Below are 57,671 nucleotides of genomic sequence, written 5' to 3'. Positions count from 1 at the left end.
CCTATTGTATCAATAATTTTTTATTTATACATTAATTTTTATATTAAAATAAACAATAAATGTAATGTTATTTTCAAATATACACTCTAAACATCGCTTATCCTTTTCTTTCCTAACTTCGATATTCCAAAAAAATTTGACATTATTTTCTCGTATTTGTATAAAAATTTTTACAGTGTGTAAAAAAAACGATTCGATGTTCTTTTCATTTGCTCACTAATATTTTGAAGCAATCCGTAGTTTTCAAATAGTCCTTCCCACAAATAGCGGACAGAACTTTACTTTACCTTCCCTTATATATATATTCCCCACTATCCTTTCTCTAAAGTTATCTTTTGGCACGCTATTTGCTTTATTCAATACTGTGAAAAGGGGGAAATTAACATGAATTTAAGAATTAATAAAATCCAAAATCAACTACAAAAATATGAAATTGACGGATTACTTATTACTAAAAAAGAAAATCGCCAATATGCAACAGGCTTTACAGGCAGCGCTGGCGTCGTCTTAATCTCTGCGGATAAAGCGGTTTTTATAACTGATTTTCGCTATGTAGATCAAGCGAAATCACAAATAAAAGAAGCTGAAATTATTATGCATAAAGGAAATCTAGAAAAAGAAATCGCAAATCAAGTATCGAAATTAAACATTCAAAAACTTGGAATTGAAGAAAATAACATGACATTACAACAATATAAAAACTTACAAAAATACATACATGCGGAAATGGTGCAAGTGTGCGAAATCATCGAAGATATTCGCATTATTAAAGACACACCTGAAATAGAAACAATGAAAATTGCGGCTAATATTGCTGACGAATCATTTCACCACATCCTTACGTTTCTAAAGCCAGGAATAAGTGAGACTGATGTCCGAGATGAATTAGAATTTTTCATGCGAAAGAAAGGGGCTACATCCTCATCATTTCAAATTATTGTAGCTTCTGGCGTTCGCTCTTCACTTCCTCATGGCGTTGCATCGAATAAAATAATCGAGCACGGCGATATCGTTACCTTAGATTTCGGTGCACTTTATAACGGGTATTGTTCCGATTTAACACGTACTGTAGCGATTGGCGAACCATCGGAAGAATTCAAAAAAATATATAATGTTGTATTAGAAGCATTAAAGCGTGGAACTGCAGCCATTAAACCTGGAGAAACTGCGAAAAGTATCGATGATATAACGAGAGATTACATTACAGAACATGGATACGGTCAATATTTCGGCCACTCTACTGGTCATGGGCTTGGATTAGAAATTCATGAACCTCTCCGTCTATCCCAAGAAAGTAAGGCTACTTTAGAAGAAGGTATGGTTGTTACAGTTGAACCCGGTATTTATATACCAAACTGGGGCGGGTGTAGAATTGAAGATGATATTGTCATCACAAAAGAGGGCTATGAGGTTATTACAAAGGCAAATCGGGAACTAATTGTCATTCCCTGTTAAAAATCATGAACTTTTTAACAGGAGTTTTTTCTTTACACATAGAATTCCTTCTCTGGAGTAATTGTTTAAAGAGGGGGAATTTTAATTGAACTTTGTAATCGATAAGGTAGATGGTTTACAAGTTGAGTTTTCAAAACTTGTTTCCATGATGAATTACGCTCGCTATACAACAATGCAGGCTGTCGAAGGCTTAACAATTGAAGAACTTGATTATTTATATGATGATGAAGCAAATTCAATTGGTATGCTTTTGTACCATATGGCTGCTATTGAATTTTACTACCAAATTCATACTTTTGAAGATCGTGAACCAACAGATGCTGAATTAGAACGTTGGTTACCTGCTGTTGAGTTAGGAAATCTTGGACGTGAGAAAATAAAAGGCAACTCAATAGAATTTTACATAAATACGTTACAAGAAGTGCGCTCTAAAACGATCGAAACATTTCAGTCTTTACCTGACGAATGGCTATTTAAAACGACCGACTTTTGGCATGACAAACCAGCAAATAACTACTTTAAATGGTTTCACGTATTTGAAGATGAGATCAACCATCGCGGACAAATTCGTTTAATTAAAAAGATGCAAAAAGCTCATTCAGTAAAGTAAGAAAATGCCACCGAATAAGGTGGCATTTTCTTTTATTCATTAACGAATAACTTTTCGTTTACTTTTTTAGCAATCACTGCTACCGCTATTAAAGTGAATATTAAGTATAACCATTTTGCAACAAGTAACCACCCTTGAAAAATTGCTATGTCATTCATTTGTTCATAACCTTTTATTAGCAAGAACGGAATCGTACTAATTATTATGACAAACTCAATACTATAAATAATTTTCTTTTTCCGACTATACGTTTTCCACTCTTTCCAGCGGTACAAGGGAGCAAAAATCAATACTCCTATACATAATATTACTGGTACCCATTCACTTTTAAGAAATTGCCCCGAAATAACTGATAATAGTAAACAACCTAGCACACCATAATATCCTATTTTCTCTCTCATTCGTACTCCCCCATTCTACTTCTCCTCTAATATGTAACTCGCTATGCTTATAACAAATTTCAGAAAAATAACTACTACAATTACAATATAAAGACCTTTTGCAGACGACATCCATTGTTGAAAAATAGACATTTTCTCCATTTGCTTCTGCCCTTCTATTAAAATAAATCCTACGAAAAATGAGCAAACAACAATGATACCTATCATAATTCCGATACTTTTCTTACTATATTGTTTCATATCATCCCAGTTATATAAAAGGATAAATACAAATCCGAAAACAGGTATGATACTGATCCATTCATTGTTTGTAAACAGGTTTAAAATGATTAATAGACTACAAGATATAACGAATCCCCAAAATCCAATTTCTTTGCGCATAAGCCCTCCTTTAATTCCATTTTTAGGATTAATTGTATTGTAACATCCATTTATTGTTCTTACCATTACAGTACATGAAATTTCACTTTTTTTCTTTGTCCTATACTCACATACTTTCACTGCTTCCATACAATGAACTACACGAATGCCTAAAGGATGTGAATGTTATGGGAGTTGAATTAACGCTTTTACATGCTCTCTATGTTCTTTGTTTACTCACTATTATTACCTTTTTTATTTTTAGAAAAGATACGACGATCATTTGTATCGTTTTTATCTTTTTATTAGCATTAACCGCTACAAGTTCTATCCCTCTTGCTATTAGCGGTATTTTTCAAAGTTTCATTTACGCCATTACTGAGCTATTACCAACTATATTAATCATCTCCATTATCGTATCAATGAGCAATCTACTCGTTCATACCGGCATAAATGATACGATGATTTCACCATTTACAAAGATGATTCGGACACCTGCACATGCCTACTGGATTATCGGTCTTTTAATGATGACAATTTCCTTTTTCTTTTGGCCTTCTCCAGCTGTCGCCTTAATGGGGGCCATTTTATTACCAGTCGCTGTACGCGTCGGCCTTCCGCCAATTGGAGTCGCAATCGCTATGAACTTATTCGGACACGGCATCGCCTTATCTGGTGACTTCGTAATTCAAGGTGCACCGAAATTAACTGCAGACGCTGCTGGTCTTCCTGTTTCCAGCGTTGTTTCAGCCAGTGTTCCCCTCGTTATCGTTATGGGTATTGTGACAACTTCCGTCGCATTTTTCTTCTTACGAAAAGAATTTCATACAGGCTTATCTATACAAGAATCTATTCCATCAACTGAGTCTTCTAAAACGCTCACTTCATTATCTTCTCGGACAAAAAAATGGCTCGCTATTGGTATTCCGATCGTATATGCCATAGATATTCTTTGCATGATTCAATTTAAACTACAAGGAAGCGACGCCACTGCACTTATCGGCGGGACGACTGTTATTATGATTATCATCATTTCTCTCATCGCCTACAAAGGTAATGGACTGAATAAAACGACCGATTATTTTATAGAAGGGCTCCAATTTGGATTTAAAATCTTTGGTCCAGTTATCCCAATTGCTGCACTCTTTTATTTAGGAGATAGCGGCTTTGTGAAAATTATCGGGGACTATTTACCGAAAGGTTCACATGGAATCATTAACGACTTAGGAATCGCCTTATCTCAAACTGTTCCTTTAAACCAATATGTATCGGCGGGAACATTAACTATCGTTGGTGTCATAACAGGCTTAGATGGATCTGGATTTTCCGGTATATCACTTGCTGGTTCGATTGCAAACCTTTTCGGAACAGCACTTGGGCATGGAACAGCTACATTAACAGCACTCGGGCAAATTGCAGCAATCTGGACCGGCGGTGGCACTTTAATTCCTTGGGCGCTTATTCCTGCCGCTGCCATATGCAAAGTAGATCCGTTTGAACTTGCACGCCGAAACTTTTTACCAGTTGTGATTGGCTTAATCGTCACCACGATCGTTGCGATGTTTATCCTGTAACGTAAGCAAGATAATACTTGCTTACGCCTTTTTAGGTTAAATATTGAAACATACTAACCTTCAAAAGGGTTTATTTATTACGTAGCGAAATTATATTAAGAGAGTATTTATTTCAAAACGTTTACGAGAAACAGATTACTTCAATTAGAAAAGGGGACATAACTATGAATGAATTGATTTTTGTCTTATTAATTTGTCCATTACTTATCTTTATCGTTTCTGTTATTGGAACACGTAGAACGAGAACGTACTATGTAATGCCAATTGTAACGTTTGCTAGTTTTTTAATAGTAGGTGCTATCGCCTTCCCTCCAAAGTTTTTCTTTTGGGTTGGCATGTATAGCATCTTCTCATTTATTATTTCTTATATGACTCTATTGTTTGTAAGAGGATATGAAGTTGTAGAAAACGCTAAATAGTTATTAGCGAGGAGATTGTAATATGATTTTCTTTGATGTCGATGGAACTTTACTTGATTATGAGACTGCTGAAAGAAATGGTATTATAGATTTCTTTCAAATATATAATACTATTTTTTCAGGTAATGAATTAGAGGCCACGAAACTATGGCATGAATTATCCGAACAATATTTCAACAAATTTTTATCCAAAGAATTATCTTTTCAAGAACAACAAGGGATGCGAATGTATCATTTATTTAAAACATATGGAGTAAACTTATCACCCGGGGAATCTCAGCACAAATTCAATCAATATATAGAACTATATAAGAACAACTGGGCCGCGTTTGAAGATGTACACTATACATTACAGACCTTGCAGCAAGGAGGGCACTCATTAGGTATCATTAGCAATGGTGACTATGATCAACAAGTCGAAAAATTAACTGCTCTAAACATTCTACAATATTTCAAATACATATTTACTTCTAGTGAAATTGGTATATCGAAACCAGACCCTGAAATTTTTCAAAGAACTGTATTACAATCGAATCTTGAAATGAAAAATTGCTATTATATTGGCGATCGATTAGAAACAGATGCAATTAGTAGTACAGCAGCTGGAATGCAAGGGATATGGTTAAATCGGGATAACTTGCAACTCAAGTGTGATGTTCCTACTATCTATTCTTTACATGAAATTTTAACAATTATATAAAAAAGACGACCGCGTTCCCCCGCGATCGTCTTTTTTCGTGTTACGCTGTGATCCAAGCTTCATTAGCTGGATTTTTACGCCACTCTTGTAATTTTTTCGTTTCAGCTTGTCCGATCATACCTTTTTCTGCTGCAACTTCAGTTAATGCACTGTAATCACTTAAAGAATATGATGCTACGTTTGCTGCTTCTAGTTTCTCTTTTCCTGACTCAAGCTCGTATGTGAAGATTGATACGATTCCTAATACTTCACAGCCAGCTTCGCGAAGTGCTTCTACACATGTAATTGCACTACCGCCAGTTGAAATTAAGTCTTCTACTACTACTACTTTTTGACCTTTTTCAGCTTTTCCTTCGATTTGGTTCCCTTTACCGTGACCTTTTGCTTTACTACGCACGTAGCACATTGGTAAATCCATACGATCGCTTACCCATGCAGCGTGTGCAATACCAGCAGTTGCTGTTCCTGCAATAACTTCTACAGTTGGGAAGTGCTCTTTAATTAACTCTTCTAATCCAGCTGCAATCGCTTGGCGTACTTTTGGATAAGATAAAGTTAAACGATTATCACAATAAATTGGTGATTTTATACCAGAAGACCAAGTAAATGGGTCATTCGGTTGTAAAAATACTGCTCCAATTTCTAATAAATGCGATGCGATTTCTTTTTTCATACTGTTACACCTTCCCACTGTTGTTTTACTGTTTTATACGCTTCAAGCGGATTTTCTGCTTTTGTAATACTACGTCCTACTACGATGTAGCTTGAACCAAGTTCCCTCGCACGTTTCGGTGTTGCTACGCGCACTTGGTCATTTACATCATCGCTTGCAAGACGAATCCCCGGTGTTACTGTTACAAATTCATTTCCGCATACTTCACGTAATTTTGGTACTTCAAGTGTTGAACAAACAACGCCATCAAGTCCACTTTCTTTCGTTAATTTTGCATAATGAGCAACCGCTTCTTCTAACGTTTTCTCAATGCCAATCTCTTTTTTCATCATAGCTTCCGAAGTACTTGTTAATTGTGTAACGGCAATACAAATCGGTCTCTCTTTTCCTTCTTGCTTACCTTCCTCTAATCCCTCAATCGCAGCTTTCATCATACTGCTTCCCCCAGCAGCATGAACATTTACCATATCTACATCTAGACTAGCTAGGCTACGCATAGCGCTTTTTACTGTATTCGGAATATCATGAAGTTTTAAATCTAGAAAGATTTTATGTCCTTTTTCTTTTAAGTACGTAATAATTGCAGGACCCTCTTTGTAAAACAACTCCATACCAACTTTGACAAATAACTCTTCCCCTTCAAAGTGACGTAAGAATTGTTCTACCTCTTTCTTACCTGGAAAATCCAGTGCAACGATTAGCGACTGTGACATGTTTGCTTCCAGCTCCTTCCTTGACATTCCGAAATGTGATCAAATCCTAATTCATCTAGTAATGCGGGTAACTCTTCAATAATTGTTGGACATACGAACGGATCGATAAAGTTCGCCGTTCCAACTGCAACCGCGCTTGCGCCAGCATAGAAGAATTCAATTACATCTTCCGCTGTTTCAATACCACCCATTCCGATGATCGGAATGTTAACCGCTTGACTTACTTCATGTACCATACGAATTGCTACTGGCTTAATCGCAGGCCCTGATAGTCCGCCCGTACGGTTTGCTAAAATTGGTTTTGCAGTTTTTAAATCTAGACGCATACCAAGCAATGTATTAATCATCGTTAAACCGTCCGCACCCGCATTTTCAATTGCTTTTGCAATTTCCACAATGTTTGCCACGTTCGGTGACAATTTCACATATACCGGTACTTCAGAAACCTCTTTTACTCGCTTCGTTAAATCAGCAGCAATTTCAGGATTTGTACCAAAAGCGATACCACCCGTTTTTACGTTTGGACAAGAAATATTTAATTCTAGCGCATGAACATTAGGTGCCTTTGAAATCGCCTTCGCAACCGCTACGTAATCCTCAGCTTGTGAACCCGCAACGTTTGCAATAATCGGAAGATCAAATTGCTCGAGAAAAGGTAATTCAGAATTCATTACCTTTTCTAATCCAGGATTTTGAAGCCCGATTGCATTTAGCATTCCGCCTGGTGTTTCAGCAACACGAGGCGTTGGGTTTCCATAACGAGGTTGTTCTGTTGTCGCTTTAATCATAATTGATCCAAGTACACTTAAATCATAGAACTGTGCATACTCACGACCAAATCCGAAACAACCAGATGCTGGGATGATTGGATTTTTTAATGATAACCCTGGTAATTCAACTTGCAATCTGTTCATAGTACAACCTCCCCGATTGGAAATACTGGTCCGTCGCTACACACCTTCTTGTAAGAATGTCCACTCGGATCTGCTTGCAAATGGCATACACATGCGAAACATGCTCCGATACCACAGCCCATACGTTCTTCTAATGAAATGTAGGCTTTTCTCTCCTTATAGCGTCCTTCTAATGCACGAAGCATCGCTAAAGGTCCACATGAGTAGAGAATGTCAAAGTCAATTCCATAGCTATCGATTACATCTGTTACAAACCCTTTTGTACCATGTGTACCATCAACAGTTGCAACATACGTATCACCAAGTTCTGCGAATTTCTCTTCATAGAAGACAACATCTTTCGTTTGGAAACCTAAGATGTGAATAACGCGTACTCCTTTTGCTACAAGACGCTGTGACAATTCATATAGTGGTGGTACACCAATTCCTCCACCAACTAATAGAGCCGTTTGTCCAGATTCCGCTTCTTCTACAGGAAATCCATGACCAAGTGGTCCTAACACATCTACAAGTTCACCTTGTTTTCTTTTCGCTAATGTTTTTGTCCCTTGTCCTTCCGCACGATATAGCATTGTAAATTCGTTCTTGTCTTGATCGACATTACAAATACTAATTGGGCGGCGCAGAAGGGGCGTAATGCCCTCTGCTACCTTAATGTGTACAAACTGCCCTGGATCGTTCATTTGCTGCACTAAATCCCCTTGAAGCACTAATTCGTAAATGTTTTTTGCGATTTCTTTTTGGTTAACGACGATCATATTTTGCTTTTGCATCATGCATGTACCACCTCGTGACGCTTCGTTTGCGTAATTTCTTTCATTGAATGAGCTGAGAATGTCATAGATTCTAATACTCCCAAGATTGCTCTCGTTGTATCAAGTGATGTTAAGCAAGCCACACCATTTTCTACTGATTCACGGCGAATGCGGAAACCATCACGCGCTGGTTGTTTGCCTTTTGTTAATGTATTGATTACAAACTGTGCTTTCCCTTGACGAATAATATCAAGTAAGTTGTAGTCTTCAGAATCAATTTTGTTTACAACTTGCACCGGAATGTTTTGTTCTGTTAGCGATTGTGCTGTTCCTGCTGTTGCTAATAAGTTATAGCCGATTTCATGGAAGCGTTTTGCAATTTCCAGCGCTTCTTCTTTATCTTTATCCGCTACAGTGATGATTACTGATCCGTGCGTTGGAATGTTAATTCCTGAAGCAACAAGTCCTTTATATAATGCTTTTTCAAGCGTTAAATCTTTACCCATTACTTCCCCTGTTGATTTCATTTCAGGCCCTAATGTTGTATCAACTGAGCGTAGTTTCGCAAATGAGAATACCGGTGCTTTTACATACACTTCCTTCTCTTCTGGGTGATAGCCAGTTCCATATCCTTGTTCTACAAGGTTTTGACCTAAAATAACTTTCGTTGCGATATTTGCCATCGGTACGCCTGTAATTTTACTTAAGAATGGTACTGTACGGCTCGCACGTGGATTTACTTCAATTACATACACTTCATCTTTGAATACTACAAACTGAATGTTTAGTAATCCAACAATGTTTAAACCTTTTCCAAGCCCAATTGTATGTTCAATAATTTGTTCTTTTAGTTTTTCAGATAAGCTCTGTGGTGGATATACTCCAATTGAATCCCCAGAGTGAACTCCAGCGCGTTCGATATGTTCCATAATACCTGGAATGAATACATTCTCACCGTCTGAAATTGCATCTACTTCAATTTCTTTACCAACCATATAACGGTCGATTAATACTGGGTGATCTGCGTGAACTTTAACCGCATTTTTCATGTAGTGCAGTAATTCTTCTTGACGATATACGATTTCCATCGCACGTCCACCTAGTACGTAAGATGGTCTTACTAATACTGGGTAACCAATTTTGTCAGCGATCGCTACTGCTTGCTCTACAGTCGTTGCTGTTTTACCAACTGGTTGCGGGATACCAAGCTTTGTTAAAGCTGCTTCAAACTTATCACGATCTTCTGCACGGTCTAAATCTTCAAGTGATGTTCCTAAGATTTTCACACCGTGTGCTTCTAATTTAGCCGCTAAGTTAATTGCCGTTTGTCCACCAAATTGGACGATAACACCTTCTGGCTTTTCTAAATCGATAATGTGCATTACATCTTCGATTGTTAATGGTTCAAAGTATAATTTGTCAGAAATACTGAAGTCTGTTGAAACTGTTTCTGGGTTGTTATTAACAATGATTGCCTCATACCCAGCTTCTTTTATTGCCCATACAGAGTGAACTGTTGCATAATCAAACTCAACACCTTGACCAATACGGATTGGACCAGATCCTAGTACAACTACACTCTTACGATCTGTTACAATCGATTCATTCTCGTCACCATATGTGCTGTAGTAGTATGGTGTTGCAGATTCAAACTCTGCCGCACAAGTATCTACCATCTTATAAACAGGAGTCATATTGCTTTCTTTACGCATATCGTAAATTTCACGCTCTGTTTTGTTCCAAGCATTGGCGATGTAATGGTCACTGAAGCCCATTTCTTTTGCAGATTGTAACACTTCCATATTTCCTACATTCGCTTTTACTTCGCGTTCCATGTTTACGATATTTTCAACTTTTTGTAAGAAGAAGAAGTCCATTTCACACCATTCGTTGATTTCTTCTTTCGTTACACCTTGACGGATCGCTTCTGCTACAACGAACAGACGCTCGTCATCAGCTTTTATAATACGCTTTTTCATCGTTTCTTTATCAAGCTCTTTTAAGTGGTCTAACTCTAGGTGATAAACGCCAAGCTCTAAAGAACGGATCGCTTTTAATAATGATTGTTCTAAGTTACGTCCAATTGACATAACTTCACCAGTTGCCTTCATTTGTGTACCAAGTGTTCTGTTTGCTGATTCAAACTTATCAAATGGCCAACGTGGAATTTTTGAAACAACATAGTCTAATGCTGGCTCGAAGCAAGCGTATGTTTTTTGTGTTACTGGGTTTATAATTTCATCTAATGTTAAACCGACTGCAATTTTCGCCGCTAGCTTTGCAATTGGATATCCAGTTGCTTTAGATGCTAGTGCAGACGAACGACTCACACGCGGGTTTACTTCGATTACATAGTATTGGAAGCTATGTGGATCAAGTGCAAGCTGAACGTTACATCCACCTTCAATTCCTAATGCACGAATAATTCTTAATGAAGTGTTTCGTAACATTTGATACTCACGGTCACTTAATGTTTGGCTCGGTGCTACAACGATAGAATCACCTGTGTGAACCCCAACCGGATCGATATTTTCCATGTTACATACTACAATCGCGTTATCATTCGAATCGCGCATTACTTCATATTCAATTTCCTTACAACCAGCAATACTCTTTTCTAATAAACATTGTGTTACTGGACTATGTTTTAATCCACCTGATACGATTTCAATTAGTTCTTCTTCATTATTACAGATTCCGCCACCTGTTCCCCCCATTGTAAATGCTGGGCGAACAATAACTGGATAACCAATTTCTTTTACAAATTCATGTGCTTCTTCCAGCGTATGAATAATCGTACTAGATGGAATTGGTTCATTTAATTCCTGCATTAATGTACGGAATAAATCACGATCCTCGGCTTGCTCGATTGCTGATAATTTTGTTCCTAAAATTTCAACTCCGCACTCTTCAAGTATGCCTGATTTCGCAAGTTCAACCGCCATGTTTAGGCCTGTTTGACCACCTAATGTTGGTAAGAGTGCATCTGGGCGTTCTTTACGAATAATACGGCTTACGAATTCTAATGTTAATGGTTCTATATATACTTTATCTGCTGTTGCAGTATCTGTCATAATTGTTGCTGGGTTAGAGTTAACAAGGATTACTTTGTAACCTTCTTCTCTAAGAGATTGACAAGCTTGTGTTCCAGAATAATCAAACTCTGCTGCTTGCCCAATTACAATTGGTCCTGATCCGATTACTAAAATTGTGTTAATGTCTAGGCGTTTTGGCATAACTCTTCCCCTTCTTTCTTGAAGTTTTCAATCATTGCTAAGAAATCTTCGAATAAATCATTTGCATCTTCTGGTCCTGCAGAAGCTTCTGGATGGTATTGCACTGTAAATGCGGGGAACTTCGTATGACGAAGACCTTCTACTGTTCCATCATTTAAAGCAACATGTGTAATTTCCAGTTCTGTATTTCCAACTGATTCTTCTTCTACTGCGTAACCATGGTTTTGAGATGTAATTGCCACTTTTCCAGTTGCAAGATTTTTTACTGGATGATTTAAACCACGGTGACCGAATTTTAACTTACTAGTATTCGCACCAGATGCTAGGGCGAACAATTGATGTCCTAAGCAAATCCCGAATAAAGGAACTTTACCAATAATGTCTTTTAACATTTCAATTGCTTCTGGTACATCTTTCGGGTCCCCAGGTCCATTACTTAACATAATTCCATCTGGGCTAAGACGTAAAATTTCTTCTGCTGTTGTATTGTAAGGTACAACAATTACATCACAATCACGCTTATTTAATTCTCGTAAAATACCATGTTTCATTCCGAAGTCTACAAGTACAACGCGATGTCCACGGCCTGGACTTGGGTATGGATCTTTTGTTGATACGCGTTTCACATGATCTGTAAAGACAGTTGCTTTCAATTGGCTAACGATGTCCTCTACATCCACATCCATATTGCAAAGACGTCCGCGTAAAGTTCCATATTGACGAATTTTTCTTGTTAATTTTCTCGTATCAATTCCCTCTAATCCTGGGATGTTTCTTTCTTTTAAGTAATCATTTAACGAAATTTCATTACGGAAGTTTGATGGGTGATCACAAATTTCATTTACGATTAAACCATTTACAGATGGGTGAATCGATTCAAAATCGTCACGGTTGATGCCGTAGTTTCCGATTAATGGGTACGTAAACGTTACGATTTGACCGCAATATGATGGATCAGATAATGTTTCTTGATATCCAGTCATTCCTGTTGTGAATACAACCTCACCTGACTTTTCAATTTCTCCTCCGAAACCTTTTCCAATTAATACTGTTCCATCTTCTAAGATAAGTTGTCTTTTCATACTAATGCACTCTCCTTTTGCCATGCGATCTTACCACCAACGATTGTCATTACCGGCCATCCTTGGCATTTCCAACCTGCGAATGGTGTATTTTTTCCTTTTGATAAGAATGTTGTTGGATCAATCTCTTCTTCTTGTTCTAAATCAATGATTGTAATATCAGCTGTTCTACCTTCTTTCAGGCGACCTGCTTCTAAGCCGAATGTATCAGCTGGCTTTTCTGTTAAGAATTGAATTAACTGCTCTAATGTAATAATTCCTTTTTTCACAAGGTTTGTGTATAGAAGCGGGAATGCTGTTTCAAAACCAGTAATTCCGAATGGTGCTCTTTCAATTCCTTGTGCTTTCTCTTCCGCTGTATGCGGTGCATGATCAGTTGCGATCATATCGATTGTTCCATCTAATAAACCTTCAATTAGTGCTGCGTGATCTTCTTTTCCACGAAGCGGTGGGTTCATTTTAAAGTTAGGATCAGCTGATGGGATATCATCTTCACATAACACTAAGTGATGAGGTGTTACTTCTGCTGTCACCTTAATTCCAGCACGTTTCGCGTCACGGATTACACGTACAGATCCTTTCGTACTTACGTGACATACGTGGTAGTGACAATTTGCCGCTTCAGCAAGCAGTATATCCCTTGCAATATGTACAGATTCACATACTGATGGGATACCGTTTAATCCGTGTTTCTCAGAAAACTTCCCTTCATGTACACAACCTTTATTAATAAGAGTATTCTCTTCACAGTGTGCAACTACTGCCATATTTAATTTTGATGCACGCTTCATAGCCGCTAACATCATGCTTGCATCTTGCACGCCTACGCCATCATCAGTGAAAGCAAACGCTCCAAGTTCTTTTAACGTTTCAAAATCGGTCATTTCAGAACCCGCTTGGCGTACTGTAATTGCTCCATATGGTAATACATTTACATGTGCTTTTTCTTTAATACGCTTTTGCAGGTCTTCCATATGTTCTTTACAATCTGGTACTGGGCGTGTGTTTGGCATTGCGCAAATTGTAGTAAATCCACCTTTTGCTGCTGCAAGTGTTCCTGTTTCAATTGTTTCTTTATGTTCACCACCTGGTTCACGAAGATGAACGTGTACATCTACTAATCCAGGTGCGATTAACTTTCCATTTACATCGATTACTTCAGCATTATCTGCCGTAATATTTTCTGCTACCTTCGCAATTTTACCGTCTTGTACGAGAAGATCTGTTGCTACAATTGTTCCTTCTTCATTCATATAACGACCGTTTTTAAACAAATAATTCATGTTTCATTCCTCCTAATACATTTGGTAATGCGCGTTTTAGTACAGCCATTCTTACGTAGACCCCGTTTTCCATTTGCTTGAATATGCGTGAGCGTTCACACTCGACAAGTTCACTTGCAATTTCAACATCACGGTTTACAGGGGCTGGATGCATAATAATGCTTCCTTCTTTCATACGTTTTTCTCTTTCAACTGTTAACCCATGTTGCTCGTGATATTCTTTCATAATGTCTGTTTCATAATGGTCATGACGCTCATGTTGTACACGAAGTAACATCATCACATCCACTTCTGGAACAAGTTCATCTAAACTCTTGTACGTTCCAAATGTGTTCTCTTCATCTTTCCACTCTTCTGGGCTTGCAAAGTAAATTGTCGCGCCCAGTTTCGTTAATGCTTCTGCATTAGAACGTGCTACTCGGCTATGCCGAACATCCCCAACTATTGCAATCTTCAAACCTTCAAATCTTCCAAACTCTTGTTTAATTGTTAGAAGATCGAGTAGACATTGCGTTGGATGATTTCCACATCCATCTCCAGCGTTCAAGATTGGAATATTCACCTGATCTTTTAATTCATCGAAGTAACGATCTTGCTCATGGCGGATGACTACCGCTTTTGTTCCGATTGATTCTAGTGTTCTTATCGTATCGTATAAAGTTTCTCCTTTTTGTACGCTAGATGCATCTGCGGAAAAGTCTAATACTTCAAGCCCTAATCTCTTCTCAGCAACTTCAAAGCTAAATCTCGTCCTCGTACTATTCTCAAAGAACAAGTTCGCAACAAATGTTTGCTCTGTCGTTTTGCTCTCTTTCCCATTCGCGAAATCTTCTGCGTCTTTTAGAATTTCTGAAATTTCTACTTCCGATAATTCACTCATCGTTAACAAATGGCTCATCGTCATCCCTCATCTTTCTGATTTTTATGTTACCACTTTTGTATTTTTATAACAATACCTGCATAAAAATACCCTAGTCGTGTGAGACTAGGGTGCATGAAAGAAGCCACCCTTTCCGGTCTCACAGGACTGAATTAAAAGGTTATTATTATGAAGCAATCTGCTTAGATTGTTTTATTTGTTTCGTTTCCGGTAGTAGTAGATTTAATAGTACACCTACAATTGCTGCTAGCGCCATTCCTTCTACTTGGAACGATTCACCTACGTGCAGTACCGCCCCGCCAATACCGATTACTAGTATTACTGATGCAATCATTAAGTTTCGTTTGTCACTTAAGTCTGTTTTATCATCTACCATCATGCGTAAACCGCTTGATGCGATTACACCGAATAGTAAGATTGATACACCACCCATAACTGGTGTTGGAATCGAATGAATCAGTGCTGAAATTTTCCCGATAAATCCAAACATAATTGCGAACACTGCTGAACCGATGAATAAGTATACACTGTATGCTCTCGTAATTGCTAGCACACCGATGTTTTCACCGTACGTTGTATTCGGTGGTCCACCTATTAGTGATGCGATTAATGTTGCTACCCCATCACCGAATATTGAACGGTGTAAGCCTGGTTTTTCAATTAAATCTCTTTTAATAACATTTCCAAGTACAATTTGATGTCCGATATGTTCTGAAATTGTTACTAGTGCAACTGGTACCATTAAGAGTACAATTTTCCATGAAAACTCCGGAGTGTATGTTACAAACGGTACTGTGAAGTCTGGTATGACAAACCATTTTGCCTCAGCTACTGGCTTTAAATCTACTAGCCCTTGGAAGTAAGCGAATATATACCCGCCGATGATTCCAAGTAGCACTGGTATGATACTGAAAAATCCTCTCCCGAATATGGAGCAAATGATTGTAATTGCTAATGTTACTAATGCTACTGAAAAGTGTGTAATGCTATACTTACCATCCGCACCGTTCATCGCCATATTAACTGCTGTATGTGCTAAAGCTAGACCGATTACCATTACGACTGGACCAACTACGATTGGCGGAAGTAATTTCATAATCCACCCTGATCCTGACTTCTTAATTCCGAGTGAGATTAAGATGTACACAAGTCCTGCAAACAAACCACCGAGCATTGCTGCTCCAGGTCCACCTGCTGTTTTCGCTGTTATAATCGGTGCGATAAAGGCGAATGATGATCCTAGATAGGCAGGTACTTGACCTTTTGTTATAAGAAGAAACGCTAGCGTTCCTAATCCACTTGATATTAATGCTACTGACGGATTCAATCCTGTTAAAAACGGAACAAGCACTGTTGATCCAAACATCGCGAACAAATGTTGTATACTTAAAAATAACCATTTTCCCGGTTTCGGTACTTCATTAACGTCTAATACTGGCTTTTGTTCCATTGTTACATCCTCCTTCAGTTTAATTCTTTGCAATAAAAAAACTCTTTGTGCCTGTGCACAAAGAGTCCTACACTTTCGTATGCCAAATTTGACATATGAAAGCCAAGACCCTTTGGCAGCCTCACAGGACTACATTTAAAAGGGCTTTACTTATCGTATATGCTTACTCGATCTTGTTGATCTGTCTCTTGCAAATCAACTTCGATACGCTCTTCACTAGATGTTGGAATGTTCTTTCCTACATAATCAGCGCGAATTGGTAATTCACGATGACCTCTATCAACAAGAACAGCCAATTGGATTTGTGATGGTCTACCTAAATCCATAAGAGCATCCATTGCTGCTCGAACTGTTCTTCCTGTATATAACACATCATCCACAAGGATAACTTTTTTCTTCGTAATATCTACAGGAATATCAGAACCTTTTACAAGTGGTTCTTTATGTTTCGATTGTAGTGTTAAATCATCACGATACAACGTAATATCTAACTCTCCTACTTCCATCTCTTTTCCTTCAATTTGACCAATTCGTTCTGCCAAACGTTGTGCAATAAAAATTCCACGTGTTTTTATTCCGACAAGAACACAATTATCGACACCTTTATTTCGTTCCACGATTTCATGACTAATTCGTGTTAAAGCGCGGCGAATCATTTGGTCATCTAAAACGACAGCTTTCTCTTGCATGCTCTACACCTCCAAGCTTTTTTTCTTGCGTGAGAGTAATGGTATAAAAAAAGTCCTCTCAGCGTGTGCGAGAGGACTTTTGAAAAAAGGGTACAACATACCCTAAGTATTTCAAACCGTTACCTTCTCAACCTCACGGGGCTGTGTTAAAGGATCATTATTTAACTGTTGTCAGTATCTCAGTTTTCTTATGATTTGTCAATACTATTTCCGTAAAATATTTAGCGCTTCTTCAAACACTTCTGGAATCGGTGCCTCAAACTCAATATATTCACCAGTACGAGGGTGATCGAAACCTAAAATCCCTGCATGAAGTGCTTGTCCATTCATATCTAATGTTTTCTTCGGACCATACTTTGGATCCCCTGCAAGTGGATAACCAATATATTTCATATGAACACGAATTTGGTGTGTACGTCCCGTTTCTAAGCGGCATTCTACAAGTGTGAAATCCTTAAATCGCTCTAACACTTGGAAATGTGTAACTGCATTCTTACCATTTTCATCAACAGTCATACTTTGACGTTCTTTTTTATCACGACCAATTGGAGCGTCAATTGTTCCTTTATCATGTGGAATTACACCATGTACAATCGCTTTATAGCGTCTTGTTACCGTTTTTGCTACAAGTTGATTTACAAGTGATTCATGCGCCACATCATTTTTAGCAACCATTAATAATCCAGATGTATCCTTATCAATACGGTGCACTATACCAGGACGCATTACACCGTTAATACCTGATAGGTCTGTACAATGATGCATAAGTCCGTTTACAAGCGTACCCTTCGTATGCCCTGGTGCTGGATGTACTACCATGCCACGCGGCTTATTTACAACTAGTACATCGGCATCTTCATAATAAACTTCTAAATTCATATCTTCCGGTTGAATATCTAACTCTTCTGGCTCGGGAATTGTTACTGTAATTTCATCATTTCCTTTTACTTTATAATTCCCTTTAACCGACTTCCCATTTACTGTCACAACAGCATCTTTAATCCATTGCTGCACTTGTGAACGTGACCATTCACTGTTTATTTCTGCAACGAATTTATCAATTCGCTCGCTTTTTTGTTCTTCTGCAACTGTTACTTGTACTACTTCACTCATTCAATTACTCCTTCGCTTTCTTTCCTTCTAATACTGTTTGAATAATAATTAATACAACTCCAATACATAATGCTGAGTCAGCTATATTGAATACCGGATAGTTGTACGAGAAAATATACACGTGAATGAAATCCACTACTTCTTGTCTAAATACACGATCAATAAAATTGCCAATTGCTCCGCCTAAAATTAGACCTAATGAAATACCTAGAAGCTTGTCCGTTTTCGCATATTTTTTCATATAAAATACGATAAATGCTACGAAAATGACTGTAATAATGTAGAAAAACCACATTTTATTTTCTAAAATACCCCAGGCAGCTCCTCTATTTCGATGAGATGTTATGTATAATACATTATCGATAATCGGAATGCTCGTACCCAATTCCATGTTCTTTACAATTAGCCACTTCGATATTTGATCGATGGCAATGACAAATAACGCTATTACATAATATATCATTTTCATTTCCCCCACAAAGACAGTGTACCTCAAAATTTTAGCATAGCTGCTACCTTTTCACAATGAACCTTTGTAGAAGAATAAAATAAATTAAAAAAAGGTAACATAATATCGTTGTGCGTATTCATACATTTACCTTTTCATAGAAAAATTCATGAATAGTACGAGCAGTCGGCATTGTTTTCATTTGTTTTGTAGAAATCGCTCTTCCAGTTTCTTCACAAATACCGTACATATCTATTTCCATTTTAAACAATGCACGTTCTACATCTTTTAAATCCTCTTTTATATCATGTAATAGCAATTTTTTCTTTGTCTCTTCCTTTATTTCGTATCCAAGTTCTTGCCCAAATTCCATATAGTATGTGTGCATTGCTTCTTTAGCCAGTCTATCTTGCAACTCTTTTCTCATCAATTGCAATTCTTCTTTTATTTCCATATAAATTTCATTCACGTGTACATTCCTCCCAGCTGCAATGTACAATTAGTGTGTCCGAAATTTCCACGCTTACCTCACACACATTTTTCCTTCATAGGAAAGAGAGTGAAAGTTATTTCGATATATCATCAACAAAAAACTGACTGCTATTATGAGCAGTCAGCTTTTTTCATTATTTTACATAATTTTCTTTAACAACCGTTGCACAACGCTCACATAATGTTTCATGTTCTGCATCTTTACCAATTGTTTCTGAAACAACCCAACAACGTTCACACGTCTCACCTGTCGCCTGTGCTACAACTACAGCTGTATGCTCATACTTTGGTGCTTCTGTTGGCGCTTCTTCAATTGTACCACCAAGTTTATACTCAGAGACGATGAATAATTGCTTTAAGTCTTCGCTAATAGACTCTAACATAGCCTTCATTTCTACAGTCGGATATAGCGTAATGCTCGCATTTAATGACTTACCAATTACCTTCTCATTACGAGCTACTTCTAACGCTTTTAAAACGTCATCACGTAATGTCATAAATGCATCCCATTTTGCTCTTAACGCTTCTGAACCCTCTACTTCTGTAGCTTCTGGCATATTAGTTAACTGTACGCTTTCTTCTTCTGCACCAGGAACATATGGCCATACTTCATCAGCTGTATGAGGTAAGATTGGCGTTACAAGTTTCGTTAATGCAACAAGAACATCATATAATACAGTTTGAATTGCACGACGATCCGCGTGATCTGCACCTTCAATGTATAAAATGTCTTTTGCAAAGTCTAAGTAGAATGAACTTAGATCAATTGTACAGAAGTTGTGAATTGCATGATATACAGCAGCAAAGTCATATGTTTCATATGCATCTTTTACTTTTGTAATTAAGTCATTTAACTTCACTAACATGTAACGATCTACTTCACGAAGTTCAGCTACCGCTACTGTATTTTCACTTGGATTAAAATCATCTAAGTTTCCTAATAAGAAACGGAATGTGTTACGGATTTTACGATACACTTCTGCTACTTGTTTTAAAATATCATCTGAAATACGTACATCAGATTGATAGTCAACAGAAGATACCCATAAGCGTAAAATGTCTCCGCCTAATTGATCCATAATTTTCTTCGGTACGACGATGTTTCCAATCGACTTACTCATTTTACGTCCGTCACCATCTAGTACGAAACCATGGCTTAGTACGCCTTTATACGGAGCTTTACCAGTTACAGCAACTGCTGTTGATAATGAAGAGTTAAACCAACCACGATACTGGTCAGATCCTTCTAAATATAAATCAGCTGGACGTTGTAAGTCTTCGCGCTCTTCTAATACCGCTTGGTGAGAAGAACCTGAATCGAACCATACATCCATGATGTCTGTTTCTTTACGGAATTCACCATTTGGGCTACCTGTATGTGTAAATCCTTCTGGTAATAAATCTTTCGCTTCACGCTCGAACCATACGTTAGAACCGTGCTCACGGAATAAATCTGCTACATGATTAATTGTTTCATCTGTAATAATTGGATCACCATTTTCTGCATAGAATACAGGAATTGGCACACCCCATGCACGCTGACGAGAAATACACCAGTCACCACGGTCACGAACCATATTATGAAGACGAGTTTCTCCCCATGCTGGTACCCATTTTGTTTCCGCAACAGCTTCTAATAATTCTTTACGGAACGCTTCAATAGATGCAAACCACTGCGCTGTCGCACGGAAAATAATTGGTTTTTTCGTTCTCCAATCATGTGGGTATGAATGCGTAATGAATGTTAGTTTCAGTAACGCGCCTACTTCTTCTAATTTTTCCGTAATTGGCTTGTTAGCTTTATCATAGAATAAGCCTTCAAATCCAGGTGCTTCATTTGTTAATACACCTTTATCATCAACTGGGCAAAGTACTTCTAAGCCATACTTTTTACCAACAACGAAGTCATCTTCCCCGTGTCCTGGTGCTGTATGAACACAACCTGTACCTGCATCTGTTGTTACGTGCTCTCCTAGCATAACTAATGAGTCACGATCGTAGAATGGATGTTTTGCAACTGTATACTCAAGTTCGCTACCTTTTACCGTTTTCACAACTTCAGCATTTTCCCACTCTAACGTTTTTGCAACTGTCTCAAATAGTTCAGAAGCGATGATATATTTCTCATCATTTACTTTCACAATAGCATATTCAAGTTCTGGGTGAACAGAAATACCTAAGTTTGCAGGTAACGTCCAAGGCGTTGTTGTCCAAATAATGTATTTCTCATCACCTTCTAATACGTTCTTTCCATCTTTTACAGGGAATGCTACGTAAATAGATGCTGATTTTTTATCTTGGTATTCAATTTCAGCTTCTGCTAAAGCTGATTCACTCGTTGGAGACCAGTAAACTGGTTTTTGTCCTTTATAGATATAACCTTTTTTCGCCATGTCACCAAACACTTTAATTTGTTGTGCTTCATAAGCTGGCTCTAAAGTAATATATGGATTATCCCAATCTGCACGTACACCTAAACGCTTAAATTGTTCACGTTGACGTTCTACTTGCTCATATGCATACTCTGCACATAACTTACGGAACTCAGCAACTGTCATTTCTTTACGCTTTACACCTTTATTTGTTAAAGCTTGCTCAATTGGTAAACCGTGTGTATCCCAACCTGGTACATATGGTGCACAGTATCCAGTCATTGATTTAAAACGAACAATAAAGTCTTTTAACACTTTATTTAGTGCATGTCCCATATGGATGTCACCATTCGCATATGGAGGTCCATCATGTAGTACAAATAAAGGACGACCTTTCGTATGTTCTTGTACCTTTTCATAAATATTCATTTCAGCCCATTTTTCTTGCATTGCAGGCTCACGTTTCGGTAAATTCCCACGCATCGGGAACTCTGTTTTTGGCATTAGTAATGTATTTTTGTACTCCATGCTCAATTCCTCCTTAAATATATAAACGACAGACCTTAAAAAAGGGAATAAAAAAGAGACCTCTCATCCCCAAAAAGGGACGAGAAAGTCTCCCGCGGTACCACCCTAGTAGACCATATACAAATGCATAAGGTCCTCTTTATATTCTTAACGCGAATATACGCCTACGCTTACTAAATTTGTTCAGCGCGGAACTCCAGGGTGATATTCCCATCATCTCCTTATCCTGAGCTTACACCATCCTCAGTTCGCTATATAAGGTATGAAAAAGGTACTTATCCCTATCTTCGTTTTTCTTAATAAATATGCTGTTTAAAATTATATGTAATAATGAGAAAAACGTCAAGCTTACACTGTTTCTTCTTTTTTCAACAGTTCGTCCACTTCGTCTTCTAATTCAATTAGTTTATCCCAATCATCGTTGTTTAACATTTCAAGTTGTGTTTCTAATAACATACGGAAACGAGTTCGGAATACTTTCGCTTGTTTCTTCAACTCTTCAATATCAAAAGCAACTTTTCTTGATTTCACTAACGCTTCATTAATGATACGATCTGCATTTTTTTCTGCTTCACGTACAATTAATTTTGCTTCTTTTTGTGCATTACGCTTCACTTCTTCAGCAGCTTCTTGTGCGACAATGATAGATTTGTTCAGCGTATCTTCAATATTAGAAAAATGATCTAACTTTCCTTCTAATTGTGCAACCTTTTCTTCTAAAGCTTTTTTCTCACGAATGACTAATTCATAATCTTTGATGATTTGATCAAGAAACTCATTTACTTGATCTTCATCGTAGCCACGAAACCCGCGACCAAATTCTTTGTTATGAATATCTAATGGTGTTAACGGCACAACGCCACCTCCAAGTAGTTATCTAAATTTCCTCTTTCAATTATATCTTTTCTTCGACAAAATAAGAGAATTTCCTTCTAAAAAACCAATCATTTTAGTATACCATACAAAACTCTCCATTTGTCGCGCTTCGTTTTACCTTCTACAGAAAATAATTTACTTCGTCCATACCCTCTAACCGAGAAAACATCCCCAGGAAAACATTCATACGAAGTTTGCTCTACTGTTTTCCAATTGACTTTTACTAAGCCACCTTTTATAAGAGGCTGTACCTTCTGCCTAGATATATGTAGCATTTCAGCTAATAAAACATCTAGACGAAGTGACGAAACAGTCCCAGATTTTTCTCCCCATTTTTCACCTACACGCAAAATTTTCTCTACTTGTATAGGAGAGAGTGTGACTTTCATTTTCCCTATTGATTGTAAGTTCATTTCAATATACGATACAACTTCTTTGGCAACTGCAATTTGGGCACGGTCTTCTTGAAGCAAAATATCACCACATTTTTCCCTTGTTAAACCAAGCGACATGAATGCACCTAATATTTGCCTATGTTCTAGCGTAAAAAACTTGGAAGGATAGTCAATTTCTAATACTTCTACTTGAAATTCCTCTTCATTTAATTCTAGATAATCTGGATAAATTAGTGCTCTTTTCCGTTCGGCTTCAGGCATCGCACCATCAAACCGTACAGCTACATCTCCTTGCCCTATTACCATAGAAACAATTTGTTGCTGTCTTGGATCAAGAAAATCTGTTAACTTGACTTGATGGTACTCAGCAGCCTGTTTCCACTCTAATACTTTATCCACAAAGACCTCTTCATCAGGTCTAAAATGCTCATAGATGCTCATGTATTTAACCTCACACTATAAAAAATAGTTAAATAAACTCACTAAACCACCTCTAGCAAGTTTCAAGGCAACAATAGCAACAAGTGGAGAAATATCAATCATACCAAATGGTGGAATAAACCTCCTAAACGGCTCTAAATACGGTTCGCAAATACGCGCAAGAAAATCTCCAAAAGCTGATTCCTTTGCGCCAGGAAACCATGATAGGAGAATGTAAATAATTAGTGCCCACGAGTAAATCTCGATAGCAGTAAGTAACACTGTTAAAACTGTTGTCATGGCGTATTACCACCTCTTTATATTTGTCTCTTCTTCTTCACCGAATAACTCTGAAATCGCACCAACGATATCAACATTTTCAGGTGTACACATAAATGTTTTCGGGCCTATTTTTTGAATATCCCCGCCTATAGCGTATACAGTACCACTTAAAAAGTCAACGATACGTACAGCTTGATCTGTAGACATTCTTTGCAAATTAATTACAACAGCTCGTCTACCTTTTAAGTGATCCGAAATGCCTTGCGCTTCCGAATATGTACGTGGTTCTAGTAAAACAACTTTTGAAGATTGCTTCGCTGTTTCAATACTCACTACATTTTGCTTCGGTTGCACTTTCGCAAACGGAACATCTTGTTGTTCTGGGGGATCTTGTTGCTTTTTCATGTCTGTTTGCTCCTTTTCATAACTATATTGAGCTGCTTCTTTTTCTTCCGGTGTGTCAAAAAAGAAGTATTTTACTTTTGACCAACTCATAATAACTTTCTCCTTCCTCCTACGCTTTTCCTACTAAAACCGTTCCCAAACGAATATATGTAGCGCCTTCCTCAATTGCAATCGTGTAATCATTTGACATTCCCATTGATAATTCTTTACATGGTGCATGTAATAATTCTAGCTCCTGCACCTCTGTCTGTAGCATGCGCAATTCCTTAAAGCAGCGACGAATCTCTTCCTCTTCTCCTGTAAACGGAGCCATTGTCATTAATCCTACCACTTCAATCTTATCCAATTCTTGCAAACTTTGAATAAAAGAAATTGTTTCTTCTATCGCCAATCCTTGCTTTGATTCTTCAGATGATGTTTTCACTTGAATAAAGCATTTAACTTTCTTATCAGCACGTTTTTGAATTTCTTTTGCAAGCGAAAGACGATCTAATGAATGTAAATAATCAATCTCATTAATGATTTCTTTTACTTTTCTCGTTTGCAATGATCCAATAAAATGCCAATTCACTTTTGAACCGAAATGCTCGTATTTTTGTAAGAAACCTTCATTTCTATTTTCACCTAAATCAATAATTCCTGTTTCAATTACTTCGCTTGTTTTTTCAATCCCTACAGTTTTTGTAACTGCAACGAGCTTAATATCTTTCATCGAACGTCCAGCTCGTACACAAGATTCTTTAATTACTTCGTTTACATCTGCTAAATTCCCTTGCACTGTCACTTACTTCACTCCTCCTTAAAACCTATGAAACTCAACATTCTCCCCGTCTTACCTTGATCACGACGATGAGAGAAAAATAATTGTTCTTCACAGCTTGTACAAAGAGATGACATTACAATATGTTCTTCTTTTATGCCTGCTTGTACACATAATATACGATTAACTTCTTTTAAATTAATTGCATACTGACCATCAGAAATTAATTTATAAGGAACAGATCCGTTTACTACTTGCTTTGCTGCTGTTAATACACGATCATCAACAACATAACAACATGATCCGATTGCAGGACCAATTGCGACATGAATTTCATCACTTGAAACACCTTCTGCATTCCACTTTTGAATCATTTCTTTCGCAATCTCTGTTACAGTCCCTTTCCACCCAGCATGCGCAAGTCCTATCATATCATGTGATGGTGCATAAAAATAGAGCGGAACACAATCAGCGTAACAAGATGTTAAGAGAACATCTTTGTTAGTCGTATAAATGCCATCCGTTTTCGGAATACCGTCTTCATATGAATAAACGCCTTTCCCTTTTTCTTGCAGTCCTACTTTCTCAACATGATGGTCATGAACTTGTTCAGAGCAAATCCATTTTTCTAATGGTTTTTGTAACTTATTCGCTAAAATGCGTCTGTTTTCATGAACATTCTCCACGATATCATTCACATGTAATCCTAAATTCATCGCATGAAAGGAGCCTGTACTTACTCCACCATCTTTTGTCGTAAATCCAACAGTAATGTTTCCAAGTTCTTTCCACGCTTGTAAATACAGTATACCGTCCGCATATTTAAATGGTTCTCTCATAAAGCGACTCCTTTTAATTAAAATAACAGAAAAAAGCATGGTACTTCCTGTCTATTTTACCATACTTTTATTTTTTCATAATGACAACTGAAAAAAAAAGAGGAATCTGTAATATTCTTTATGAAATTGTCGGTGTTTGTATTGATTCTGTTACAGAATTAATATTATCTACTCTGACAAGTATGACATCTTCCCCAATTTTCATAATTCGCTCCCAAGGAATCACAAATTCTACTTCCTTTCCAAAGAGTCCAAGCATACGTGTCTGCTTGGAAATAATAACTGCCCTAATCTTTCCTGTGTCTATATCAAAATCAATATCTCCAATATTTCCAAGCCTTTTTCCATCTGAAATATTTACAACATCCTTCATTTGAAAATCCGAAATTCGTATCATGTTCCATCCTCTCCCTTATATCATAAATCGTAAGTACGCTCTCAAATAAAGTGAAACCTTAATCAGTGGGATTTTCCCCATCCCTACTGATTATTAGTCCATGCTAATCGGATTTTTACGGGTAGCTCCGGCTCTTCTTACTTCAGCCGAATTTTGAAGTGGATAAACAGTATATAACCGCTACTAATAGAACATCCATTTTATTTTCATTATATGAACCTCCCCACTCTACTATGAGCGCAAAATATTATATATAAAAAAGGCCTCACCATAGCTGGTGAGGACCTTATCCTTGAATCGTCTTATTCATTTGCTTAATAGCAGACTTCTCCAAACGTGATACTTGTGCTTGAGAAATCCCAATTTCTTCGGCAACTTCCATCTGTGTCTTTCCTTGGAAGAAGCGTTTTCGAATAATCATTTTCTCACGATCATTTAAACGCTTCATCCCTTCTTTCAACGCTAGTTCTTCAACCCACTGCTCGTCCTTTTGTTTTTCATCCTTTAATTGATCCATAACAAAGATAGGATCTCCTCCATCGTTATAAATCGGTTCAAATAATGAAACTGGGTCTTGAATAGCATCTAACGCAAAAACAATTTCTTCATGTGTCACTTCAAGAACTTTCGCAATATCCATTGCTGTTGGTTCTTTTGAATTTTCAGCAATCAATTTTTCTCTTACTTGCAACGCTTTATACGCAATATCTCGTAATGAGCGAGATACACGAATTGGATTGTTATCACGCAAATATCTGCGTATTTCTCCAATAATCATCGGCACAGCATACGTTGAAAACTTTACATTTTGGCCTAAATCAAAGTTATCAATGGATTTCATAAGTCCAATGCAACCAACTTGAAATAAATCATCAACATATTCTCCTCTGTTATTAAATCTTTGGATGACGCTCAGTACAAGACGTAAGTTTCCATTCACTAATTTCTCTCTGGCGCTTATCTCTCCACTTTGCATTTCACGAAATAATTTACGCATCTCTTCATTTTTTAGTACTGGAAGTTTAGCTGTATCAACACCGCAAATTTCTACTTTGTTTCTCGTCAAAGTGTTCCCTCCTATCGGGAGTTGCTGTACAGTGTAAAGTATTTCCTTTGAAGGGGATTTTATGCATACGGTTTTTCCATCATTTTTCACAAATATCATATTTCCTAATGCACAAAAAAAGAATAAGACCAGTCTAGATACCGACTGGTCTTATTCTTCACACCATTTTATTAAATTCTTTTCGTAATCTTTTTATAATTCTTTTTTCCAAACGAGAAATATAAGACTGTGAAATCCCAAGCATATCAGCCACATCTTTTTGTGTCTTCTCTTCGCCACCAGCGAGTCCAAACCGAAGCTCCATAATTTGTTTTTCACGATCATTTAATTGATGCAATGCTTTCATTAAAAGATGACGATCTACAGTAGCTTCTAAATCTTTTGTAATAATGTCATCATCTGTACCTAAAACATCTGATAATAACAGTTCATTTCCGTCCCAATCAATGTTAAGCGGTTCATCAAAAGAAACTTCCGAACGATTTTTATTATTTCGACGCAAATGCATTAAAATTTCATTTTCTATACAACGAGATGCATATGTTGCTAATTTAATTTTCTTTTCTGGATTAAATGTATTCACTGCCTTAATAAGACCAATTGTTCCTATACTAATCAAATCCTCAATATTGATCCCTGTATTTTCAAATTTTCTTGCTATATATACAACAAGCCTTAGGTTACGTTCAATAAGCATCGACCTCGCAGCTTGATCTCCATTTGGTAATTTATTCAAAAGAACTGCCTCTTCTTCTTTCGTTAACGGCGGTGGCAACGCTTCACTTCCACCAATATAATAAATTTCATCGGTCTTAATTCCTAATTTCAGCAATACTTTATACCAAAGGTATACCAAATAAAATTTAAATTTCACCATATTATCCCGCCTCTCATAATTAAGCAATTACCATCTTTTGCGAAATCAACATTTTCGGATGTACAATGCATTGATACTCTCCATTGGTAGATAATTGTTGTGTATTTAATCCAATCAGTACTTTGTTTACAACAACCAAACCTTCATGATGAACTTGCACACAATCTGGCTTAATTGCCCATAAAAATTGATTCTCTACTCCTACTGCTCGGAAAGGAATTAAACGTAGTTTCGTCGCCCACCCAGAATCATTTTCTGGTATTTGAGGAATTTCTGTTTTGGAATAAATTTGTTCTGTTAACCAAGCTGGCAAACAATGTTCTAATGATGAAATATGCATAATCATAACGGGTGTTTTCGTTAACGGGTCATAAAGTTGGTTCCCACTATCAATTAGACCTGCTAGTTCTAGTTCCTCTCCAGCTAATTGAATTTTCACTTTCACGATTTGATCATAGTGTATCTTTGTGACCTCTACGCTTTCTATACGCTTTTTAGAAAAATAATAAATTACTGGAAAACCAAAAATAACAAACAACCAACTAATTGGATCACCGTAAGAAACTGATTTAGATTGAACTAACCCATTTACCATTTCGTTCGTTTGCAAAAAGTAATGCGTTCCAATTAATCCTCCACCAACCATAAAGGTTACAAAATAGAAAGTAAAAACAGTTTGTGTATAATTTCTAAATGTCGAAAACCCAAATGCTGTATACACAATAAGTAACGAGTACAATAGTTTCATAATTGGATGTGTCATCATAGAAGCAAAAGGCGTAAAGGCGAAAATAACAATAGTTGAACCTATAAATGCCCCTAACACAAGCCTCCATCTTTTGATTCTCTTTTTTAACACGGTGGCTGTTAATAAAAGTAAAAGAAAATCAATGCAGGCGTTTAACAACCAAACAATGTCGGCGTAAACAACCAAACAATTCACCTCTTTTTTTGAGTTGAGACTAGTATAATGCATATCCAATAGGAAAGTGTGTCAATTGGTGGAGGGGTTTTTTTGTTATTTTGTGATTTCTAGACATAATCTGTCGGTAAAAAATAAAAATGTATTTTTCATAGAATAATATAAATTTCTTACTTGTATACATAATAATTGAATTATATATATACAAAGTTTATCTTGCTATTTGCGGACAGTAAGACCCTGCCTCAAAATTCAACTATAAAAAAGTACAGAAGTTAAGTGAGAGTCGGGCTAACAATCATTTTCGGATGAACACCCCCGATTAATTAAAGTTTCAATTTATTTATCACAGCTTATGGCTTAAAAATAGGACTGGGCTCTCCATATGCAAAATAATAAAAAAAGACCTGCTTAGCAGATCTTTTCCATTTAGACAACAAAAAAAAGGAGCATGAAAGCTCCTTTTCTTTTATCGTCTACGACGGTTACGTAAGAATGCTGGAATATCGATGTCATCTGAATCTGTATGACGATCATGCATAACCGGCTCTTCACGTTTCATTTCACGCTTAACTTCACGTTGTTTTGAAGGTTGAGCTACTGGTTGTTGTTGCTGTTGCGTGTGATTCGCAGTCGGACGGATAATTGGTTTTGGTGGTTGTGTCGAAGCACTATCATCAAAACCAGTTGCAATTACAGTGACAACGATATCATCTTTTAATCCTTCATTAATAACAGAACCGAAGATCATATTTACTTCTGGATCCGAAGCTGAAGCTACAATGTCTGCTGCTTCTTGTACTTCATATAAACTTAAGTTTGCGCCGCCCGTAATGTTCATAATAACACCTTGAGCTCCATCAATAGATGTTTCTAGTAATGGACTAGAAATCGCTTTTTTCGCAGCTTCAGCAGCACGATTTTCACCATTACCAGAACCGATACCCATTAAAGCAGAACCTCTATTAGACATAATTGTTTTTACGTCTGCAAAGTCTAAGTTAATTAGACCTGGTGTAGCAATTAAATCAGAAATACCTTGAACACCTTGACGTAATACGTTATCTGCTTCACGGAACGCTTCTAACATTGGCGTATTTTTATCAACAATCTCTAATAAGCGATCATTTGGAATTACGATAAGTGTATCTACATTTTCTTTAAATGACGCAATACCAGATGCAGCTTGAGTTGCACGTTTACGCCCTTCAAATGTAAATGGACGTGTTACAACACCAACTGTTAACGCGCCTAGTTCTTTTGCAACTTGAGCAACAACTGGAGCTGCACCAGTTCCAGTTCCGCCGCCCATACCAGCAGTTACGAAGACCATATCCGCGCCACGAAGCGCTTCTTGAATCTGTTCTTTACTTTCTTCTGCAGCTTTTTTCCCTACTTCAGGGTTTGCGCCTGCACCAAGTCCACGCGTTAATTTTCCACCAATTTGCATTTTCGTTTCAGCTTTTGATAGATTTAATGCTTGTGCATCAGTATTCACAGCGATAAAGTCTACACCTTGTACACCGTGTTCAATCATACGGTTTACAGCATTGTTTCCGCCACCGCCGACACCGATAACTTTTATATTCGCTAATTGATCTTGAGTAGTATCAAACTCTAACATGTCGAAATCCCCCTAGAACCTCATTTTTCGTGTCCAATTTTAATCCCATAAATAACGGAATGCACGTTTTACTTTTGACATCATGCGGTCATCATTTTGATTAGTATTGTTTTGATTACGAGTTTTTTGTTTCGCAGGTTGCTGTTGTACCGGCATTGGTGCTGGTACTGGTTCAAAATGTTCTTGCTTTTCCTGCACATTTTTCCCACGTAATTTAGCTTTTTGATAAGAATGTTTAATTAATCCAACTCCACTTGTATATTGAGGCTCACGAACACCAATATAATCAGGAGTTGCTATACGAACATTTTCATGTAAAATATCGTATGCAAGATCAAGAACACCTGGCATAGAAGCTATCCCACCAGTTAGTACATATCCAGAAGCAGCTTGCTTTACTCCTAACTTATGCACTTCATCTTGAACAAACATTAAAATTTCCTCTACACGAGCCTCTATTATATCCGATAATTCCAACTGAGAATATTGTTCTGTTTGATCGCTTCCCATAATAGGAACCGTAAACATCTCTTCTTCAGATGCTGTATCATAAAAAGCATGTCCATATTTCAGCTTAATTTGATCTGCATTTTCTGTTGAAGTTTTCAGCCCAATCGCTATATCCTTCGTTATATGATCTCCACCTAATGGCAATACGCTCGTTGCTTGCAACTCTCCATCTTTAAAAATAGATAAGGTTGTAGATCCTCCACCCATATCAACAAGTGCTACCCCTCTATTTCTTTCATCCGAAGATAACGCAACTGTCGCTGCCGCTAAAGGTTGCAGACAAATATCAACAATTTCAAGACCTGCTTTTTCTACACAACGAAGTAGGTTATGTAGTAAAGTTCTCGAGCCTGTAATAAGTGTACCTTCCATTTCTAATCTTACACCAATCATCCCGCGTGGATCGTTAATCTCGTCAAGACCGTCTACAATGAACTGTCGAGGTACCACATCAATAAATTCACGTTCAGGAGCAATTGACACAACTTGCGCTGCATCTAGAACGCGTAAGACATCTTCATTCCCGATTTCACGATCTTCATTTGAAACAGCGACTACTCCGTGACACGGGAGCAACTGTACCTGGTTTGCATTGACACCTACTACAACTTGCTCAATGTGGATACCCACCATGCGCTCAGCTTGTTCAATTGCTTTTTTAATTGATCGAACAGTTTCATCTATATCAACTATCGATCCCTTTTTCAAACCATTTGATTTTACGTTTCCAACACCAATAATGTTTAAGCTATCATTAACCATTTCACCAATGATGACTTTAACATTGGATGTACCGATGTCAAGACTAACATATATTTCATTGCTGTTCATTCTTTGGCACCTCCTTCTTTATTTATACCATACAACTCAATATATGGAACAACAATCGCAACTTTACTATTTATAAGAAAAATATTCAACGTCTTTATACGTTTCCCTTTTTTAACCCTATATTTTTCTTATTTTTATTTAACATTCATTTAAGAATATCGCAGTAACCTGTAAATAACTGCTCTATCTTGAAATAATTATATTTCAAGTGTAAAGATTACCGCCAAGTATAAGTCTACACTAAGATGTACTTGTAGAAAAGTGAAACTTGTACCAATCCTAGTATGAATCTAAGAAAATTTACATTTTTTTCATCAAATTAAGCATTCTTGCAAATTAGCATCCATATAAAAGAACGTTTGTTTCATTTCATACGTAATAACGCAGTAAAAACTATCATTCTATTCTTTCTTTTCTTCAGCACCTAGTTCCTTCGTATATGCACCCACTTCTAAGTCAATTAAAACCTTCTTACCAGGTTCAATTGTTTTTAAAATAAGTGGATAAGCTTCCATTCGCTTTGCGAAATTTTGAATAGTGGTGCTCACTTCATATCCTTCATTCATATATAAAGTAAGATGATCTTCATTTGCATTCGTTGGTGTATAACGAATTTCAGAAATAGACCTTAAAATAGTTGGCGTTAATTTTTCTAGTTCTGCAATTAATTCCTTCATTTTTTCCTCTTTAAATGGTTCAAAAATTGGTGCTGCAACTGGAAGCTTTCCGTTCGGAAGTACATCGAGTGTTTTCCCATTTTCTAATAACGGTTGTAATTTCCCATCTTTGTTTATATAGCCAATTGTTAAATATTCTTCGATATGAACATCAATTTTGTTTGGGAAACGTTTTTTTACATTTACCTCTTTAATTTCTTTTCGTTTCGTTAAGTTTTCTTCTGCTTTATGTGCTGTTACTCGGAAATAACTCGTATCATATGTCACACCTGATTCCTTCATAACTTGTTCATCTGTCATATAATGATTTCCAAAGACACTTATCTTTTTTATATTACTAAGCGGAGACCGAAAATAAATTAAAAAGAGTACTAATAAAAATAAAATCGATATGTATAAAATTAACCGATGATTAACAGGTTTCTTATTTTTTTTATTTTGATTCTTTAATTTTGGTACACGATCTTGTAGTTTAATCACTTTACTATTTTTCATGTACGATCCCCCTATGTAACATAAAGAACGGCATGTTCCTCATGCCGTTCTTATCTTCTTATTATAACATAAATGATAATGAGCGGAACGAACAACCGTTATCTTCCAATTATTTCTACTTCTGTATGCATATCAACACCAAATTTATCTTTAATTGTACGCTTTACCAATGCGATTAAGTCTAATACATCTTGCGCTGATGCCACACCAGTATTAACAATAAAATTCCCATGCATTTCAGAAATTTGAGCTCCACCTATTGTATAACCACGAAGCCCTGATTTTTCTATTAAATCTCCTGCAAAATAGGGGACTGGATTTCGAAATATACTTCCTGCACAAGGGTGATTCCAAGGCTGCGTTTCACGGCGATACTCTTTATTCTTTTGCATGCTTCTTACAATTCCCTCGCGTTCGCCTACCTCCAATTGGAATTCAGCTTCCAAAACAATACCAGGGCGTTTCATTTGCAATACAGATGTGCGATAAGAAAAGCCCATTTCGGTATTCGTCAACCAATTAATTGTTCCATTGTCAAACAAAATACGAGCTTTCGTTAATACACTCGATATGTCGGACTTATGAGCGCCTGCATTCATATACACTGCACCGCCAACACTTCCTGGAATACCACTTGCAAATTCCAGGCCCGCTAATCCCTGTCGACTAAGTAAAGTTGACAATTTAATAAGGGGATATCCAGCACCGACTCTTACTCTATGTTTTTCGACTTCTAAATGGTCTAATCCTTCTCCTAAACGAATAACCACACCTTCTATACCTTGATCAGATACGAGAAGATTTGAACCACGACCAATTGCAGTCCACCCTGTCTTGTACTTCTTTACTAACTCTAGAGTCTTCTCAATACCAGCAACATGCTTTGGTACAATTAAAATATCAGCTGGTCCGCCTATTTTCATAGTCGTGTAACGCGCTAACGGTTCATTAACTAACACGCGACCAACATTTGCTTCTAAAAGCTCTTTTACTAATTGTTCCATAGACAATCTCCCCCATATCAAGTCTCCTTATTACAGTAATATGCAGGGCGTTCACCTAATGTTATTTTTTAATAAGCTTGTTCATTACTTCATACAGCTTATTTGCTGCATCTGGAATACCAAGTTGCTTAGTAGCCAGTTTCATATTTTGTAATGTTTGTGTATCCAATAAAATCTCATCAATGTCACGAATAAGCGTTTCAGATGTTAAATCTTTTTCAAGTAGCATTTTAGCTGCTCCTTTATCAACAACTGATCGTGCATTTTTTTCTTGATGGTTATTTGTTACGTACGGACTTGGAATTAATACACTCGGTTTTCCTAACGCTGTTAATTCTGCAAGCGTTGTAGCCCCTGCCCTTGAAACAACAAGATCTACACCCGTCAGTACCTCTGGCATATTATGAATAAAAGGTTTAATAATAACATTATTCGGATTCCCTTTTTGTTTCACGGCTTCCATAACTTTATCATAATGTACTTCGCCTGTTACATATAATACTTCATAACTTTTATTCCCAAATTGTTCAATCGCTTCTACAAAAGCATCGTTAATCGGTCTAGCCCCGCGGCTCCCACCAAAAATAAGCACGGATTTTTTAGAAAGGGATAGTCCTACCGAACGTTTTCCTTTCATTCCATTTTGGTCCATTACTTCTGATGCACGTGGATTACCTGTCATAACCACTTTTGACTGTGGAAAATGTTCTGCAGCTGCTTCAAAACAAACTGCAACTTTATCGACATAACGACTTAAAAATTTATTCGTTACACCAGGTACACTATTTTGTTCATGGACAATAGTCGGAATACCTAATTTAGCCGCAGCATATACAACTGGCCCACATACGTATCCACCCGTACCAATCACAATATCAGGGTTAAAACGACGAATATATCGTTTACTATCTTGAACACCTTTTAGGAAACGCATCACTGTTTTTACATTATCAAGAGATATTTTTCGTTTAAATCCACTTATAACAATAGATTGGAACGGAATACCCGCTTTCGGTACGATGGTACTCTCTAATCCATTCTCTGTACCAATGTATAAAAATCTTGCTTCAGGATTTAGTTTTTTTATTTCTCTAATTAAAGCAAGAGCTGGATAAATATGTCCTCCAGTACCCCCACCACTTACTAATACTCGCACTACTGATTCCTCCACTTCCCTGTTCTTATTCAATCGTATTTATTTCTATATACATATTGCATTTTCACACACACACGAAAAACCCTGTCTTTTAAACAGGGTTTAATAGCGAGAATGGCGACTTATATTCAATAATACACCTACTGCCATTAACATTAAGGTCAAACTTGATCCACCATAACTTAAAAATGGCAAAGTAATACCCGTAACAGGCATCAGTCCTGTTACAACACCAACATTAATCATTACTTGAATCGCAATCATCGCCACAATACCTACTGCTAAAAACGTACCATATAAATCTGGCGCTCCTAATGCTATACGAATCCCGCGCCATAATAATAGACTAAATAATAATAACACAAATGAACCACCAATAAAACCTAATTCCTCGGATAAGATCGCAAATATAAAGTCTGTTTGTGGTTCAGGTAAATAAAGAAATTTTTGTCTACTTTGTCCAAGCCCAAGCCCAAATAAACCACCAGGTCCAATTGCGAGTAACGATTGGATAATTTGAAATCCACTTCCGAGCGGATCCGACCACGGATCTAAATATGATGTAATGCGTTTCATTCGATATGGTGCTGATGCGATTAACCCTACAAATCCCGCTGCACCAAGCAAACCAAACATTGCAAAGTGAAAGACCCTTGCTCCCGAAATGAATATCATAATAATACATGTCCCAACCATTACCGTTCCCGTACCAAGATCTGGCTGTAACATAATTATCCCAAAAGCAAGAAATACAAAACTAAGAGCCGGTAGTAAACCTCGTTTAAAAGATGTAATTAATTTTTGTCGTTCCGCTAAAAATTTTGCTAAGAAAATAATCATCGCGAATTTCATAAACTCTGACGGTTGGATAGAAAATGCCCCGATTCCAATCCAACTTCGCGCCCCTCCACGAACGAGACCTACTCCAGGAATAAGAACGAGAATAAGAAGAACGAAACAAACTAGTAAAATTACTTTTGAATACGTACGCCACACCCAATAATCAATTTTCATGAGAGAAAACATAGCTACTACCCCAAGACTTGCAAATAACAATTGCCTTTTTGCAAAAAAGAATGAATCCCCCATTTTATAAGAGGCCCAAACCGCACTCGCACTATAAACCATAATCATTCCAATTGTTAACAATGCAAGTGTAACGATGATGAGAATAAAATCAGGCGTTTTCTTCATTACCCATGAACACCACCTCTTTGGGCAGAACCTTTGCCCTATGTAACAAAACATCAGTAGGTGTTAGCCTACTGATGTTTTGATTTACTTTATATAAGTTTATGCACAGCTTGTATAAAAATGTCTCCTCTTTCTTCAAATGTTTTAAATTGATCCCAGCTTGCACATGCTGGTGAAAGAAGAATAACATCACCATCGGTAGAATGAGCATACGCCTTCACTACTGCATCATCTAAAGTATCGACACTTTCAATTACATCTAATCCTGCTTTTTCTGCCGCTCTTACTAATTTTGGTGCAGTTTGTCCAAATGTCACAATCGCTTTGACATGTTTAAAGTATGGAATTAAATCATCAAATTCATTACCACGATCAAGTCCACCAGCCAATAATACAATCGGTTGTGTAAATGCAGATAATGCTTTTTCTGTCGCTAGCATATTCGTCGCTTTTGAATCATTATAAAATTTACGATTATTAATCGTTGTTACATATTCTAAGCGATGTTTTACACCTGTAAAACTTTTTAACACAGCAGTAATTGCTTCATTAGAAACACCTAATAATTTAGCAATACTCATTGCTGCTAAAATATTTTCTAAATTGTGCTTACCAGGTAAAACAATATCACTTACTTTAACTACTTTTTCGCCTTTAAAATAAAGAGCGTTATCTTTTATATACGCACCATCTTCAATTATTTTCGTCGCCGAAAATAATACTTTCTTTCCTTTACTATATGCCGATAACGCCATGACATCTGCATCATCTGCGTTAATTATACTATAATCTGTTTCAGTTTGGTTTTTGAAAATATTCGCTTTCGCCAAACCATACTCTTTCTTCGTCCCGTGATAATCTAAATGCGCTTCAAATAAATTTAAAAAGGCTGCAATTTTTGGTTGGAACGATTCCACTCCCATCAATTGAAACGATGAAAGTTCCGTAACGACAACTTCATTTTCCTTCGCCAATTGTGCAACTTCACAAGCTACAGTACCTATATTCCCCGCAATAACTGGGTACTTTTGTCCTTCTTTTAACATTTCAAACGTTAACATTGTCGTTGTTGTTTTACCGTTAGATCCCGTAATCCCAACAAACGGTGCTGCTGAAATGGAATATGCTAATTCAACCTCAGTTACAATTGGAATTTGTTTTTCTTTCGCCGCCACTAAGAGTGGATTAGAATATGGAATTCCTGGATTTTTTACGACAAGTGAAATGTTTCTCTCCAGCAATTCTAATGGATGCCCACCACATACAACATCCATTCCTTCCGTTTGTAACTCAGCTGCAAGCACATTACCCGCTAATGGTTTCCCGTCATTTACAATGACGTTTGCCCCTAATTTTTTTAATAAAGTAGCTGCTGCATAACCACTTTTAGCAATACCTAATACAAGAACATTTTTATTTTGATATTCAGTTACAGTTTTCAATTACATCCACACCCCGATATAAATTCCTAGCACAGCTAATAAAAATCCTACAGACCAAAACGTTACAACAACGCGCCACTCTGACCAACCACATAATTCATAATGATGATGTAATGGACTCATTTTAAAGACACGCTTTCCTGTTGTTTTGAACGAAATAACTTGGATAATAACAGATAAAGTTTCCGCTACGAATACACCGCCAATAATAACGAGTAACAATTCTTGTTTTAACAAAATCGCTACAGCTGCGATAGCACCACCTAAAGCTAGAGAACCTGTATCCCCCATAAATACTTTCGCTGGATTCGCATTGAATACTAAAAATCCAAGTACAGCTCCTACAACTGCCATACAGAAAATCGCTACCCCAAATTGTTCTTGAGCTACAGCAATAATACTAAATGCTCCGAATGCAATAGCAGCTGTTCCTGATAATAAACCATCTAAACCATCTGTTAAATTAACCGCATTTGATCCACCAATAAGCATAAATAATACGAGAACAAAATACGCCCAGCCTAATTCAAATTTAACATCAGTTCCCGGAATCATGATATAAGTGTGAAATGCTTGCCCTTTTCCAATTAAAAAGAACGCAATAGCAATTACAAGCTGACCAATCAATTTTTGTTTTGATGTTAAACCAAGATTTCTTTTCTTTACTACTTTTATGTAGTCATCTAAAAATCCGATTAATCCGTACCCAAATGTAACTAATAATAACAATGATACTTCTGCACCTAAATTGTTAAATTTAATCGCCATAATAAGCGTAGTCACCATCATAGATACATATATGACAATACCACCCATCGTTGGTGTCCCTGATTTCTTTTGGTGTGACTTCGGTCCTTCGTCACGAATACTCTGTCCGAACTTTAATTTTCTTAAAAATGGAATAAATAATGGCGAAAGGGCAACAGAAATTAAGAATGCTACCCCAGCCGTTACTAATAAACCTTGTTCAAGCACATGTAGTCCTCCTCTCATGCTGTTACACTTCGTTGTTTAAACGCTCCGTGATTGCTTCTTTAGCAACTTCACGATCGTCAAAATGATGAACTTCTTTACCAATAATTTGATACGTTTCATGCCCTTTACCAGCAATAATAATAATATCTTCTGCTTTTACTTTCGAGATAGCGGAACGTATCGCTTCTTTTCGATCGACAATTACTTCATAATTATCCCTATTTACATCATTTACCATATCATCTAAAATAGCCTTCGGATCTTCACTTCTTGGATTATCTGATGTATAAATTGCGTGAGTTGCATATTCGGTTGCGACACTTGCCATTATTGGTCTTTTCGTTCTATCTCTATCACCACCGCAACCAACGATACAATATACATCGCCTTTTGCAAATTGTTTTGCTGTTTTTAGTACGTTCTCTAAGCTATCAGGTGTATGCGCATAGTCAACAATAACTGTGTAATTTTGTCCACCATCAACAACTTCAAAACGTCCAGGAACGCCAGCAAGCTCTTTAATTACATCAATAATTGTTTGTAAGCTCACTCCTGAAACAAGACCTGCTGCTGTAGCAGCTAACACGTTGTATACATTAAACTTACCAATTAATTTCATCGTAACATTTACAGTTTCATACGGTGTTACAAGTGTAAATGTTGTACCGCCACTCGTCATTACGATATCTCGTGCCATAATGTCGCTTGCAACATCTATACCGTATGTTACAACAGTAGCTGCTGTACTTCTCATATACTCTTCTGCTACTGGATCATCACTGTTTAATATAGCGTATTTTTCACGATTATGATGATAACTATTGCCAAGCTGTGCGAAAAGCAACCCTTTCGCATGTTTATATTCTTCCATCGTTTTATGATAGTCTAAATGATCTTGTGTTAAATTCGTAAATACTGCAACATCATAATCGCACCCGTGTACACGGCCAAGATCTAAAGCATGAGACGAAACTTCCATTACTGTGCTATCCACACCTTGTTCAACCATTTTTGAAAATGTCTGTTGAAGTGTTAGTGCATCTGGTGTTGTATTTTTCACCTCAAATGTTTCATCACCGATTTTCATATTAATCGTTCCAATTAGCCCTGTTTTATGACCATGTGCGCGCATAATTTCATCCATAATATGCGATGTTGTTGTCTTTCCATTTGTACCTGTAATACCGATTAAATGTAACTTGTGTGTTGGTTGGCCATAAAAATAATCAGCTAAAACCGCTAGCGAACGAAAAGTATTTTTCACAAGTACAACTGGAACGTCAACATCAATTGGTCTTTCCGCAACAATAGCAGCCGCTCCTTGTGCGGCTGCTTGCTTAGCAAAGTCATGGCTATCAACCGTATATCCTTTCATACATATAAATAAGCTTCCCTCTTTCACTTTACGTGAATCCGCTTCAATAGATGTTATTTCTGGATTTTCTGTTGGAACAACTGGAAAATCATGCAAACATGATACAAGTGTATGCAACTTCATTTCACTAAACCCTCTCTACATTGTTTATTTATCTCTTATTTTAGCAAGTAACACGTTACCTCCTAGTTATATAAAAATAGGAGGTAAGTGCTACTATAGTCTAATCAATAGATTTATTTATTAATGAGACACTTATCGTCTCAAATAAAGCAATTTTTCTATAAAGAACTCACTTCCACCAATTGTACCATAAAACACAATCAGTTACCTTTAATTCCCGAAGTAAATTCTAACTTTTGAACCCTCTTTTACTTTAGCTCCTGCTTCTGGTGATTGTTTAATTACTTTCCCACCATCACCACTTATATCAAGCTTCAAGTCTACAAGTTGCGTTTGTAAATCTTTCTTTTTCATACCAATTAAATTCGGAACTTCCACAGTTGGTGTATCGCCCCATTTATATTCTTTCTCAACTTGCTCTTTTCTCGGTTCCACTCCCATTACAGGAAGTGCGTCACGAAGAATATTCCCAACAATAGGTGCTGCTACAACTCCACCAAATTGAGTGACTCCTTTTGGATTATCCACTGCTACATAAACAACAATTTGCGGATCGTCAGCTGGAGCAAAACCGATAAATGATACAATATAGTTATTATCTAAATATTTTCCATCTTTCACCTTTTGAGCAGTTCCAGTTTTTCCACCTACACGATATCCATCAATATAAGCCCCTTTACCCGAACCTTTCGCTACAACATTCTCTAATGCGTAACGAACTTTCTCAGAAGTTTCCTTGGAAATAACTTCCCTTTTCGCAACAGGTGTCTTTTTGCTGACAACTTGATTATTCTTCGGATCAATAAATTCCTTCGCTATATATGGCTGATACAAAGTTCCACCATTTACAGCGGCCGCTACAGCTGCTACTTGTTGAATCGGTGTAACAGAAACACCTTGCCCAAATGAAGTCGTCGCTTGCTCGACTGGACCAACTTTATCTAAATTAAATAAAATCCCGCTACCTTCACCTTGTAAATCAATTCCGGTCTTCTGTCCAAACCCGAAATTGCGAATATATTTAAACAATCGATCTTTACCAAGACGATCACCGAGTTCAATAAATCCTGGGTTACAAGAGTTTTGAACTACTTCTAAAAACGTTTGGCTACCATGGCCTCCAGCTTTCCAACACCGCAATCTAGCTCCACCAACTTCAGCTGCCCCATCATCATAAAATGTATCTTTCTCTAAGTCTACTAAATTTTCATTCAAGGCTGCAGCTAATGTAATAATCTTAAATGTTGACCCCGGCTCATACGTACTCCATACAGGTAAGTTTCTGTTATATACTTCCGGAGAAACACTTTGGAAATCTGCTGGATCAAAACTTGGTCGACTTGACATACCTAAAATTTCACCATTTTTCGGATTCATTGCAATTGCTATCATACCGTCAGGATTATACGTTGATTCCGCAATATTCATTTCTCTTTCCATAATCCTCGTAATGCGTGAATCAATTGTTAATCCTAAATTCAAACCGGCTTCTGGTTTTTTGAAATCATCTCCAACGTTAGGCATTCTCTGTCCTTTCGCGTCTGCAAAAAATCGCACATGACCTTTATCACCATTTAGCTCTTTATCATAATATTTCTCTAGTCCCATAAGCCCTTGATTATCACTGCCCGCAAATCCTAATACGTGTGATAAAAAATTACCGAATGGATAGTACCGGATAGAATCCTCTGCGATGTACACACCCTTTAAACTTAATCCGCGTACTTCTTTCGCTTTGTCATGCGATATTTTCCTTCCGCCTTTATCAAGCCTTACAATCGATTCTTTTTTTGTAATCCGCTTATAAACATCATCTTTTTCCACACCTAATACTGCAGCTAACTTCTCTGCAGTCTCTGCTGGTTTTTCAATTTGCCTCGGCACAACAAAGACGGTCGGTGCACTTTTATTCGTAGCAAGCTCCACACCATTTCGATCTAAAATTTTCCCTCGCTCTGGTTCAAAAGTAATATTACGACTCCATGAATCCTTCGCACGATCCGTTAACATATTTCCAAGAAAAAATTGCACATATCCAAGACGAATATCGATAATGGTGAAAATGAGTATACCCGATATAAGTATAAAAATAAGTCGTTTTCTAACTGTTACATTTGATACACGCATATTGGAACAAGCCTCCCTTACGCCTAGCTTGTTCCAATATATGCTTGTACTTATTTAATTAGAACTTCTTCCCTATTACCATTATGGCTTTTCTGCTTCTTGTTGCGGTTCAAGTGGTGGTACGAGTGTTACACCTAATTCTGTACCAGGTTGCAACAATGTCCCTTCCGCCACACTTTGTTCCGTTACATATCCTGTACCAGAAGGTTTTAAGTTAAGCTTTAATGTTTTTGCTAAATTCATAACATCACGCAGTGCCCATCCCTGTATATTTGGCATTGTAGGCTTATCTCCTACTAAGAAGACTCGATCACCCTTTAATGTTTGTTCAGTTGCTTTTGGCACTTGCTGCTGCACTTTACCTTCACCTAATACGATTGGACGAAGTTTTGCTTTATCAATTGTTTTTTTCGCTTCTTCCATCGTTTTTCCGGTTACATCTGGAACGACAGTTTGTTGTTCTTTCACATATTTTTTCGGGTCTTTTACTTCATTCGGCTTAATCTTTAAGTACTCTAAGCTATTTTTCGTTACATATTTAAAGATATCAGCTAAAGGTTTAGCCCCGTTTTCATCATCTTTTAATTTTGGTTGTTTAACGGCCACATACACAACAAGTTGCGGATCGTCCATCGGTGCCATACCTAAGAATGAGAATATATAATTCTCTCTTCCCGTCATATAGCCACCTTTCCCGTCAGGAATTTGTGCTGTACCTGTTTTCCCCCCGACTGAATACCCATCAACTTTATATGCAGTTCCTGTTCCTTTCGGTGATGTAACAACACGTTCTAGTAATTGCCTTACTTGTGCGGCTGTCTCTTTGGTAACAGGTTTTCCTACTTCTTCTGGTTTATGCTCTAGCTGTACTTTACCTGTTATTGGATCCACAATTTTATCAATTGTATAAGGTTTCATCATTTTACCATCATTTGCAATTGCTGTTGCAGCTTGTACAAGTTGAATTGGTGTAACTGTAGAACCTTGTCCAAATGCCGTTGTTACTTGTTGTATTTGTTGATCAAATAAAATTGTATTTGACCCTTCACCAGATAAATCAATGTTTGTTTTTTCATCTAATCCAAAACCGTGAATATATTTTCGAAAACGCTCTGGACCAAGTTTTTGATCCCCTAAAATTGCGAACGCTACGTTTGAAGATCGCTCTACCCCTTCATCAAAAGTAATAGAACCCCATCCGGCGCCGCCGTTATGATCTTTTATTTTGCGATTACCAACTTGATATGTACCAGACTGATAAAAGTCTTGCCCATTGTATACACCTTCATTAATGGCCGCCGCTAATGTGAAAATCTTCATTGTTGATCCCGGTTCAAACGCATTTGCAATGGCGTCGTTGAAGAAATATTTAATTTGACGATCATTAGGGTCATAACTAGGTTTACTAGACATCGCTAATATTTTCCCTGTCTTCGGATCCGCAACAATCCCTATTAAATTTTCTGGTTCATAATGTTTACTCGCTTCTTTCATTGCGTCTTCTAAATAACTTTGAATACGTTGGTCAAGCGTTAAATACACATTATCTCCATTTTTAGGTGCCTTTACATTCACTTTCCCACCGTCAAGAGATACTCCTTTACGGTCACCTGTATAAGCTACCTCACCATTAGAAGCACCTAAATATTTATCCAAACTCTTTTCTAAGCCAAATTGACCGACTGAGATTCCATTTTCATCAGGTTTCGCATGACCTATGACGTAAGATGCAAAATCACCGTTTGGATAAACTCTCGCATTTTCGGTAATAAAAGATATTCCCGGCAATTTCAATGCTTCTATTTGGTCTTTCTTTTCTTTCGTCAAGTCTTTACCCAATGTTCCAAATTCCACTTGACTTTTTCCTTCTTTATTTAAAGTAGCTAAAATTTTATCTTCATCTTTTCCGAGTACTCCTGCGATTTTCTTTGCAGTATCCTCTTTATCCTTAACGGCGTTAGCTCCTTTTAACTCGGCTACAAGTTTATAAGAATTTGCGTCTTGCGCTAGTACATGACCATTTTGATCATAAATCGTTCCTCGATTCGCTTCGAGAACTCCTTTTTTACTATGTTTCTGCTCAGCAAGTTTTTTCAAATCATGATTGTCCACTGTTCCTGTTACTTGTATGTAAAAAAATCGGGCTAATAACAGCAAAAAGAGCAGGAGGAAAAATATCATAAAATAACCTGCTCCCTTATTGGTATGAAATTTGGTCATATTTCTCTTCATCTTTTCTTCACACCTATTCGCCTTACTTTAGGCCTTTCACGTTATTCGCATTAATTTCTAGCCCGTGTTTTTTTGCAACTTCAGCGATACGTTCATAACGACTTAACTTCTCTACTTCAGCCTGCAATTCTTGATTTTCCTTTTGTTTTTTTACAATTTGTTCTTCTATCGTCGCTGCTTCTACATTAACTTGATATAGGCCCGCTTTATTCCCAATAAAAGCTACACAGGCATATAATAAAAATCCAATAAACGTTACGTACAATAGCTTTTCAATTCTTGTAATTTTCGTTTTAACTTTTGGCTTAACCATCTGCTGTGGCGGCGCTTGAATTTGTACCTCTTCTTGCGCCTGTTGTTTATACTTTACAGCTAAATTAGTCATACCTCTCTCTCCTTTTTATCGTTTTTCAGCGATTCTCAACTTCGCAGAACGCGCTCGATTATTTTCTTCTAATTCAATGTCAGAAGGTAAAATCGGTTTCCTTGTAATAAGCTTTAATTTCGGCTTAAATTCATCCGGAATAATCGGTAGTCCCTGTGGTAATTGCGGCGTTGTGCTATTTCGCTTAAACGTCGTTTTACAAATACGATCTTCTAAAGAATGGAATGTTATAACACTAACTCTTCCACCAGGCTTGACCATATCAATTGCAGATTCCAACGCTTCTTCAAATACTTTTAATTCATCATTTACAGCAATACGAATCGCTTGAAATACTCGCTTCGCAGGATGTCCACCTGTTCTACGTGCCGGAGCTGGAATACCTTCTTTAATTAATTCCACTAATTCTCCTGTCGTTTCAATAGCCTTATTCTCGCGATAAGCTTCAATTTTCCTTGTTATTTGCTTTGAAAATTTTTCTTCTCCGTATTGGAAGAAAATTCTTACGAGTTGTTCATATGACCAGCTGTTCACAACATCATATGCTGTTAATGGGGCATCTTGATCCATCCGCATATCTAACGGTGCATCATGATGATAACTAAAGCCACGCTCTGGTGTATCTAATTGTGGGGATGAAACACCTAAATCGAATAAAATCCCGTCTACTTCTGTAATACCTAATTCATGTAGTTTTTCAGATAAATAACGGAAGTTGCTCTTCACTGTTACAAATTGTTCACCATAAGAAGAAAATTTTTCCTTCGCATTTTGAATCGCTATTTCATCTTGATCAAATGCTATTAACTTTCCACCATCTGTTAGCTGAGATAGTAAATAAGAACTATGTCCTCCTCCACCCAGTGTACAATCTACATATGTACCACTCGGTTTTATATCTAAGCCATCTACTGTTTCTTTCAAAAGTACTGTTACGTGTTTGAACATTGCTGCACCTACTCTTTTTCCAATTAATTATGTTAAATACATTTCTCACTCTACAAACACAATTTACTACTAGAGGATGAAATGCTACTAAAGAACGACTCATTTAACTTCCAACAAGGTAGTACGCTATACAAATCGCTATTTTATTTTATTATATACTAAATTTTATCATTTTTTGCGGGAATTTAAACAAAAACCTGTCGAAAAAGATAATAATCCGTTTACATTTTGTGCTATTTTGTCATATATATATACCTGATACATAGCGATTCATTACATTAACATAAGATGGATAATTCAGAAATATTTCACTTCACAGTTAATTCAACAGAATAAAAATAAAATCCTGCTCAAAAGAGCAAGATTCTATAGTTTTATTACATGATGTTTTCCATCCCACGAAAAAGATTGTTCCATTACCCGGTCAACAAAATCAAGGCCGAACTGATTTAAATAATAACAAACATTCCACACACGTTCTTGCGGTGCTCCTAATGGACGAAGCGCAAATTGTAAACGGCGGAATTTATTCAGTTGAACCTCATGTTTCTTCTCAACATTTCTTTTCAACATTTTTTCTAACAGTTCAATTTGCTCATTAATTTTCAGTTCATTTTTCCCAGCAAACTCATTTAACCCTGGATCTATTTTTTTCACGAATTGTTGTAATGATGTATGAATATCCATTATTTCTTTTTTCGCTTCTATAAATCGCTCGTCTATCGGTTCCTCTATTTGATTAGAAAGCCAATTGTCACGCAGATTATCTATATTATTTAGAAATGGATCAATTTCTTGCAAATCTAAATCATATAAATCTGTCGCTATATCTCGCTCCATATAAGTAATTGTAAGGCGCGGAACAACAGGTGGCATTTGGAAACCTGCCGTATGAAACACTTGTTGCAATTCACTCCAATAAGCTAACTCCCCTGGACCGCCAATAAACGCTAACGTAGGAAACACATATTCTTGCATAAGAGGGCGCGTTACAACATTATTACTAAAACGTTCTGGACTTCTTTCCATCTCTTCCATCAATTCTTCATACGAAAATGAATGCACTCCATCTTTTCCAATAAACTTCCCTTGATTCTCTTCAAGCAATACTCGCTCATTATCAATTTCCATAAATATATGTACTGCATTTGTCTTCGTTTCAATAATCGGTTTAAATCCTAATTCCTTAAGTACTTCCTGTTGATTACGAAGCCCTACTTGAATTTCTTTATATTTACTTATAATTTGTTGTAAAAACGGCACTTCTAATTTTCTTAATGCAGGATGATGTGAATCTACAAGAATTAAACCAGAATTTGCGAACATTTTCGTAATAAGGTGCGCAAAGAAATCTACATATGTATGCGATTTACCTAAAGCATCATCAACAAATTGTAATACATCCTTTGTAAAATTCGTTTCCGGATATGTTTTAAAAATCTCTTCGACCCATTTTCTACAGTCTTCAATAGAAAACTCAGACTCAGAAGCACTCGCCTTTTTCGGATAACGATCATGAAAAATGGTCTTTTTTATTTTTTTATTTTTCGTTACAAATGTATGATTAATTTCATCCATATCATGGTCTTCACCAGCAATCCAAAAGACAGGAACAACCCGAACCCCTAAGCTCTCTTCTTTTTCTTTTGCAAGCTGTAAAATTGAAATGATCTTATGAACTGTATAAAGCGGACCAGTTAATAACCCTGCTTGTTGTCCAGCTATAACTACATATGTATTTTCATCTTCAAGCGCTTTTATATTTTGAATTGTAAATTCTCCCGCTTGCAATTGTGTATTATATTCTAATAAATGCGTTACTAAATCTTGACGGAAAAACTCTCTCTCACGTAAATCATGTAAACGCTGTTTAAAAGCATCCTCTGTTAACAGATAATCAAAACATGACTGTATCTCTTTTTTACCGTTCATATAGTCCGCTACAACACCTTGTAGTGGAACAGAGATTTCTTTTATCTCCATATAATTCTTCCTTTCGTATCCTGTTCTCTCACCAACCCACATTGTATTCAATGTTTCACGTAAAAGCAAAGAAAAACACTTATAATTCCATTCCTTTTATTGCATTGAACAAAAATCGAAGTGTCGGAACAGATTGTTGTTGTTCCTCAGCTTCTTCTAATACATATCCAACAATTGCATTAACTTCCGTTTGTCTATTCGCCCTTACGTCCGCTAACATAGATGAAGTATTATGGGATGTTTTTTCACATACTTGGCATACCATTTTCCATAGCATTTCCTTATCTTCTTCTTTAACAAGAAATGCAACTTCCTGAAATACTTGCTCCATCATTTGATAAAAAAGCGGGTTTGAAATTAACTCCCCGTTCTCAACCCGTAATAATGCCGTCAACGGATTAATACATACATTGACTACTAATTTATTACGCATAATCCCCTTCCAATCATCTTCTATCTGAATCGGAAAATAATCAAAAGGAAAACAATTAAATACCTTTTTAAAACAACTAGATTGACCACGCACTACACCAAACTTTGTAACACCTATTCCAGTATGACGAACTGTATGTCCATCCTCTTTTTTTGCACCATGCTCCACAATCCCGACTGCTATACGTTCATTTCCTATTTTTCGCATAACGTGAAGATGTGACATTCCATTTTGCAAAAAGATTAATGACGATTCTCCCTGCACAAAAGGTAATATATCAGTTACATGATATTGCTTTACAGCAATAAATATATAATCTAACTGTTTATCCAGCATACTTTCTATCGGTAAAATAGATGGAAATACCGTTTCACGTTCTCCATTCCTAATACAAGTTACACCCGTTAAGTTTAATTCTTCTGCTTGCTTATCGTTTCTTGTAAACAACGTAACATCTTGATTACTTTTTTGTAAATAAAATGTATATAGGAGACCAATAGCTCCCGGTCCAACAATTCCAATTTTCATCTTCACACAAAGAACTCATATTAACAAGTGATATAAGTTCCCTTGCCTTTCCCCCTTTATATCTTATTAAATTACAATTACATAGTTGAGGATTCAATTATCTTTTAACAAATGCAACCTCTTCTTTCACTACGTATATACTACCTATATACATAGTTCTATTCTTAGTTTAGCAAATCCTCAAAAAAATAATGAAAGAAATATTCTATCTTCTTCATAAAAATTTAAAAATGAGTTATAATATTATTATAAATATTTTAACTTTTCTGCATTCAACAAGATAAGAAAAGGACGTGATGTAATGGGATTCCCAAAAGTTGAACGCTTGCTCATCAATTATAAAACATTAGATGAATTTAAAAAATTTAAAGGGTGCGGAGCTCAAGAACTATCCATGTTGGAAGAATTACAAGCAAACATTATTGAAAATGATAGTGAGTCTCCATTTTACGGTATTTATTATGGAGGATCACTAATCGCACGTATGAGTCTATATATGAAAAGGAACGGCGGGGAACCATTTGAAATTACAGGTACTTACCTAGAACTTTATAAACTTGAAGTATTGCCGACTTTTCAAAAACAAGGATTCGGACAAATGCTTGTTAATTATGCGAAACAACTACAATTCCCAATTAAAACGATAGCACGTATCCAGTCATCTGGTTTTTGGGATAAATTAAGTTTCCAGCCAGTATCAGTAACTGATGGTGATTTTTATATTTGGCATCCAGAAAAAAATTCGAATGCGATTACAAACGAAGAATCTGCATAAGAAACAAAAAAAACAGCTGTTACGCAGCTGTTTTTATTTCTTTAATTTTTCTAATTCTCCATTCGAGCGAGCGCCATTTCTTTCCGCTACCATTACACTTCTTTTTTGATCGATATAATCAAGTAATGTTCTATATTCTTCCTCATATACTGATAATCGCTCCAGAAGACGTTCTTTCTCTGTTTGTAACGATTCAATTTGTTGTTGCAACACCATTAAAGAGCTTTCATCTTTATAATTTCGCAAGAATTCAATAACATCATTCAATGTAATTGATGTAGGCTCTAATACCTTTGTCTCTTTCACTTCATAATTTTCTACTTTACGAAGTTGCTTTGCTTCTTCAATACGTTCTTTGTATTGCTTTCTAACATAAGAATTCCACCTAAATCCACATGCTGCTGGTGTGCGAGACAAATGTCTCCCCACTTCTTTAAAGGCAGAAAGTTGTGTTCCACCTTCTTGAATATGCCGGAGTACTACTTCTGCCAGAAGCAAATCTTCATCATCAGTCCAAGCATCTTGTCTTGTTGTCGCCATCTCTCTAGTCCTCCCTATGCATTTTTTATTAAGCATATGCAGTTACTAGAAAAGATAGAATACAACAAATAAAGAATAAGACAAAAAAAAAATAAACGTAGAAGATATCTTCTACGTTTATTTTCCCGCAATTACTTGCTGATTACTTCTTTACCTTTGTAAGTACCGCATGCTTTACATACACGGTGAGCTAATTTCGCTTCACCACAGCTTGGGCACTCTACCATACCAGGTACTGATAATTTGAAATGCGTACGACGCTTTCTTTTTACTGTTTTAGAAGTTCTTCTAAAAGGTACAGCCATTCTTCCCACCTCCTTAAAAGAAATAGTTATTTTCATATGAAGGCCTAAACCAGTCTTCCGATTATTTGTCAAAAAACTTTGCAAGTCCTGCTAATCGTGGATCAACAGTCTTTTCTTTGTTTTCTTCCGAAATCACTTGCCAGTCTTGACCTTGCATCGGTGCTCCACCAGAAACATCATCACTGAAAATTTGCATTGGAATCTCCAAAAGTATATTTTCCTTGATTACGGGCAGTAAGTCAAGTACTTCTCCTTCTAAACAATGAATTTCAGCTTCTGTTTCAAATTCTTCTTCCGAAGTTTGGAACACCTCAGTTGTTTTAATGTCAAATGGTAATGTCACATCTACTAAAGAGCGAGAACATGGTAAAACCATGCTTCCAGTTATATGTAGATGAAACGTAAACTTACCGGAGCCAAAATCAACTCTTCCTGTTACATGAGCAGGATTAATTTCACGAATATCTTTCTCGACCTCTTTTAGCTCACTTACATCTACCATTTCATTTAATGTCAATCCTTTATTTCTCAATTTATTCAATTGATGGATGGACCATTTCATATCATATCACCTCAAGGCAACAAACAAAATTATAGCTAGCCATTTTATATTTGTCAATGTTTTTTCTTTACACTATAATGAAGTCATCATAGGAAATAATATATAGACTATCACGTTTTCCAAAAAGATGCTACATCGAAAGGAGAGATTACCATAAAATCCAGTGGTATTGTTGTTGAATATAACCCTTTTCATAACGGTCATGCTTATCATGTGCAACAAACAAAAAAGTTAACACAGTCTGATATTATTATCGCCGTTATGAGTGGTCCTTTTTTGCAGCGTGGTGAGCCCGCACTCATCTCCAAATGGTATCGTACTAAAATGGCCTTAACAAACGGCGTAGACCTTGTTGTAGAGCTTCCATATGCATTCGCAACACAAAAGGCCGAAACTTTCGCAAATGGCGCAATTTCGATTTTAAACGCCCTTGGTGTTTCTGAAATTTGTTTCGGTAGTGAAGATGGACAAGCTGAAAACTTCTACAATACCATCGCTATACAAAAAAATGAAGAAGAGACTTTTAATCGTCTTGTGAAGCAATTTATGAATGCAGGTAATAGTTATGCAAAAGCTACATCTGAAGCCTTTCTACACATCTTACCATCCGAAAAAAGCGTAGATATGTCACAACCAAATAACATTTTAGGCTTACAGTACATTAAAGCAATTCTCTTACAAAACAGTTCGATGCAAGCACAAACTATAAAAAGATTCGCCTCTCATTATCATGATGAAACATTTCACGATCAACATATTGCAAGTGCAACAAGTATTCGCAAACAGCTATTTAATGAAAACAGTTCCTCTACAACTATTGAGCCTTTTATCCCGAAAATGACTGCTTCTCTTTTAGAAAACTACAAGCAAAACTACGGGACGTTACATAACTGGGAAAAATACTTTTCATTTTTTAAATACAAACTTATGACGATGTCTTCAGAGGACTTACAGCATATATATGAAATGGAAGAAGGTTTAGAGCATCGTATTTTATCAAAAATACAAAACAGTTCATCTTTCTATTCATTCATGGAAGCATTAAAAACAAAACGTTATACATGGACTAGATTGCAAAGAGCTTGTACACATATTTTAACAAATACAACGAAGGAAGAAATACACAAAGCAAATATAGAGCAACATGCGCCGTATATCCGTCTTCTCGGAATGTCACAAAAAGGACAAACTTATCTTTCTAGAAATAAGAAAAAAATAGAACTCCCAATCCTTACTCATACAAAAACATTCGAACATCCAACTTTAGACATAGAACGAAAATCAAATGCTGTATATTTCTCCATAATGCAAGAACCTTTGCGGACACAACTGCTAAAACAAGACGCAACGCATCACCCAATTCGTTATGATGAAATAATGAAAAAATTCCTATAAGAAAAACCTCTCTTCTTCAGAGAGGTTTACTTTGTTTTACCCATTTTTTCTAAATACGTTAATGCATCATCCAGTGTGTCCACCGGTACAATTTTCATCTTTGTTTTAATATCTTTCGCAGCTTCAAGAGCATCTTTATAATTCGATTTCTCTACACCTTTTTCATTTGGCGCAAAAAACACTTCAGCTCCCGCATCACTAGCAGCTACTACTTTTTGCTGAATACCACCAATTGGACCAATTTCTCCTTTATCATTGATTGTACCTGTTCCAGCTATTTCATGTCCGTTTGTTAAATCTTCTTCAACGAGCTGATTATAAATTTCTAGTGTAAACATTAACCCTGCTGACGGGCCTCCTATTTCATGGGAATCAATTTTCACTTTCGGATCTACCACTAACTCTCTTTCCGTAACGATAGAGACCCCTATACCGACGCGTCCATTCCCATTAGGGATCGTCTTTACATTTAAATTTTCTTTAAACTGTTTTCCGCCCCGCTTGTATTCAATATTTACTATGTCCCCTTCTTTTTTCCCTGTCATATACTCAATAAATTGTTCCGTCTTGTCGAATGTTTTTCCATCGACAGCAATAATAACATCTCCAAGCTTAAGTTTTCCTTCTGACGGCATACCCTTTGCTACACCAGCAACTAGTACACCTTTATTTTCAAAAGAAACAGAGCGATTTGCACGTTTATAAGCATTATAGATCGCTGCATTTTGCGAATCTTTCATTGCATAATTTTGGCGAAATTGATATTCTTCATCACTCTCGCCTTTTTGCAATATTTCTTCCGCCTTTGAAACGTGTGTATATTTATTAAATTGCGCGGCTATTAAGTTCACCACATTGGCAGGTCCCATTGAGACAGTGACAAGCATGAAATCACCAGACTCTTTCGTTCCACCATCTACTTGAACGTATGGCGCTAATTTCGCCGCCATACCTGGTTTTGTCACATAATACGGCAAACGCACATAAACAAGTAGCATCGCCAATATAACCCCTATTAAAATTGCATATATAAACCGAAAACGCTTAAACATTATGTTTCTCCTTCCACTGCTCAATTAGTAAATAAATGTTTGAAATGTGTTTTTCTGCTTCCACTTCTCCGACCCGAATGATATCTTCAATATGTGTAAAAGCACGCGAACTAAATTGTTCTACTGCTGGCCGCATCATTAAATCTGATGCTATTTGCCGATTCATCACGAGTTCATGTTGCATAATTTCAATACTTTGCATAATCACATCATAAATCGATGTAACCTCTCCATTCACCTTAATTGGAGATACATCAACAGCAATAACAATATCAGCCCCTAAATCTTTTACAACCGATACGGGAATACGGTCAATTACCCCTCCATCCACTAATAAGCGCCCATCTATTTTCTCTGGAACAAACACCCCCGGCACAGATATACTAGCTCGAACCGCCTCCGCAATCGGACCGCTTGTAAAAACAACTTTTTCCCCCTTCAAAATGTCAGTAGCCACAACAGCCGTCGGGATATCTAACTCTTCTAAATTTTTATTATATGTAAACATTTTAATCATATCTTTGATACGTTTTCCAGCAATAAATCCCATTTTAGGAACTGTAAAATCCAAATAATATTTCCTTTTAAAAACAGCGGCCAATCTATACAGTCTTTCAACGTCACAACTCGCTGCATAAAATGTACCAATTAATGCTCCTATACTACTACCTGCTATCATGTGAATAGGGATGCCAGCTTCCCTTAACACTTTTATTACCCCTATGTGAGCAAAACCTTTTGCACCTCCGGATCCAAGCGCTAAACCGATTTTTGGTTCCTTCATTTTTCTCACCCTTTAATTTTTTTCATTCCTTTTTCATACTTATGGTCTAAATTCACCACATATCCACGTATACTGAAATGAACGTTTTTGGGACAAAGGGGGATTTTCTTACATGTACGAAAAATGGAAAACTGCTTTTCTTACCATATCAATGTTATTTTTAACCTTTTCTCTTGTACTTCACCCCCAAGATGCTTTGCAAGCTTCAATTCGCGGGTTAAATATATGGTGGGAAGTTGTATTCCCTTCACTACTACCGTTTTTCATCATTGCGGAACTTCTAATCAGTATTGGTATTGTAAAATTTATCGGTGTTATATTAGAACCACTAATGCGTCCACTGTTTCGTGTTCCAGGGATAGGCGGATTTGTTTGGGCAATGGGAATGGCTTCAGGATTCCCCGCTGGCGCCAAATTAAGCGCTAGACTACGCAAGAGCAATCAACTAACACAAATCGAAGCGGAACGACTCGTATCTTTCACAAATTCTTCTAATCCACTTTTTATTTTCGGAGCGGTTTCTATTGGTTTTTTCAATAATCCGAAATTAGGGCTCGTATTAGCAGCAGCACATTATATAAGTAACTTTATCGTCGGATTACTTATGCGCTTTTATGGTAATAACGATACTTACATAAAAGACAAACATACGAATCAAAAGCGTGCCTTTCAAAACCCTTTTTCCATCCTCCACCAAACACGTATGCAAGAAAAAAGACCGATTGGAAAACTACTCGGTGACGCTATCGTTTCTTCTATTCAAACATTGCTCATGATTGGTGGGTTTATTATTTTATTCTCTGTTTTAAATAAAATGATTACTGTTTTCGAAATTACAGAAGCGCTTTCTTTTATTATGCAACATATTTTATCATTCTTCCAACTTACATCCCAATTTAATATTCCGATATTATCCGGTATTTTTGAAATGACGCTTGGAAGCCAAATGATTAGTCAAATTAATGAATCAACACTTCTTCAACAAGCGATGGTAACAAGCTTCATTCTAGCATTTAGCGGCCTTTCTATTCAGGCACAAGTAGCAAGCATATTAGCGGAGACAGATATCCGCTTTAAACCTTATTTTTTAGCTCGAATTATCCAAAGTATTCTCGCTCCTATTCTCACTTTTATATTTTGGGGGCCATTTTATGAAAAAGTTCATTCTTTCTCGCCTACGCAAGAAGATCTTCCCGTATTTTTATTGAATCATTCTTACACACTAACTGATATTTGGACATCATTTATACACTACGGACCAATCTTCACCTTATTTTGTTTATATTTATATGTTATCTTATTGTTTTTACGCATTCATAAAGAAAAACCCCGTTCACTTTAACGGGGTTTGAAACTTTTCTTTTAAAGCACGCTCTACAATCGGAGGAACAAGGTCTACTACACTTCCCCCATATCTCGCAACTTCTTTCACAATACTTGAACTTAAAAATGAATATTGATTATTTGTCATAATGAAGAAGGTTTCGATACTTTCGTCTAATTTTCGATTCATTGAAGTAATTTGCATCTCATATTCAAAATCAGAAACTGCTCGCAAACCACGTAATATTGCATTTGCATTACGCATTTTTGCATATTCCACCAATAATCCACTATGTGAATCAACTTTTACATTCGGAATATCCTTTGTCGCCTCTCGAATTAACTCTAGGCGTTCTTCTACCGAAAAGAATGGTTTTTTTGATGAATTGTTTAAAACAACTACATATACTTCATCAAATACTTTTGCTCCCCTTTTAATAATATCCAAATGTCCAAGGGTAATTGGATCAAAACTCCCTGAAGAAATAGCTATACTTGTCATTCTGTCCCCTCACCTTCATACTTATAAATCGAAATTGCTGTAATCCCGTAGTTTTCTGCCCGTACTTTTACAAGTTCTCCTATTGAATCAGGTAAAACCACGTCATCCCCATGCTCTGCCATAATGATGCCATCTTTATTTAACAATCCATGTTGATCGATCACACTAATTAAAGACACAATTTTTTGACCTTTATATGGAGGGTCTATTAGTATAAGATCGAATGATATTTCACGCTTTATAAGCGCCTTTACCGCACGTTCCGCATCATTTCGATACACTTCAGCTTGTTCTTGTATTCTACAGCTTTCTAAATTTTGATGAATGACTTTTATCGCTTTACTATCTCGGTCAACAAAAATCGCTTTATCAATCCCTCTACTTATGGCCTCAATTCCAAGACCACCACTACCACCAAATAAGTCAAGAGCGATACCACCATCATAATAAGGACCTATCATATTAAAAATAGATTCTTTCACTTTATCTGTCGTTGGACGTGTTGTATTACCAGGTACCGCTTTAAGTGGGTGCCCTTTACATTTTCCTGAAACTACTCTCATCTGTTGTCACTACCTTTATTTCAATCTATCGAGCGATTACAGCAAATTCATTTCAATTCGGTAACCGCTACCGATTCATACTATTTCATACATTTTTTCATTAATCTGTTATTTAACTAATTGAAAACCTCAGTTAAAATAATCGCTCGCTATTTCTTTCATATCCATTTCACTATTTGCAAGCAACAACCCTCTATGTACATCAGTTCCACTTTACCTTTTTTATCCTATCATAAAATAAAAAAAAGAAAAATAAAAAGCCTAACATAAATTTTAATTTCATTATGTATATCTTCATTTTAGATTGGACATAAATAAATATAACAACATCATTTTCGATGTTGTTGCCAACCGCGGAGAAGACTTACGTTTCCCCATAAGTTCTTCCTCCGGTTTCTCCTCTCCCTTTGCCTTCTTACTAGTAGTACATACTAGTATTAGA

At 36.7% G+C, this 57,671-nt stretch carries 56 protein-coding genes and 1 other annotated feature; of the genes, 8 read left to right on the top strand and 48 right to left on the bottom strand.

From position 1 onward, the window contains the following. The first annotated feature begins 384 nt into the window (after nt 1–384). Complete coding sequence (locus MR155_RS03355) at nt 385–1,455, top strand: M24 family metallopeptidase (RefSeq protein ID WP_242307902.1); 1,071 nt, start codon at nt 385–387, stop codon at nt 1,453–1,455. An 85-nt stretch (nt 1,456–1,540) separates the two neighbouring features. Further along, complete coding sequence (locus tag MR155_RS03350) at nt 1,541–2,065, top strand: DinB family protein (RefSeq protein WP_002066772.1); 525 nt, start codon at nt 1,541–1,543, stop codon at nt 2,063–2,065. 32 nt (nt 2,066–2,097) lie between these two features. Here MR155_RS03350 and MR155_RS03345 read toward each other — a convergent pair whose 3' ends face one another. Both MR155_RS03345 and MR155_RS03340 read right to left on the bottom strand, forming a co-directional pair. Then, complete coding sequence (locus MR155_RS03345) at nt 2,098–2,466, bottom strand: YoqO family protein (RefSeq protein ID WP_242307900.1); 369 nt, start codon at nt 2,464–2,466, stop codon at nt 2,098–2,100. Between the two features lie 15 nt (nt 2,467–2,481). Beyond that, a complete protein-coding gene (locus tag MR155_RS03340; protein WP_242308272.1) occupies nt 2,482–2,913 on the bottom strand; it encodes a YoqO family protein in 432 nt (143 codons plus the stop codon). 101 nt (nt 2,914–3,014) lie between these two features. Here MR155_RS03340 and MR155_RS03335 point away from each other — a divergent pair, with 101 nt between their 5' ends. The 3 genes from MR155_RS03335 (at nt 3,015) to MR155_RS03325 (ending at nt 5,519) form a co-directional block, all read left to right on the top strand. After that, nucleotides 3,015–4,400: a hypothetical protein gene (locus MR155_RS03335; RefSeq protein ID WP_242307897.1), complete on the top strand. Its 1,386-nt coding sequence runs from the start codon at nt 3,015–3,017 to the stop codon at nt 4,398–4,400. Nucleotides 4,401–4,564: 164 nt separating this feature from the next. After that, entirely contained in the window at nt 4,565–4,819 is a 255-nt protein-coding gene (locus MR155_RS03330) for a YbeF family protein (RefSeq protein WP_242307894.1), read from the top strand. A gap of 22 nt (nt 4,820–4,841) precedes the next feature. Then, the gene (locus MR155_RS03325; RefSeq protein WP_242307890.1) at nt 4,842–5,519 is read left to right on the top strand and encodes an HAD family hydrolase; all 678 of its coding nucleotides are present in this window, start codon (nt 4,842–4,844) and stop codon (nt 5,517–5,519) included. Between the two features lie 40 nt (nt 5,520–5,559). On the opposite strand, the gene pyrE is transcribed toward MR155_RS03325, so the two are convergent. The 39 genes from pyrE to panE all read right to left on the bottom strand — a co-directional run bounded on the left by pyrE (nt 5,560) and on the right by panE (nt 49,434). Beyond that, nucleotides 5,560–6,192 (bottom strand): orotate phosphoribosyltransferase, encoded by a 633-nt coding sequence (gene pyrE, locus MR155_RS03320; protein ID WP_002137968.1) that lies wholly within the window; start codon nt 6,190–6,192, stop codon nt 5,560–5,562. Next, a complete protein-coding gene (gene pyrF / locus MR155_RS03315) occupies nt 6,189–6,905 on the bottom strand; it encodes an orotidine-5'-phosphate decarboxylase (protein WP_219303429.1) in 717 nt (238 codons plus the stop codon). The genes pyrE and pyrF overlap by 4 nt, the downstream gene beginning before the upstream one ends. Then, entirely contained in the window at nt 6,890–7,819 is a 930-nt protein-coding gene (gene pyrD / locus MR155_RS03310; RefSeq protein ID WP_002088238.1) for a dihydroorotate oxidase B catalytic subunit, read from the bottom strand. Before pyrD ends, pyrF begins: the two co-directional genes overlap by 16 nt. Then, nucleotides 7,816–8,595, bottom strand: a complete 780-nt coding sequence (gene pyrK / locus MR155_RS03305) for a dihydroorotate oxidase B electron transfer subunit (RefSeq protein ID WP_002088239.1) — start codon at nt 8,593–8,595, stop codon at nt 7,816–7,818. Before pyrK ends, pyrD begins: the two co-directional genes overlap by 4 nt. Continuing rightward, on the bottom strand, nt 8,592–11,810 hold the full coding sequence (carB, locus tag MR155_RS03300; protein WP_219303430.1) for a carbamoyl-phosphate synthase large subunit: 3,219 nt from the start codon (nt 11,808–11,810) through the stop codon (nt 8,592–8,594). Before carB ends, pyrK begins: the two co-directional genes overlap by 4 nt. Next, on the bottom strand, nt 11,795–12,892 hold the full coding sequence (locus MR155_RS03295; protein WP_242307888.1) for a carbamoyl phosphate synthase small subunit: 1,098 nt from the start codon (nt 12,890–12,892) through the stop codon (nt 11,795–11,797). Before MR155_RS03295 ends, carB begins: the two co-directional genes overlap by 16 nt. Further along, a complete protein-coding gene (gene pyrC / locus MR155_RS03290) occupies nt 12,889–14,175 on the bottom strand; it encodes a dihydroorotase (protein WP_219303432.1) in 1,287 nt (428 codons plus the stop codon). Before pyrC ends, MR155_RS03295 begins: the two co-directional genes overlap by 4 nt. Beyond that, a complete protein-coding gene (pyrB, locus tag MR155_RS03285) occupies nt 14,159–15,073 on the bottom strand; it encodes an aspartate carbamoyltransferase (protein WP_033707132.1) in 915 nt (304 codons plus the stop codon). The genes pyrC and pyrB overlap by 17 nt, the downstream gene beginning before the upstream one ends. 148 nt (nt 15,074–15,221) lie before the next feature. Further along, nucleotides 15,222–16,505, bottom strand: coding sequence for a uracil permease (gene uraA / locus MR155_RS03280; RefSeq protein WP_113937197.1), 1,284 nt, complete (start codon nt 16,503–16,505; stop codon nt 15,222–15,224). Nucleotides 16,506–16,651: 146 nt separating this feature from the next. After that, a complete protein-coding gene (pyrR, locus tag MR155_RS03275) occupies nt 16,652–17,194 on the bottom strand; it encodes a bifunctional pyrimidine operon transcriptional regulator/uracil phosphoribosyltransferase (protein WP_001156489.1) in 543 nt (180 codons plus the stop codon). Between the two features lie 204 nt (nt 17,195–17,398). Continuing rightward, nucleotides 17,399–18,307: an RluA family pseudouridine synthase gene (locus MR155_RS03270; RefSeq protein ID WP_002111420.1), complete on the bottom strand. Its 909-nt coding sequence runs from the start codon at nt 18,305–18,307 to the stop codon at nt 17,399–17,401. Nucleotides 18,308–18,311: 4 nt separating this feature from the next. Next, nucleotides 18,312–18,770 (bottom strand): lipoprotein signal peptidase LspA, encoded by a 459-nt coding sequence (lspA, locus tag MR155_RS03265; protein ID WP_002128849.1) that lies wholly within the window; start codon nt 18,768–18,770, stop codon nt 18,312–18,314. A 124-nt stretch (nt 18,771–18,894) separates the two neighbouring features. Further along, complete coding sequence (locus tag MR155_RS03260; protein ID WP_033707130.1) at nt 18,895–19,224, bottom strand: TraR/DksA C4-type zinc finger protein; 330 nt, start codon at nt 19,222–19,224, stop codon at nt 18,895–18,897. 157 nt (nt 19,225–19,381) lie between these two features. Next, nucleotides 19,382–22,147, bottom strand: coding sequence for an isoleucine--tRNA ligase (gene ileS2 / locus MR155_RS03255; protein ID WP_242307885.1), 2,766 nt, complete (start codon nt 22,145–22,147; stop codon nt 19,382–19,384). Between the two features lie 72 nt (nt 22,148–22,219). Beyond that, nucleotides 22,220–22,444 (bottom strand) — a binding site (T-box leader). A gap of 51 nt (nt 22,445–22,495) precedes the next feature. Continuing rightward, nucleotides 22,496–23,002: a septum site-determining protein DivIVA gene (gene divIVA / locus MR155_RS03250; RefSeq protein ID WP_001131609.1), complete on the bottom strand. Its 507-nt coding sequence runs from the start codon at nt 23,000–23,002 to the stop codon at nt 22,496–22,498. A gap of 89 nt (nt 23,003–23,091) precedes the next feature. After that, the gene (locus MR155_RS03245; RefSeq protein ID WP_002033759.1) at nt 23,092–23,859 is read right to left on the bottom strand and encodes a YlmH family RNA-binding protein; all 768 of its coding nucleotides are present in this window, start codon (nt 23,857–23,859) and stop codon (nt 23,092–23,094) included. 15 nt (nt 23,860–23,874) lie between these two features. Beyond that, entirely contained in the window at nt 23,875–24,138 is a 264-nt protein-coding gene (locus tag MR155_RS03240) for a YggT family protein (RefSeq protein WP_002014720.1), read from the bottom strand. Between the two features lie 6 nt (nt 24,139–24,144). Continuing rightward, nucleotides 24,145–24,615 (bottom strand): cell division protein SepF, encoded by a 471-nt coding sequence (locus MR155_RS03235; RefSeq protein WP_002014721.1) that lies wholly within the window; start codon nt 24,613–24,615, stop codon nt 24,145–24,147. A gap of 19 nt (nt 24,616–24,634) precedes the next feature. Continuing rightward, the gene (locus MR155_RS03230; protein ID WP_002033757.1) at nt 24,635–25,309 is read right to left on the bottom strand and encodes a YggS family pyridoxal phosphate-dependent enzyme; all 675 of its coding nucleotides are present in this window, start codon (nt 25,307–25,309) and stop codon (nt 24,635–24,637) included. A 5-nt stretch (nt 25,310–25,314) separates the two neighbouring features. After that, on the bottom strand, nt 25,315–26,124 hold the full coding sequence (gene pgeF / locus MR155_RS03225) for a peptidoglycan editing factor PgeF (protein WP_033707129.1): 810 nt from the start codon (nt 26,122–26,124) through the stop codon (nt 25,315–25,317). A gap of 118 nt (nt 26,125–26,242) precedes the next feature. Then, nucleotides 26,243–26,521, bottom strand: coding sequence for a YlmC/YmxH family sporulation protein (locus MR155_RS03220; protein ID WP_002066875.1), 279 nt, complete (start codon nt 26,519–26,521; stop codon nt 26,243–26,245). Nucleotides 26,522–26,807: 286 nt separating this feature from the next. Then, nucleotides 26,808–27,587 (bottom strand): RNA polymerase sporulation sigma factor SigG, encoded by a 780-nt coding sequence (gene sigG / locus MR155_RS03215; RefSeq protein ID WP_002014725.1) that lies wholly within the window; start codon nt 27,585–27,587, stop codon nt 26,808–26,810. 157 nt (nt 27,588–27,744) lie between these two features. Then, nucleotides 27,745–28,464, bottom strand: a complete 720-nt coding sequence (gene sigE / locus MR155_RS03210) for an RNA polymerase sporulation sigma factor SigE (RefSeq protein ID WP_002128857.1) — start codon at nt 28,462–28,464, stop codon at nt 27,745–27,747. A gap of 19 nt (nt 28,465–28,483) precedes the next feature. Next, nucleotides 28,484–29,398: a sigma-E processing peptidase SpoIIGA gene (gene spoIIGA / locus MR155_RS03205; protein ID WP_033707128.1), complete on the bottom strand. Its 915-nt coding sequence runs from the start codon at nt 29,396–29,398 to the stop codon at nt 28,484–28,486. A 457-nt stretch (nt 29,399–29,855) separates the two neighbouring features. Beyond that, the gene (ftsZ, locus tag MR155_RS03200) at nt 29,856–31,010 is read right to left on the bottom strand and encodes a cell division protein FtsZ (RefSeq protein WP_002066873.1); all 1,155 of its coding nucleotides are present in this window, start codon (nt 31,008–31,010) and stop codon (nt 29,856–29,858) included. 39 nt (nt 31,011–31,049) lie between these two features. Continuing rightward, nucleotides 31,050–32,351 carry a cell division protein FtsA gene (ftsA, locus tag MR155_RS03195; RefSeq protein WP_002014731.1) on the bottom strand — a complete coding sequence of 434 codons (1,302 nt, stop codon included), beginning with the start codon at nt 32,349–32,351 and terminating at the stop codon, nt 31,050–31,052. A 401-nt stretch (nt 32,352–32,752) separates the two neighbouring features. Then, entirely contained in the window at nt 32,753–33,523 is a 771-nt protein-coding gene (gene divIB, locus MR155_RS03190) for a cell division protein DivIB (RefSeq protein ID WP_002014733.1), read from the bottom strand. A 98-nt stretch (nt 33,524–33,621) separates the two neighbouring features. Continuing rightward, on the bottom strand, nt 33,622–34,527 hold the full coding sequence (gene murB, locus MR155_RS03185) for a UDP-N-acetylmuramate dehydrogenase (protein WP_002014734.1): 906 nt from the start codon (nt 34,525–34,527) through the stop codon (nt 33,622–33,624). Between the two features lie 61 nt (nt 34,528–34,588). Continuing rightward, nucleotides 34,589–35,683, bottom strand: a complete 1,095-nt coding sequence (gene murG / locus MR155_RS03180; protein WP_002088269.1) for an undecaprenyldiphospho-muramoylpentapeptide beta-N-acetylglucosaminyltransferase — start codon at nt 35,681–35,683, stop codon at nt 34,589–34,591. Nucleotides 35,684–35,785: 102 nt separating this feature from the next. Next, a complete protein-coding gene (spoVE, locus tag MR155_RS03175; protein WP_002066872.1) occupies nt 35,786–36,877 on the bottom strand; it encodes a stage V sporulation protein E in 1,092 nt (363 codons plus the stop codon). Between the two features lie 89 nt (nt 36,878–36,966). Next, nucleotides 36,967–38,319 (bottom strand): UDP-N-acetylmuramoyl-L-alanine--D-glutamate ligase, encoded by a 1,353-nt coding sequence (murD, locus tag MR155_RS03170; protein WP_242307884.1) that lies wholly within the window; start codon nt 38,317–38,319, stop codon nt 36,967–36,969. Continuing rightward, entirely contained in the window at nt 38,320–39,294 is a 975-nt protein-coding gene (gene mraY / locus MR155_RS03165; RefSeq protein ID WP_002014738.1) for a phospho-N-acetylmuramoyl-pentapeptide-transferase, read from the bottom strand. A gap of 22 nt (nt 39,295–39,316) precedes the next feature. After that, entirely contained in the window at nt 39,317–40,792 is a 1,476-nt protein-coding gene (locus MR155_RS03160; RefSeq protein WP_002066869.1) for a UDP-N-acetylmuramoyl-L-alanyl-D-glutamate--2,6-diaminopimelate ligase, read from the bottom strand. Between the two features lie 210 nt (nt 40,793–41,002). Next, entirely contained in the window at nt 41,003–42,919 is a 1,917-nt protein-coding gene (locus tag MR155_RS03155; RefSeq protein WP_002014741.1) for a stage V sporulation protein D, read from the bottom strand. An 81-nt stretch (nt 42,920–43,000) separates the two neighbouring features. Beyond that, the gene (locus tag MR155_RS03150; RefSeq protein WP_444992219.1) at nt 43,001–45,151 is read right to left on the bottom strand and encodes a penicillin-binding protein; all 2,151 of its coding nucleotides are present in this window, start codon (nt 45,149–45,151) and stop codon (nt 43,001–43,003) included. Between the two features lie 22 nt (nt 45,152–45,173). Next, nucleotides 45,174–45,536, bottom strand: a complete 363-nt coding sequence (ftsL, locus tag MR155_RS03145; RefSeq protein WP_002014745.1) for a cell division protein FtsL — start codon at nt 45,534–45,536, stop codon at nt 45,174–45,176. A gap of 15 nt (nt 45,537–45,551) precedes the next feature. Further along, on the bottom strand, nt 45,552–46,484 hold the full coding sequence (gene rsmH, locus MR155_RS03140; RefSeq protein ID WP_002014746.1) for a 16S rRNA (cytosine(1402)-N(4))-methyltransferase RsmH: 933 nt from the start codon (nt 46,482–46,484) through the stop codon (nt 45,552–45,554). Nucleotides 46,485–46,850: 366 nt separating this feature from the next. Next, a complete protein-coding gene (gene bshC, locus MR155_RS03135) occupies nt 46,851–48,467 on the bottom strand; it encodes a bacillithiol biosynthesis cysteine-adding enzyme BshC (RefSeq protein ID WP_002128861.1) in 1,617 nt (538 codons plus the stop codon). Between the two features lie 79 nt (nt 48,468–48,546). Further along, a complete protein-coding gene (gene panE, locus MR155_RS03130; RefSeq protein ID WP_002066866.1) occupies nt 48,547–49,434 on the bottom strand; it encodes a 2-dehydropantoate 2-reductase in 888 nt (295 codons plus the stop codon). A gap of 295 nt (nt 49,435–49,729) precedes the next feature. On the opposite strand from panE, the gene MR155_RS03125 reads away from it, so the two are divergent. Continuing rightward, a complete protein-coding gene (locus MR155_RS03125; protein WP_242307881.1) occupies nt 49,730–50,203 on the top strand; it encodes an N-acetyltransferase in 474 nt (157 codons plus the stop codon). Between the two features lie 33 nt (nt 50,204–50,236). Here the strand turns inward: MR155_RS03125 and MR155_RS03120 are convergent, their stop codons facing one another. The 3 genes from MR155_RS03120 to MR155_RS03110 all read right to left on the bottom strand — a co-directional run bounded on the left by MR155_RS03120 (nt 50,237) and on the right by MR155_RS03110 (nt 51,610). After that, nucleotides 50,237–50,743, bottom strand: coding sequence for an RsfA family transcriptional regulator (locus tag MR155_RS03120; protein ID WP_002066865.1), 507 nt, complete (start codon nt 50,741–50,743; stop codon nt 50,237–50,239). A 131-nt stretch (nt 50,744–50,874) separates the two neighbouring features. Further along, nucleotides 50,875–51,048 carry a 50S ribosomal protein L32 gene (rpmF, locus tag MR155_RS03115; RefSeq protein WP_001984764.1) on the bottom strand — a complete coding sequence of 58 codons (174 nt, stop codon included), beginning with the start codon at nt 51,046–51,048 and terminating at the stop codon, nt 50,875–50,877. 61 nt (nt 51,049–51,109) lie between these two features. After that, a complete protein-coding gene (locus MR155_RS03110) occupies nt 51,110–51,610 on the bottom strand; it encodes a YceD family protein (protein ID WP_002014753.1) in 501 nt (166 codons plus the stop codon). Nucleotides 51,611–51,763: 153 nt separating this feature from the next. On the opposite strand from MR155_RS03110, the gene MR155_RS03105 reads away from it, so the two are divergent. Then, nucleotides 51,764–53,005, top strand: coding sequence for a nucleotidyltransferase (locus tag MR155_RS03105; protein ID WP_313897551.1), 1,242 nt, complete (start codon nt 51,764–51,766; stop codon nt 53,003–53,005). Between the two features lie 26 nt (nt 53,006–53,031). Here the strand turns inward: MR155_RS03105 and MR155_RS03100 are convergent, their stop codons facing one another. Together MR155_RS03100 and MR155_RS03095 are read right to left on the bottom strand one after the other, a co-directional pair. Beyond that, on the bottom strand, nt 53,032–54,057 hold the full coding sequence (locus MR155_RS03100; RefSeq protein WP_219303440.1) for a SepM family pheromone-processing serine protease: 1,026 nt from the start codon (nt 54,055–54,057) through the stop codon (nt 53,032–53,034). Next, nucleotides 54,050–54,841 carry a patatin-like phospholipase family protein gene (locus MR155_RS03095; RefSeq protein WP_033707141.1) on the bottom strand — a complete coding sequence of 264 codons (792 nt, stop codon included), beginning with the start codon at nt 54,839–54,841 and terminating at the stop codon, nt 54,050–54,052. Before MR155_RS03095 ends, MR155_RS03100 begins: the two co-directional genes overlap by 8 nt. Nucleotides 54,842–54,953: 112 nt before the next feature. On the opposite strand from MR155_RS03095, the gene ylbJ reads away from it, so the two are divergent. Continuing rightward, on the top strand, nt 54,954–56,183 hold the full coding sequence (gene ylbJ, locus MR155_RS03090) for a sporulation integral membrane protein YlbJ (protein WP_113937190.1): 1,230 nt from the start codon (nt 54,954–54,956) through the stop codon (nt 56,181–56,183). On the opposite strand, the gene coaD is transcribed toward ylbJ, so the two are convergent. Both coaD and rsmD read right to left on the bottom strand, forming a co-directional pair. After that, nucleotides 56,175–56,666, bottom strand: coding sequence for a pantetheine-phosphate adenylyltransferase (gene coaD / locus MR155_RS03085; protein ID WP_002088286.1), 492 nt, complete (start codon nt 56,664–56,666; stop codon nt 56,175–56,177). The two genes, ylbJ and coaD, sit on opposite strands and share 9 nt — an antisense overlap. Further along, on the bottom strand, nt 56,663–57,229 hold the full coding sequence (gene rsmD / locus MR155_RS03080; RefSeq protein ID WP_002066890.1) for a 16S rRNA (guanine(966)-N(2))-methyltransferase RsmD: 567 nt from the start codon (nt 57,227–57,229) through the stop codon (nt 56,663–56,665). The genes coaD and rsmD overlap by 4 nt, the downstream gene beginning before the upstream one ends. Between the last annotated feature and the right edge of the window lie 442 nt (nt 57,230–57,671).

It is taken from the genome of Bacillus cereus group sp. BfR-BA-01331, from assembly GCF_022663915.1.
Taxonomy (GTDB): domain Bacteria; phylum Bacillota; class Bacilli; order Bacillales; family Bacillaceae_G; genus Bacillus_A; species Bacillus_A mycoides.
This window is presented reverse-complemented; position numbering and strand designations above follow the sequence as displayed.

What these genes read in the sequence shown, in the direction of transcription:
- MR155_RS03355 (WP_242307902.1), top strand. Translation starts at nt 385, where the DNA reads ATGAATTTAAGAATTAATAAAATCCAAAATCAACTACAAAAATATGAA.
- MR155_RS03345 (WP_242307900.1), bottom strand. Translation starts at nt 2,466, where the DNA reads ATGAGAGAGAAAATAGGATATTATGGTGTGCTAGGTTGTTTACTATTA.
- MR155_RS03340 (WP_242308272.1), bottom strand. Translation starts at nt 2,913, where the DNA reads ATGGTAAGAACAATAAATGGATGTTACAATACAATTAATCCTAAAAAT.
- MR155_RS03335 (WP_242307897.1), top strand. Translation starts at nt 3,015, where the DNA reads ATGGGAGTTGAATTAACGCTTTTACATGCTCTCTATGTTCTTTGTTTA.
- MR155_RS03330 (WP_242307894.1), top strand. Translation starts at nt 4,565, where the DNA reads ATGAATGAATTGATTTTTGTCTTATTAATTTGTCCATTACTTATCTTT.
- MR155_RS03325 (WP_242307890.1), top strand. Translation starts at nt 4,842, where the DNA reads ATGATTTTCTTTGATGTCGATGGAACTTTACTTGATTATGAGACTGCT.
- pyrE (WP_002137968.1), bottom strand. Translation starts at nt 6,192, where the DNA reads ATGAAAAAAGAAATCGCATCGCATTTATTAGAAATTGGAGCAGTATTT.
- pyrF (WP_219303429.1), bottom strand. Translation starts at nt 6,905, where the DNA reads ATGTCACAGTCGCTAATCGTTGCACTGGATTTTCCAGGTAAGAAAGAG.
- pyrD (WP_002088238.1), bottom strand. Translation starts at nt 7,819, where the DNA reads ATGAACAGATTGCAAGTTGAATTACCAGGGTTATCATTAAAAAATCCA.
- pyrK (WP_002088239.1), bottom strand. Translation starts at nt 8,595, where the DNA reads ATGATGCAAAAGCAAAATATGATCGTCGTTAACCAAAAAGAAATCGCA.
- carB (WP_219303430.1), bottom strand. Translation starts at nt 11,810, where the DNA reads ATGCCAAAACGCCTAGACATTAACACAATTTTAGTAATCGGATCAGGA.
- MR155_RS03295 (WP_242307888.1), bottom strand. Translation starts at nt 12,892, where the DNA reads ATGAAAAGACAACTTATCTTAGAAGATGGAACAGTATTAATTGGAAAA.
- pyrC (WP_219303432.1), bottom strand. Translation starts at nt 14,175, where the DNA reads ATGAATTATTTGTTTAAAAACGGTCGTTATATGAATGAAGAAGGAACA.
- pyrB (WP_033707132.1), bottom strand. Translation starts at nt 15,073, where the DNA reads ATGAGCCATTTGTTAACGATGAGTGAATTATCGGAAGTAGAAATTTCA.
- uraA (WP_113937197.1), bottom strand. Translation starts at nt 16,505, where the DNA reads ATGGAACAAAAGCCAGTATTAGACGTTAATGAAGTACCGAAACCGGGA.
- pyrR (WP_001156489.1), bottom strand. Translation starts at nt 17,194, where the DNA reads ATGCAAGAGAAAGCTGTCGTTTTAGATGACCAAATGATTCGCCGCGCT.
- MR155_RS03270 (WP_002111420.1), bottom strand. Translation starts at nt 18,307, where the DNA reads ATGAGTGAAGTAGTACAAGTAACAGTTGCAGAAGAACAAAAAAGCGAG.
- lspA (WP_002128849.1), bottom strand. Translation starts at nt 18,770, where the DNA reads ATGATATATTATGTAATAGCGTTATTTGTCATTGCCATCGATCAAATA.
- ileS2 (WP_242307885.1), bottom strand. Translation starts at nt 22,147, where the DNA reads ATGGAGTACAAAAATACATTACTAATGCCAAAAACAGAGTTCCCGATG.
- MR155_RS03245 (WP_002033759.1), bottom strand. Translation starts at nt 23,859, where the DNA reads ATGAGCATCTATGAGCATTTTAGACCTGATGAAGAGGTCTTTGTGGAT.
- MR155_RS03240 (WP_002014720.1), bottom strand. Translation starts at nt 24,138, where the DNA reads ATGACAACAGTTTTAACAGTGTTACTTACTGCTATCGAGATTTACTCG.
- MR155_RS03235 (WP_002014721.1), bottom strand. Translation starts at nt 24,615, where the DNA reads ATGAGTTGGTCAAAAGTAAAATACTTCTTTTTTGACACACCGGAAGAA.
- pgeF (WP_033707129.1), bottom strand. Translation starts at nt 26,124, where the DNA reads ATGAGAGAACCATTTAAATATGCGGACGGTATACTGTATTTACAAGCG.
- MR155_RS03220 (WP_002066875.1), bottom strand. Translation starts at nt 26,521, where the DNA reads ATGATACGAATTTCGGATTTTCAAATGAAGGATGTTGTAAATATTTCA.
- sigE (WP_002128857.1), bottom strand. Translation starts at nt 28,464, where the DNA reads ATGGTGAAATTTAAATTTTATTTGGTATACCTTTGGTATAAAGTATTG.
- ftsZ (WP_002066873.1), bottom strand. Translation starts at nt 31,010, where the DNA reads ATGTTAGAGTTTGATACTACTCAAGATCAATTAGCGAATATAAAAGTT.
- ftsA (WP_002014731.1), bottom strand. Translation starts at nt 32,351, where the DNA reads ATGAACAGCAATGAAATATATGTTAGTCTTGACATCGGTACATCCAAT.
- divIB (WP_002014733.1), bottom strand. Translation starts at nt 33,523, where the DNA reads ATGAAAAATAGTAAAGTGATTAAACTACAAGATCGTGTACCAAAATTA.
- murB (WP_002014734.1), bottom strand. Translation starts at nt 34,527, where the DNA reads ATGGAACAATTAGTAAAAGAGCTTTTAGAAGCAAATGTTGGTCGCGTG.
- spoVE (WP_002066872.1), bottom strand. Translation starts at nt 36,877, where the DNA reads ATGAAGAAAACGCCTGATTTTATTCTCATCATCGTTACACTTGCATTG.
- MR155_RS03160 (WP_002066869.1), bottom strand. Translation starts at nt 40,792, where the DNA reads ATGAAGTTGCATACACTTGTATCATGTTTGCATGATTTTCCAGTTGTT.
- MR155_RS03155 (WP_002014741.1), bottom strand. Translation starts at nt 42,919, where the DNA reads ATGCGTGTATCAAATGTAACAGTTAGAAAACGACTTATTTTTATACTT.
- MR155_RS03150 (WP_444992219.1), bottom strand. Translation starts at nt 45,151, where the DNA reads ATGAAGAGAAATATGACCAAATTTCATACCAATAAGGGAGCAGGTTAT.
- ftsL (WP_002014745.1), bottom strand. Translation starts at nt 45,536, where the DNA reads ATGACTAATTTAGCTGTAAAGTATAAACAACAGGCGCAAGAAGAGGTA.
- rsmH (WP_002014746.1), bottom strand. Translation starts at nt 46,484, where the DNA reads ATGTTCAAACACGTAACAGTACTTTTGAAAGAAACAGTAGATGGCTTA.
- bshC (WP_002128861.1), bottom strand. Translation starts at nt 48,467, where the DNA reads ATGGAGATAAAAGAAATCTCTGTTCCACTACAAGGTGTTGTAGCGGAC.
- MR155_RS03125 (WP_242307881.1), top strand. Translation starts at nt 49,730, where the DNA reads ATGGGATTCCCAAAAGTTGAACGCTTGCTCATCAATTATAAAACATTA.
- MR155_RS03120 (WP_002066865.1), bottom strand. Translation starts at nt 50,743, where the DNA reads ATGGCGACAACAAGACAAGATGCTTGGACTGATGATGAAGATTTGCTT.
- rpmF (WP_001984764.1), bottom strand. Translation starts at nt 51,048, where the DNA reads ATGGCTGTACCTTTTAGAAGAACTTCTAAAACAGTAAAAAGAAAGCGT.
- MR155_RS03110 (WP_002014753.1), bottom strand. Translation starts at nt 51,610, where the DNA reads ATGAAATGGTCCATCCATCAATTGAATAAATTGAGAAATAAAGGATTG.
- MR155_RS03100 (WP_219303440.1), bottom strand. Translation starts at nt 54,057, where the DNA reads ATGTTTAAGCGTTTTCGGTTTATATATGCAATTTTAATAGGGGTTATA.
- MR155_RS03095 (WP_033707141.1), bottom strand. Translation starts at nt 54,841, where the DNA reads ATGAAGGAACCAAAAATCGGTTTAGCGCTTGGATCCGGAGGTGCAAAA.
- ylbJ (WP_113937190.1), top strand. Translation starts at nt 54,954, where the DNA reads ATGTACGAAAAATGGAAAACTGCTTTTCTTACCATATCAATGTTATTT.
- coaD (WP_002088286.1), bottom strand. Translation starts at nt 56,666, where the DNA reads ATGACAAGTATAGCTATTTCTTCAGGGAGTTTTGATCCAATTACCCTT.
- rsmD (WP_002066890.1), bottom strand. Translation starts at nt 57,229, where the DNA reads ATGAGAGTAGTTTCAGGAAAATGTAAAGGGCACCCACTTAAAGCGGTA.